We start from the raw sequence: 57,671 nt of genomic DNA, 5'->3' as shown, positions 1-57,671 counted from the left end.
CTGTGTATGAAACACCAAAATCACCAGTAATCATATTTTTCAAATAATTAAAGAACTGTAGCCAAATAGGTCCATCTAGCCCGTATTTACGGTAAAGGGCAGCAACTTGAGCGTGTGACATTTTTTCATCATTAAATGGAGAACCTGGCATCGCCTTTTCCATTACAAATAAAATTAATGTAATTAAGAATAAGGTTACTACCGCGATTAAAAGTCTTTTCAAGACATATTTCTTCAAGTTCTTCCCTCCCTTTCATCTAATCAAACAGAGCTGAGATTAAATCCCAGTTCTATTTGTTTTCTAATTTATTTTATATATACATATTTAAAGACTAGTGGAACACCAGAGATATGCATTGGCATATCTTTAATGTTTGTTCGTCTTAAGACTGGTGCACCTGCTTGATATAATGGTGGACAAGCTGCGCTATCAACTAAAATATTATTTGCTTTTAATAGTAGTTGATATCTCTTAGAAAGATCAGTTTCTTTGTTTGCTTGTGCAATCAAACGATCGTACTCCGGATCTGACCATTTCGCATAGTTGCTGGCGTTACCAGTAACATACATATTTAATACTGCTGATATATCACCATAGTCTGGTGCCCAACGAGAAATACCCGCATCAAAGTTAGATTTGGCCATTTTATCTAACCTAGTTTTCTTTGAAACCTGCTGTAAGTTTACCTTCATTCCAGGTAAGTTTTTCTCAACTTGAGCTTTAATATAAGCAGCAACATTTGAATATGACGGATCACTATCATCATAAAGCAAAGTGAATGATCTTAATTTAGTTTCTGATTTAGCCTTATTCCAATACTTTTTAGCGTCAGCTGGGGAATACTGTGATAAATTAGTTGTTGATTCATCAGCAAAGTCTTTACCAGTTTTTGGATTTTTGCCAAGTTTTCTCATTACCATCGAATGAACAGGAACTGAACCATCTTTCAAAATATGAGTAGTAATTTCTTTCCTATTAAGGCTAACTGAAATTGCTTTACGCAAATTAGCATTATTTATGCCAGGTTCTTTCATATTAAATATTAAGTAGTGGTTGAAGTTGCTAATCTCATCAACAAAGTTCTTATCTTTATGATATTTTGAAACCAGTTGGCCACTCAGACGTACATAGTCAGCATTACCGTTCTCAAAAGCAATCGCTGCTTTTTCTGGATCGGTTATTACATCAAGCTTAATTTCTTTAACCTTAACATTTTTAGCGTCCCAGTATTTTGGATTCTTTACAAGCTGTACTGTATTGTCTCCTAGCTTCCAGTCTTTAATTTTATATGGTCCTGTTGCAATCACGTGACTTGAATCTTGACCAAATTTTTTACCTGTTTTTTCAAAATACTTTTGATTAACAGGAGCAAATGGTGCAAATGCTAAAATTCTGCTCAAAAATGGAACCGGATGATCAAGTTCAACAACCAAAGTCTTTGGTCCGGTAGCTCTCACACCTAAATCACTTGTAGGCTTCTTACCTAGAGTAATTGCATCAGCATTTTTAATTCCCGCAGCACCTAGTTCAAAGTTATATGGTGACGCATTTTTAGGATCTGAAAATCTCCGCCAACCAAATACAAAGTCGTTAGCTGTCACTGGATCGCCATTTGACCACTTAGCATCTTCACGAATTGTAAATGTTTTTGTCAAACCATGATTACTTGTTTTAACTTCGGATGCTAATCCAAATTGTGGCTTATCATGTGCATCCATTGTATATAAGCCTTCAGTTGTGTTAGCTACGGTAACGATGGCTGATTCTTGATATGCTACTGCAGGATCCAGAGAATCAACAGGAGTATTCTCTACCACCGTGATTTTGCTTTGATTTTGTGTGCCTGAATTCGAACTCTTCTGACAACCAGTCAGTAACATTCCAACGCAGGCAATTGCAGTTGAAACGATTGCTGCACTTCTTTTCATAAATTTCACTCTTTTCTAAATGCTTCGAACTAGGGAGAATTACTTAAAACCAAATGACTTTAATTTAATCAGTTTCAAAGAAATAAAGATTGCTTTTAAATCTACCCAAGATCTTAGTAATTGTTCAGCGCCTTATATGATAAGATAATAAGATATTTTTAATCTGTCAACCTTATTTCTTAAAATAATTTAATATGTTTATTATATTAGTTGGTGAGAACTAATTATCTCGATCATATTTTGTGAGTAAAAAAGAGGCCTAGGCCTCTTTTTACAGTCATTCAATTTACTTAATCGATGCATACTTGAAGAAGTATGGAACACCCGCAATATGCATTGGTAAGTCTTGGATGTTAGCTCTCTTTAAGACTGGAGCACCATTTTGGTACAATGGCGGACAAGAAGCACTATCAATTAAAATATTATTTGCCTTTAGTAAAAGTTGATATCTTTTAGCTTGATCTGTTGTCTTGTTTGACTCTGCCATTAACTTATCAAATTCAGAGTTAGCCCATTTACCGTAGTTACTATCATTCTTACTTTGGTACATACTTAAAATTGCTGTTGGATCAGCATAATCTGGCCCCCAACGTGTAAGTGTAACGTCGTAAGTTGCTTTTGACATTTTATCAAGTCTAGTCTTCTTGGAAACTTGTTGTAAATCAACTTTCATTCCTGGAAGATTCTTTTCAACTTGTGCCTTCACATATGCGGCAACGTTAGCGTAAGCAGGATCACTATCGTCGTACAATAAGGTTATTGATCTTAAGTCAGTCTTTGACTTAGCTTTGTTCCAGTACTTCTTTGCATCAGCAGCTGAGTACTCTGACAAATCAGTCGTAGACTCATCGGCAAAATCCTTACCATTTGAAGGATTCTTAACTAAATCTTTCATTACCATTGAATGAACTGGAATAGAACCGTCTTTCAAAATATGTTTGGTAATTTCCTTACGATTAATGCTACTAGAAATTGCCTTACGTAAATCCTCGTTATCAAGGCCAGGTTTCTTTACATTGAACATAAGGTATTGGGTAAAGTTACCAACTTCATTTTCGTAGTTTTTATCCTTACGGTACTTAGGAACAAGTTGTCCGCTAAGGTGAACGTAGTCAGCACTACCATTTTCAAAAGCAATAGCTGCTTTTTCAGGATCAACAATTACATCAAGTTTTACTTCGTTTAGCTTAACGTTTTTAGCATCCCAATATTTTGCGTTTTTCACTAATTGGATACTGTTATCACCAAGCTTCCAGTCCTTAATCTTATATGGACCTGAAGCAATCAAGTGATCTGAATCTTGAGCGAATTTCTTACCTGCTTTTTCGAAGTACTTTTGGTTGACTGGTGCAAAGTCACTAAATGCAAGTAACTTGTTCATATAAGGTACTACATGATCTAATTCAATAACTAAAGTCTTTTCACTTGTAGCTTTAACGCCTAATGAATTAACAGGTTTCTTTCCTGCAACGATGTCATCAGCATTTTTAATTCCAGCTGCACCTGGTTGGAAGTTGAAAGCTGAAGCGTTCTTAGGATTAGCCAAGCGGCGCCATGCAAAGACAAAATCATTTGCTGTAATTGGGTCGCCGTTTGACCACTTAGCATCTTCACGAATCGTAAAGGTCTTCGTCAAACCATGATTACTTGTCTTCACGCTTGAAGCCAAACCAAGCTGAGGCTTATCGTTTGCATCAATTGTATAAAGACCCTCAGTTGTGTTGGCTACAACTACAGACGAGCTGTTTGAATAGGCCAAGATTGGATCTAGCGAATCCACTGGGGCATTTTGTACAACTGTAATTTTATCTTGCTTTTTTGAACTAGAATTGCCTTTGTTCTGACAACCAGTTAGCAGCATACCGAAGCATGCAACGGCTGCTGTAGCAAGTACTGCACCTTTTTTCATGTTCATCACTCTTTTCTAAAAAGATTTCTGGTGACCAAAGCCGCCAGATAATTGACAGGTAACTGCAGCGTTTTTGCTTGCAGCTTCTGCCGCTAATACTAAATTGTTCTTATCTAAGTAAGAAACTAGAAAACCAGCAATAAAACTGTCACCTGCACCCATCGTGTCGACAACTTTTATTTTTTGCGGTTCTTGGTAATAAGATTCTTGTGAAGTTAACAAAAATGCGGGTTTTTCTCCCCTTGTAATAACAATAACTTCTGGACCTAAGGTTAAATATTTTTTGGCAAATTCTACAGCTTGGTCATCACTCATGTCTGACCCAGAGAAAAATGCAAAATCAACATTAGGAAGTGTCTTTTTAAAGTAGTCCTTATCCCGAGAAATGGAAAAGTCAAAGGAAACTTTCACTCGTTTATGTAATTCTGGTAGATATTCATCAATTCCAGAATCAATTCCTGCATGAACGACATCGAAGCCATCAATTGTTGTAAAGTCATCAGGAGTTAATCGTAAGTTTAATAAGTGTAAGCCTGAATTTTTCGGACCGGCTTCAAAGGTTCGATCGCCTTCAGTAGTTAAGAAAACTCGTGGTTGCGCCGTAGGGGCATAGACTCTACGACAGTTAACTAATTCAACTTGCTCTTCTTTTAATGATTCTTCAATATGGCTAGCACGATTGTCATTACCTAAAATGCCGAGATAAGCAGAAACTTCTGCTCCAGCTTTTTTTGCATCAACAGCAACATTGACGCAATTTCCACCAGGAAAATAAACTCTCTGCTTAACATAGGTGTCAGCTACATTATCTCCAATTGAAATTATCTTCATTGAACAAACACTAATAATCTAAGTGCCACATGTAACGACGGGCTTCTAGAGAATGTCCTCTTTCATATGAAAAACCTTCAGCAAGCTGACGGAAGACTACACCTGAAAGAATCTGTGAATAATATTCTTTAAAATTGTCATCGATTTCGTGCATATCAAAGTCTGCATTATCAATTACATAAACTTTATCACTGTGCTTCTTAGCAAAATCAACTGCACGTTGGTCCATCTTGCGAGTAACACCCATTCCTTCACAGATAATGAAAGGAACATCAAAGTCAGTAATTTCAAAAGGACCATGGAAGTATTCCGCTGAATCAATGCAGCTACTGTTAATCCATTGCATTTCTTGGAGCCAGCATGCTGAAAATGAGTATGTCTCACCCAAGTTAATGCCTGAGCCAATTGCGTAAATCAACTTCTCACGCTTTAATTCACTGGTCCACTTCTTAGCTGTATCACCGAATTGTTGGCGAGTTCTTTCAGCAATTGCTTCCAAGTCGTCAAGTGCTTTCAAGCCCTTGTCATACTTAGCATCACCAGTCACAGCCTTTAACAGACCAAAAATAAAGCCGTAAAGTACACCGGTGTTTAAATCAGAAGCGTCTGTACCTTTTCCCCAGCTGTAATGCAAAGTATAGTCAGAGTTCTTTTCCAAGTCTGAATCAGGTGTAAAGGCAATTCCAATTGTTAAAGCGCCTTTTTCTTTAGCAAATTTGGCAGCTTCATTAGTTTCTGGAGTACTACCTGAATGAGAACAAGTTACAACTACACTATGCTCGCCCAAGTCATGAGGATCACGTGTGGTAAATTCACGTGATGGCAAAATAGTTGCAGGAATGTCACACTCGCGGTTAATAATGTACTCTGCTGGTTGCATGAAAGCCATTGAGCCACCACATGCAGCAAAGTAAATATGATTGATGCCGTCAATCTTTTGACAGGCTTTAATCGCATTTGTTATTTCGTCTTGATATTGTTTCTTCATTGTTTACCTCTTATCTATTAATTGTTATATGATGTTATATAATAAGATAAGTGTATATTTTTAATCTGTCAATACTTTTTCTAAAAAAAATTTAATTAATCGCTTATTTATAATCAGATAACCAGTAACAAAGGTCTTTATATCAGTAAAAATACACAAAAAAAGGATTCCACACTGTGAAATCCTTTTTAAGAAAATAAATCAAAATATTTAATTTTAAGTCAAATGTTTTCCAATTACGTTGCCAATCACTGAAAGTGTAAAGCAGACGATGAAGTATAGTACTGCTAAAGCAGCAAACATTGGCAAAATATAATTAGAATTTTGTCCATAAATAACTTGTGCATGCTGCATCATTTCTGGAACAACGATAATTGTTGCCAATGAAGTATCCTTAATTAGCGAAACGAATTGACTAATAATTGTTGGAATCATGTTCTTATATGCCTGTGGCAATACAACATGCCATAATGCTTGAACAAAGGACATTCCCGTTGATCTTGCACCTTCCATTTGTCCGGTAGAAACTGATTGAATTCCCGAACGAACAATTTCTGCAATCATGCTTGATTCAAAGACCGTCATAGCAATAACTGCCGCCGGAATCGTTTCTGGTCTTAACCCAAAGTTTGGCAAGCCAAAGTAGGTAAAGAAGATAATTAAAAGTAACGGCACGTTACGGATAATATCAATTATAAAACCAACGATTTTTGAGACAAACTTGATTTTTGAATATCTAATAATTCCCAAAATTGAGCCAATAATGAAACTCAAAATAACTGAAATTACTGAAATATAGATAGTAACCCAAAGGCCCATTAATAGAAAGTGCACGTTTAGCCATGAAAAGGCGCTAATCCAATTTTGCATTTCACTGAACCTCCTCTCAGGCTAATTTCTTTTCCAAATACTGCATGTAGTAGCTAAGTGGTAATGTAATAATTAAATACAAAACCCCAACTACTAAATAGCTGTTAATCTGGTCAAAAGTAGTCGAAGCAATTGAGTTTGCTTGATACATCAAATCAAATCCTGCAACAAAGGCAAGAACCGATGAGTTTTTGACTAAGTTAACAAACTGATTTCCAAGTGGTGGAATAACGATCTTGAATGCTTGTGGCAAAATAATGTAACGCATTGCTTGCCAATAAGTCATGCCTGTAGAACGAGCACCTTCCATTTGTCCACCAGAAACAGATTGGATACCTGAACGAATCGTTTCAGCAATAAATGCAGAAGTATAAAGCGTTAAACCAATTGTTCCTGCAGTAAAACCATTAATCTTCATCACATATTTTGGAATAACAAGATAGAAGAACATCGTAATTACCAGCAGTGGAATGTTACGCAATATTTCTACGTAAGCACGTCCAATGAAGCGAGCTATTTTACTAGGAACAACTTCCATAATTGCAAACACAGTTCCTATAATTAAACTGAAGAATAATGCAATCACACTTGAAAGTATCGTCCAGCCCAAACCAACAAATAATTGACCACTGAATTTTGTAAAAATATCAATCATCGGCGATACAGCTCCTTGTACTTAAATCCTGGAACATCGCCAAACCACTTTTTAATTAAGCGATTGTATTCACCATCATGCTGCATCTCAAGAACTGCCTTGTCAACAGCCTTAGTAAATCCGGTTTGTCCCTTATTAACCGCAACACCATAAGGTTCAACGGTGAAAGTCCCACCTCGAACTTCATAGCCTGGGTTCTGAACTGCTAACCCAAATAAGATACCATTGTCAGTAGTCAATGCATCACCTTGACCTGATTTCAGTGCGTTCATAGCTTGAGCATAGTCTTGAAGTTCTATCACTTTTGCTCTAGGAGCTATCTTTTTAATGTTTTCTACTGAGTTAGCACCAACTACCCCAATTACAGTCTTACCGTTTAAATCTTTGGCACTTTTAATTGAGGAATTTTTAGCAACTAATATTGACTGACCGGCATCAAAGTATGAGTGTGAAAATGAAATAATCTTTTTACGCTCTGGAGTAATCGTCATCGTAGCAATTATTGCATCGACATTACCATTCTTCAGAAGCGGTATTCTTGATTGTGACGTAGTTGTGACAAATTCTGCCTTGCCTTTGGGCCCTAAGATACGCTTAGTAATTGCTTTGGCCATGTCAACATCAAAACCTTTTTGTTGACCATCGCGGACATCAATCAAGCCAAAAAGTTTAACATCACCTTTAACACCCCAAGTAATCGTATTAGACTCTTTAACATTATCTAAAACAGATTGATCACTTAGGCTCTTACCACATCCAGTTAGCATCAATACACATGCTAGTAAAGGAAGCAACCAAAATTTCTTTTTCATAATCGGCCTCCTTAGTGAGAGATGATCTTACTCAAGAATTGTTGTGCCCGTACTGTCTTAGGTTGTTCAAAGAAACTTGCGCTATTCTCATCTTCAACAATTTGACCTTGGTCCATGAAGATAACTCGGTTGGCAACCTCTTTAGCAAAGCCCATTTCGTGGGTAACAATCAAGGATGTCATTCCGCTCTCATTTGTAACTTTCTTAATAACTTGCAAAACATCATCAATCATTTCTGGGTCAAGCGCACTAGTTGGTTCATCGTAAAGAATAAGCTTAGGACGCATGGCCAATGTTCGAGCAATGGCAACACGCTGCTTTTGACCACCTGAAATTTGTGAAGGCATATTGTGTGCCCATTTTTCCAGACCAACCATTTCGAGCAGTTCCATTGCTCGTTTTTTGTTTTCTTCTTCTGGAATATGGCTAACAATTCTTGGTGCCAACATAATATTTTCAAGTACATCTTTATTTTTGTACAGATTGAAGTGTTGGAAAACCATCCCAACATCACTTCTAAGAATGTTAAGGTTAGTCTTTGGATCAGACAAATCATGACCGTTAACAATCAATTGACCTTTTTGGATTGTTTCAAGGCCGTTCACGGTACGTACTAAAGTACTCTTACCTGAACCTGATGGTCCAATTAAAACCACCGTCTCCCCTTCATCAATTTCCAAATTAATGTCGTGCAGTGCATGAAAATGGCTATAATATTTTTGCACGTCATGGAACTCTATCATCGACATTGTTATCGCCCCTTTCATTATCTTGCAATAAAATAAGTCATTGAGACCATTTTACTATAGCCGTTAAGATTTTTAAAAATTATACACCTTTTTTAATGAAAATTTATACAATTTTGTAATTTATTTCTTACAAATCACAAAGTTTCTTAGGTACCAAATCATTGCTAAATCTTATGTTAGCAATGATTTTAGCGCTATCACACATTTCATTATAGCTTCTTTTTAACGGCTTGTTCAATCTTACACATTTGAAATCAAAAAGTAAATACTTTGTTTGACTTTTAAAAGCTACCCACTTAGTTTAGACTTATTCAAAAAGGAGAAAGCAAATGGACAAACTTGAACGTTATCAACTGCTACTTAAGCAAGCACAAAGCCTACTTGAAGATGAGCACGATTTGATTGCCAATATGAGTAATATCAGTGCTCTACTGTTTAACAATTTGCCTGATGTCAGCTACGCTGGTTTTTATCGTTATCAAAATCATGAATTAATTTTGGGACCTTTTCAGGGTCCTGTTGCATGCATGCACATTGCAATAGGCAAAGGTGTTTGCGGTACAGCCGCTAAAGCAAAAGAAACACAAATTGTCCCTGATGTTCATAAATTCGCTGGTCATATTGCTTGCGATGCTGCGACCAATTCAGAAATCGTCATTCCAATCATGAAAAATGAAGCTTTGATTGCCGTCTTAGACCTTGATAGCAAGAACTTCGCACGTTTTGACGATATTGACGCAGAATACCTAACTAAAATTGCTAACTGTATTTAAACTAGCTTTTTAAAATTAATAAATGCAAAAAAACTGGCATACTACTGCTTCTATAGCATAATTTACCAGTTTTTCAGTTATATTATTTGCTATTTTATTTTTGTCCAGCTTGACGTTGGAAGAATTTAACAATTTCAACAATGATAATCATACAAGTTCCTGCACCTAAGACAATTAACCATTGCATGCCATTTAATTCTGTAACATCAAAGAACCTAGTCATAAATGGTAATTCTACTGCGGCCATTACTATTGCTGAAATAAGGATAGCCCAGTTAAACCATTTATTTGTAAGTGTATGCTTAGAAAAGATTGATTGATGGATATATTTTGAGTTAATCGCATGGAATAATTGGATTAATCCTAAAGTCAAGAATGCCATAGTCAACGCATCCGCATGCTGTAAGTTAGCACTGTTAACATGAGGACCAAATTTCAAGCCTAATTGATAAGTTGCTAAAACTAAAATACCTTCCAAAATTCCTTGGTAGACGATTGAACTAGAAACGCCACCACTAAAGAAATTGGACTTCCGACCACGTGGTGCCCTCTTCATGATACCTTTTTCCACTGGTTCAAGTCCAAGCGCAATAGCTGGTAGTGTATCAGTAACAAGGTTAATCCAAAGAAGTTGAACGGGTGCTAAAATGTCCCAACCAAGCATTGTCATCATAAACACTGTCAAGACCTCACCAACATTACAACTCATCAAGTACAGAATTGCCTTTTGAATATTGCTGAAAACTTTACGACCTTGCTTAACAGCTTCAACGATTGTGGCAAAGTTATCGTCGGCCAAAATCATATCGCTGGCACCCTTGGAAACTTCAGTACCTGTGATACCCATACCGATACCAATATCAGCTTGCTTCAAACTAGGGGCATCATTAACACCGTCACCGGTCATCGCAACAATTTTACCACGAGCTTGCCATGCCTTAACAATTCGAACTTTGTGCTCTGGCGAGACACGAGCATAAACGCTGTAATCAGGTACATGTTCTTGCAAGTATTCATCGCTAACTTCATCAAGTTGAGCACCAGTAACCACGCGTTCATCTTGACCTGGTTTTAGAATTCCAAGTCGCTCAGCGATTGCTTGTGCAGTCACTTGGAAGTCTCCGGTAATCATAACTGTTCTGATTCCTGCATCATGTGCTTCTGCGATTGCCTTTTTAGCTTCAGGTCTTTCTGGATCGATCATCCCAACCAAACCAACAAAAATTAAATCTTGTTCAACGTTATCAGTAGAAGGAGCATCGTATAGCTGATCAACTGTCTTATACGCTAAACCTAAGACTCTTAAGGCTCTTCTTGCCATTTTTTGGTTAGAAAGTAAAACTTCTTCTTTTTGTTCAGCAGAAATCGGTTCTACCTTGCCATTAACTTCGATTTTAGTAACTCGTTTAAGTAATTGGTCAGGTGCTCCCTTAACAGCAACAAAATATTGTCCACCATTTTCATTAACCGTACTCATTAACTTACGGCCAGAATCAAAAGGAACTTCTTGAACCCGTTTGTGCTGGTCAAGTAGCTGATGAACATCAATCTTTTGATCTAAGGCATATTGAATAAGTGCCGTCTCAGTTGGATCTCCCAACAATCTATTTGTGTCATCAAGCTTAGAGTCGTTAGCTAAAACCATTGACAACAACGTAGGGTTAGCTTCAGAAATCTTCTGGTCTGCTTGATGAGCTTCATTGTCATAGTAGACCTGCTCAACTGTCATCTTATTTTGAGTTAATGTACCAGTTTTATCTGAACAGATAATATCAGTTGCACCCAAAGTTTCAACTGCAGGTAATTTACGCACAATCGAATTGTGCTTAGCCATTACTTGCGTTCCAAGCGCCAAAATGATGGTAACAATTGCAGGTAATCCTTCTGGGATTGCCGCAACTGCTAACGAAACTGCAACTAAGAACATATCAATTGCTAATTTTTGTGTTGGCTCTGTACCCTGCTTGGTAAAGAAACCGACAACGAAAACAACCGCACAAATCAGCAAAATCATAATTGTTAATGTCTTACCTAATTGGTTAAGGTTACGCTTAAGCGGTGTATCCGTTTCATCGGTATTGTTAAGCATGGTGGCGATTTTACCGACTTCAGTATTCATCCCAATTTCAGTAACAATTCCCTCACCACGACCATAGGTAACGTTGGTGTTGGCAAAAGCCATATTATCTTGATCAGCTAAAGCAACTTTATCCTCATTAATTTGGTCATGCTCTTTATCAACTGGTACTGATTCCCCAGTTAATGCGGACTCCTCGATCTTCAAGCTCTCAGTGATTGTCAAACGCAAGTCTGCGGGAACAACATCTCCAGCTTCAAGTAAAACAATATCGCCTTGCACTAATTCAGTACTTGGAATCTCAACCACTTGCCCATTCCTTCGCACATGCGCATTCGGCGTGGCCATTTTTTTCAGAGCATTAATTGCTTCTTCAGAACGAGTTTCTTGGAAAACACCCAAAACAGCGTTCAGGATAACAACAACCATGATAATCGCAGCGTCTGTCCACTCTTGAGCGACAAAACCAGATAAAAGCGCAGCAATGATCAAAACAATAATCATAAAGTCTTTAAATTGTGCAATAAAGCGTTGCAACATACTGGTTTTCTTCTTACCAGCAAGACTATTAGGACCATATTTTTCCTGAAGCTGCTTTACTTGCTCCGAATTTAAACCATTTTCACAAGATGTTGAAAGCTCTTTTTCAATATCTTTAATTGTTTGATTATAAAAATTTTGGGGCATTTTTTCCTCCTAAAAATAAAAAAGAGACTTATATGTTTAAAACACACAAGTCTCACTAATTAAGATAAGTCCAGAAGTATATCTTCGGTTGTTGGGCTTATCGCAGGTAATTGCTGTTACTCCCTTATGATGTTTTTATTATAAATAAAAATCTTCAGATTAACAAGGAGAAAGCTAATTAAAATGAATAAAATAGACCAGCCAATGCCCCATTAAGAATGCTGACTGCTGTTGCCACCAAAAATAGTCTTAATGCATGACTTGCAATAGCTTCACCATGCTCTTCATCAACCATTGTATGCATGATACCTAATGTAGTACCCAAGTTTGGTAAGTTAGCAAAAGAAATCAAGAAAACACTAACAATTGCTTGCGTCTTAAGCGGAACTGCGTGCATATTAATTTGGTTTATTGCGACAAAGATATTGGTAAATGCTTTGGTAGCCAGAACTGTACCAGCACTAACAATTGAATGTGGATCTACTCCCATGATAAAAGCTACAGGAGCACAAACATAACCAATTAAGGCCGTTAAGGTTTTACCACAAACTGATTTGAAAATAATGTTGACAAAAGTAATTAACGAAACAAAACCAATAATTGAGATTGAAATGTTAATTGCCAGTTTAAATCCAAGGTTCATGCTGTCAATCAAACGCGTAATCAATGACTTTTGATTAGTGTTCTTAGTCGAAATTTCATAATTAACTTGCGAAATATCGTATGGTGCAACTATTTTAGCAACAATAATCGAAGTGAAGAGGTTAAGTATCAAAGCAACAATAATAAATTCAGATTTAATAATATGCATATATGAAGCAATCATTGTTACTGTAGTATTTGATAAAGTATAAATTGATAGTGTAAATAATTGATTTGGTGACATGTCTTTCATTTGATCCTTGAAAGGAACAAAAACACCATTACTTACAAAAGGATAACTTAAAATCGTAAACGCATTAATTTCATCAATGTGGAACAGCTTTTTTAGAACTTTACCAACGTATTTAATAATAAAAGGCAAAATACGCAAATACTGCAACAATTCAATCAATGCGCAAATGAAAATCAACGGTAATAAGACATTTAAGAAAAATTGTGAAGTAGCACCGGGATTTTTTAAATCACCGAAAACGAAGTTTACACCCTTACTACTAGACTGACTGATAATATTTAAACTACCGGATAATCCCTTAATGATCCAGTTACCAATTGTTGTTTTTAAAATCAAAAACAGGATTACTAATTCTGTTACAAAAAGATAAATAAGTGATTTGTAGTCGATGTGCTTGCGATCAAAACTTACCAGATAAAGTAGACCCAACACTATAATAATTCCAATTACTCCCATTACTTTCTCCCTAATTGCGCTGCGTTAAATAGTATGAATATTCATCAAAAATATTATCAACAAATTGGTCTGTCAAACGATATTCTGGTACTTCATAAGAATTCGTCAGAACCAAAAAATCGTGAGCATTAGAATCATAATTTTCTTGCTTAAGAGCCCAATCTTGTTGGCTGAAAACCTGATATTCTGACGAAGTCAGGCGATAAATTCTAACACCATATGGAATGGTAAAAGAATCTATTAATTGCTGCCTAGTTTTCCCTTTTAAGCTAATAAAAATTCCTAAATGTTCGCGAGCAAATTTTTGTTTTAAAAACTCTACTAAATGACTGAGATCAAAATCTTCTGCAAGCCAATTTTGATAATCTTCTTCTGAATAAAAATTACCTGTTTTAGCTGGCAGAGTCTCAGTTAAGACGATTTCTTCTTGACGTTTTACAATTTTATTTTGATCATTAAATTCAAACGTCATGTGACCAAAACAATTACCTTGGTATCCGCCTTGAACAACAAGGGTATCACCTATTCGACCATGATTGATACGGTGCTGGTGACCACAGCTAAAACCATCAATGCCTGGTGTTTGCGATACTAACTTAAAAGTTTCGTCCTCACCCGTTGCATAGTTAGTTTCAGCGTGTGTCTTCAAATCCCGTTCAATTCCACCGTGATAGCCGACTAAAATTAAATCGACTTGATCACGCAAAGCTTCTACCTGTTTTTGTAATTCAGGTAATGCTTCCTTAACAACTACTCCCGTGGTTACATCAAAGTCACTGATCATTGACATTCTACTTGTCAGTAAGCCAATTACTCCCACTTTGATGCCATCAATTTCTTTAATGGTAGACGGTGAAAAAATCCAATTTCCCTCTTCATCAAAAACATTACAACAAACATAGTCAGCATTTAAATGGCTAACCTGACGCTTTAAATAATTCAATCCATGATCAAAATCATGGTTCCCAGGTACCATGACATCAAACCCGACTTTATTGGCATAATCTACCATTGGAGATACTTGCATCTGATCACAAAAATAAGTGGTCAAAGGGTTGCCAACAAAGAAGTCTCCACTATCCATTAACAGAGAGTTAGGATATTTTTCCTTTATTCCTTGCAACGCCAAGGCAGGTGGCTGCCCCTCATTAGAAATAAAGCCATGGATATCTGTCGTAGTTAACACATTTACTAGTTTATTCACTGTTTCCTCCTTTTTTAAATTTGTTAAAAATTACCAACAATTTAATTTTATACTAAAGGATTTATAAATGGCAATATACTTCTAAAATGTTCTTTTTAAGTTCATTGACAATTACTATAAAGTTAAATTATAATATTGCTTATTTTTTTAAAATATAATGAGATAATCCGAAAGTTATTCTCATTAATTTTTATAAGTGGGAGAATGTATGAATAATATTAATGGTGAATCAGAGGCAATTTTAAAATATGTTGGCGGACCAGATAACGTCAATAATTTGGTCCATTGCGTAACTAGATTGCGCTTTGACTTAAAAGACGATAGTAAAGTCGATAAAGACAAATTGAATTCCTTGCCTTGCGTTTTAAGTGTCGTTAAAAGTGGCGGTCAAGAGCAGGTCGTAATTGGTACTAATGTGGCAGATTATTATGACGTCATTCAGAAAAAACTGAGTGATAACAAGACAGCTAACTCTAAAGAAGAAAAAACAGATAAAAAAGCTAAGTTGTCAATAACTAAAACTATTTCCGGGGCTTTTATGCCACTTCTTTCAGTAATGGCTGGCGCCGGAATGGTAAAGGCTGTTCTAACAGTTTTAGCTAATTTGCATTGGTTATCTGAAACTAGTACAGCCTATCTTGTCTTATCTGCAGCTGGGAATTCAATCTTTTACTTCCTACCTATTTTTGTCGGCATTACTTTAGCCAAAGAATTTAAAGCAGACCCATTCGTCGGTGGTGCCTTGGGGGCGGCACTGTTAGAACCAAATTTCACTCAGCTGGTTGGAAAGCACGGTCTTAGTCTTTTTGGCATGCCATTAGACGCAATTGACTATTCCACAACAGTATTCCCAATTTTTGTCATTATCGGGGTTTACGTTTTACTTGACCGCTTATTGAAAAAGATTATTCCACAACAAATTCAGATTTTCCTAAATTCAATGATTTGTTTAATTATCTTAGTACCAGCAACCGTACTAATTTTTGGTCCATTTGGTGACACTGTTGGTAAATGGATTTCAGCTATTATTATGTGGCTATTCGGTAAAAGCAGATTAGTTGCTGGCTTGCTGCTAGGCATGGTCTATCCTTTCTTAACCGTACTTGGTTTACACTGGGGACTAGTGCCAATCACATTGCAAAACCTCAAAATGTACGGTGGTGATGTAATTGGTGGTGTGGCAGTTGCAGCCGTTTGGGCACAAATCGGTGTTTCCCTCGGTATCTTTTTATACAGTTTACTCAAAAAGAAAGATGCCAAACTCAAGGGACTATCAGGATCTGTTACAATTACAGGTATTTTTGCCGGTGTAACTGAACCTATTTTGTACGGTTTAATTATGCCCTCAAAGAGATTAATGATCATCACAGCAATTGCAGGTGGAATTGGTGGTGCCATTAATGCCTCACTTCACGTAGTTGTTCGAGCATTCCAAATTGACAACATTTTCTCAATCTTGATGCTAATGTATAAGCCAATTGGCTTTATGATTTTAGGCTCCGCAATATCTCTAATTACGGCAGCAATATTAACCTTCTTTTGGGGAATCGATCCAAAAGATCAATAATAATTTTCAAAGCAAAAAACGTGGTTCCGAGTGGAATCACGTTTTTTATTTATAAGTAAAATGAGATGTACACTTAATTTATTTTAAGCCTGTCCATTTCCATTCTGTTACTTCTGGCATATCTTTACCATTGTCACGAATGTATTGGTGGTGCTTAGCTAATAAGCGATCCATTTCTGCAACAAAGCCTGCGCTCTTTTCAGCGTATTCTGGCATACTCAAGACTGCATCCTTTGCTAAATGGAAACGATCAAGTTCATTAACAACTCTCATGTCAAATGGAGTAGTAATGTCGCCTTCTTCTTCATAGCAGTGAATATGAACATTGCTACGATTACGACCAAACCAGATTGATTGCATCATTGCCTTGTAGCCGTGCCATGCAAAAATTACTGGCACATCAGTAGGAAATAATTCTTCAAATTCCTTGTCGGAAATTGCTTCTGGATTATCTGTTGTATTCATTAACTTCATTACATCAATGACGTTAATGTAACGAATTTTCATTTCTGGGAAATTCTTATGCAAAATGTCAATAGCAGCTAAAGACTCCATAGTTGGCTCAGTTTCAGTTGAAGCAAAGACAACATCAGGCTTAGCATTTTGATCAGTTGAAGCCCAATCAATATATGATAAACCATGGTTAGCAATCTGAGTTGCTTCATCGATTGAGAACCATTGTGGACGTTCTTGCTTAGAAGTAACCAAAACGTTGATACATTCACGATCAGTAAATGCTTTTTGAGATACTGCTAATAAAGAGTTCGTATCAGCTGGTAAGTACTCGTGAATCAAATCTGGACGATTCTTTTCATATAAGTGAGTTAAAATACCTGGATCTTGGTGAGTATAACCATTGTGATCTTGTTGGAAAACAGTTGAAGTTGCAACAAAGTTCAAAGATGGGTAATCCTTACGCCAATATTGTTCCTTGGCTTTTCTTAACCACTTCATGTGCTGGGTTAACATCGAGTCAACAACACGTCCAAATGATTCGTAAGTTGCAAAGAAACCATGACGACCAGATAAAACGTAGCCTTCAAGCCAACCTTCGTCTTGGTGCTCGGATAATTGAGAATCAATTAAACGACCACTTGGTGCCAAGTTCTCATCGTTTGGTGTATGAACTGAACCTTCCCATTGACGCTTTTGCTCATCAATAAATTTGAACAAACGATTTGATTTGGTTTCATCAGGTCCAAAGCCACGGAAATTGTCTGGGTTAAGTTCTGCAATTTCATTCAAATATTTTGCCCATTCAGTCATATCTTCTGCTTCAACTGAACCAGGTTGATCAAACTCTAAGGCATATTTACGATAATCTGGAAGGTTGAGGCGCTTAGCTTTGTCGCCACCACCATTTGTAATTGGGTTGACTGCCATTCTGCTATCACCAGTAACATTATCAGCAGTTACCAATTCAGTTGGTACACCATTTTCATCAAACAATTCTGCTGGTTTATAGCTTTCAAGCCAATCAACCAACATATCTTTATGTTCCATGTCATCTTGAGCAACAGGAATTGGAATTTGGTGTGCTCTAAATGAGTTTTCAATAGGATTACCCTCAAGATCAGTTGTAGGTCCTGTCCATCCCTTTGGAACGCGGAAGATAATCATTGGCCAATGTGGTAAAGTCTCATCATTATTTTCACGAGCATTCTTTTGAATGGCTTTAATTTCTTCAATTACAGTATCCATTAATTTTGCCATTTCTTCGTGAACTTGCATGTGATCTTTATAGCCGTCAAATTCACCACCATTATATGCAGAAATAATGTAAGGATGCCAACCCATACCTTCAAAGTACTTGGTTAGTTCTTCATCTGACATTCTTGAAACGATGGTTGGGTTAGAAATTTTAAAACCGTTGATTTGTAAAATTGGTAGTACAGCACCATCTTTGATTGGGTTAATGAACTTGTCACTAAACCAACTTGCAGCCAAGGGGCCAGTTTCAGCTTCACCATCACCGATTTCAACTGCTGCAATCACATCAGGATTGTCTAAAATTGCACCCGTACCATGAGAAAGTGAGTAGCCAAGCTCGCCACCTTCATGCATTGAACCTGGAGTTTCAGGAGCAGCGTGAGAAGCAGAACCACCAGGAAAACTGAAGCGCTTGAACAACTTAGCCATTCCCTTTTCATCTTGTTGAATTTCTGGGTAAAGCTCACTGTATGAACCGTCAAGATATGAGTTAGAAACCATTACTTGACCACCGTGACCGGAGCCTTCGATATAAAACATATCCAAGCCATACTTCTTAATGACACGGTTTAAATGTGCATAAATAAAGTTTTGTGGTGAGATTGTTCCCCAGTGTCCGATTGGTTTAGGCTTAACTTCACTTGCTTTAAGGTCATGCTTTAAAAGTGGGTTGTCCATCAAAAAGAGTTGACCAACTGACAAATAGTTAGCTGCACGCCAATGGGCATCTACGCTCTTTAAAAATTCCTTTGAATCATAATCTACTGCCATATTATTTCTCCTATTTAGAAATTATTTACTTAAACTTTCTTTATACGGTTATTATACCAATTTTGTATTCAATATCAACCATTTTAAAAATTGGTTCGTTCCAATTTTTGAAATAAGCATTTAAGCAAATTCCTTTTTTAAAAATATTGATTTACCAGTCTTTTTAACTTTAAACTTCAGTATAATTTTAGTTAAACACAAACAAACACATAAAATCCAATATGAAATACTGACTATTTGATTCTTTAAAAAATAAAAAATGCTAGATTATTTTTAGGAGAAATATTATGACTCAAGAAGAACGAATTCGCGAAATAAAAAAATTATTAGAACAAAAACATCACTTAGTTACAAAAGATTTAGCTGACTACTTTAATGTTTCATTTGATACAGCCCGGCGAGATGTTCTTAGATTAACTTCCACAGGTCAGGCGATTCGAGTTCACGGTGGGTTACTGGCTAACAGTCACGACAACGTACCTAATTTCATTACCAGGAATCACATCGACTCCCCTATTAAAACGAAAATGGCACAGATGGCGCTCCGCTTTGTTCATCCAAATCAATACGATTTTATTGGTGCTTCAACTACGCTGAAAAAGCTATGCGAATTAATTTGTGGTATGGATTTGCAGATTGTGACAAATTCAATTGATAATTCCCTGGAATTGATGCAATCAAGACTCCCTGATGTTCGTCTTTTAGGTGGAAAAATCGACAAAGAACATCGCTTTAATTATTCAGTCACATCGATTGATACTTTAAAGCGAATGAGCTTTAATACAGCATTTTTTGGCACATCAAACGTCAAAGAAGATGGTGCTTATCTCACAAAGATGAGTGATGCAGAATTAACTCGTGTCGCTGCTTCGAGGGCAAAACAAGTTGTGGTAATCGCAGAAAATTATAAGTTCAACAGTCAAAATACTTCTCCGTTTATGTCAATCCCCTTGAGTCAGATCGATGTACTTATTACTGATGATCCGTTACCCCAAGAACTAAAAGAAAAATTTGCGCCTAAAACACAAATTATTTCTGTACTAAGGAAGTGATGTAATGAGTGTTCACTTAATCGGTGCTTCATCTCCAAAAGAAAAAAAGCTGATTAATGAAACATACAAAGAATTAGATCAATTTTATCGTAGTTTTTTTAATAGTATTTATAACGAATTAAATATTGCAAAATATCGGCCAATTCGAGATGCAATCGGACTAGTTATGCGAAAATTCGAGTCAAATGATCATCCGCTACAATATACCGGCAAATTAGTGCTGTATATTCAGGCTAACACTGCGCTTAATCATCTGCACTTATCCAATTTTCAGCAAAAGCTCCTACATAGTTTAAGTAACAAAACCAAACAGATAAGTTTAAATTTTGTTTACACTAGTCCCATCACGGACATAAGCCAATTTAAACTTAGTAATATTTAATTTCCTTCTTTTAAATAGAATGTATCCCAAAAAGAGCTAAGCAACTGCTCAGCTCTTTTTCTATTTATTTAAATTTACGAACGTGTTGAACTTCATGTATTGGTAATGAATACGCATCGTTGATACCTCAAATGGTGTACCATCATCCAAAAAGAAGATACCCTCAATTACTCCAACAGGTTCTGTTTCTTTTAACTTTAGTTTCTCTTGATCCTCATTACTTGAAGGTTCAACTGTAATATTGAGAAAGGCTTTAGTAACAACCTTATTTTGAGAATCCTCTAAGTAATTAAACAGAGATTTTTTCAAATGTTCAGGCTTTAATTCAGGAACAATTTTAATCGGAAGGTAGCCTGTCTCAATTAAAAATGGTTGTTCATCAAGAAATCTTAATCTCTTAAACTCATAAACAAAATCATCTTCATTTAAAAACAGGTCTTGCCTGATTGCCTCTGGAGCTTTGATGACATTATAGTCTAGTAATTTAATGCTCTGCTTTTTGCCAGGGACTTTTAGACTATCGGTTAACCCTAAATTAGAGCCCTCATAGCGAAATAAGGATTGGTTCTTTAAATATAAAGGATTAATGAAAGTCCCACTTCCCCTTTTTTTAAAAACAATTCCTTGCTGAGATAGAAGCTCCATTGCTCGTTTCATTGAAGAACGACTAACCTGATAATGTTCAGCAAGACTTCGCTCGTCCGGTAGACGCATCCCTTCATATTTGTTATCCAATATATTTTGTTTTATATCGTGCATTACTGTGCGATAAACGAAATCTGCCATTTGTTACCTCAATTACTTTGCCTTTTTAATTGCACTAATAAACCAGTCTTCAAAAGCTTGACGATCAACTTTCACACCGACTTCTGCATTAGCAGGCTGATGATAAAAATCGTCAAAATCAATTAGTGAAGCTCCATAAGAGTACATGCTTTTGGTGTCAACTGCAACATATGCAGACTTAAAGGTGTACATTTCTGGCTTGATTAACATTCCAGCTGCAAGGGCATCGTATATTTCACGCCCATCACCTTCTGTTTCATCATGCAGATCAGTCAAGATTTGATATAACATTTCCCCTGTCTGATTCAACGTTTTAATTTGCTTTAGCGTATCAGGTGTAATAAAAGCTTGATGCCCTAGTTCTAGCGGTGCAAGCAAAATTTTCAATCCACTAGAAAAAACAATCTGTGCTGCTTCAGGATCACCAGCAACATTGTACTCACTATACGGACTCCAATTGCCGCGACCTATTGCGCCACCCATTATTACCAGCTGCTCAATATTAGCTAAATCCTCTGGGTATTGTCTGAAATACAAGGCAAAATCAGTTGCTGGCCCAATTTGCATTAAAGTTACTTTTTCACTGCTATTTGCAACTACCTCATGAATGGCATCTGCCGCTATCCCAGTTTTTAATAGCGACATATCCGGTTCAGGAAATTCATAGCCACCTAAGCCGCTTTTACCATGAACATCTGAAGCATCAATTTGTTGTCTCAGAAGTGGACATGAAGCGCCTGAAACTACAGGCACATTCGTATTCAAAAAAGCCTCTAATTTCAATGTATTAGTCAATGTTTTTTTAAGTGGCACATTGCCCCAAGTTGCGGCAATTAGCTTAACATCAAGCATATCTGAAAACAGAGCAATTATAATTGCTGCAACATCGTCAATACCAGGATCAGTACTGATAATTAATGGTTTTTTAGTCATTAAAATCCTCTTCTTTAAAGCGAACGCAATTCATCATGCATAATATGCAGAATTTTACTACATTTACTGCTTTTTTCGATCTTCAATTTGGCCGTTTGAATGCGCAATAATCACTTCATCACACACCTCAAGGAAAAGCCCGTTTTCAACTACACCAACAACTTTATCTAGGTAATCCGCTAAACCGTATGGGTCTGGAATTGGATCAATATTCAAGTCAATGATGTAGTTACCATAATGAGTAACAAAGCGCTTTTCGCCATTCATACGCCATTGTGGCTTCAAGCCATCTTCTTTAAACAAACGGAAATTCTGCTCGCAAGAAATTGGCAAAACTTCGACAGGTAATGGAAAATCACCCAATTGATCAACAAGTTTTGATTCATCCACAATCCACATGTTTCTTTCCGAATTAACGGCAACGTTTTTTTCTAGTGTCAGTGCACCACCGCCACCCTTAATTCCATCGAAATTACTTGCAAATCGGTCAGCCCCATCAATTGTTAAGTCAAGATGGTCAACTTCAGCCAGTTCACTAACTTTAAAACCACAGCTCTCCAATTGTTTCTTGCTTCTACTGGAAGTTGTCACTACTGTGGCTATGTTTAGACCTTCTTGGTCCTTACGTTTTCCAAGCTCTTCAATCAAAAAGGCAACAGTCGAACCTGTTCCAACGCCTAATTTCATTCCATTTTCTACTAAACTAGCTGCCTTTTCGGCTGCTTTTTGCTTTAATTTGTCCTGTTCCTGCTTATCCATTGTTTTTTGCTTTCTTTTCATCAACTATTTGTCATTGAGTAAGTTAATTTCATTATAGCAAAAATAATTTTAAAAGAAGACAACAAAAAAGGCAGTTAACAAAAACTGCCTTTTAAAACTGATTTTTATTCTGGATCAATTTCAGGTGCCTTATTTATTTCTCCTGACATCATCCAAATCCGTTTTTCAACATCAGCAAGGAAACCTGTTAGTAAATCATTTGTCGCATAGTCGCCTTCTTCATCACTAACCTTTATTCCCTCACGATAAAGATTTTCAAGGTAGTGGTAGCCTTCGATGATTTTAGCGTAGCGCTCATCAATTGTTTCATCCCAGTTTCCTTTTTCATCCTTAATATTTGTTTTTGCTGCGATCTCACTCAAAGTAGATACTGGCGAACCGTCTAATGTGATTAAACGTTCAGAAACTTCATCCAGTTGATCAGCTAATTCATCCATTACCTTATCTAAATATGGGTGCAATTTCAAAAAACGGTTGCCACGCATATACCAATGATGTTGATGAACAATCATGTGTAATTGTGTCAAATCAGCAACTAATTGATTTAAAACTTCTTTAGTCTTTGGATATTTCATATAAAAGTGCCTCCCAAATCTAATAAATTTGTTACACCTTTATTATATCGAGTGCACCTTGTTAATACTAAAATATTGATTGTAAATCGTGCTAAAGCAAAAATATTAAGCTAATTGCCTGCCATAGATGCTCTTTTGAATCAAATCCAGTGCTGCCTTAGTCTTAGCAGTACAAGTTTGCTTGTCATAAACCTTATCACGAGCAGATGAAATATATTCCTTTTGCCCACCATCAAGTTCCAATTCAATTCCATAAGGGTTTTTAATAACAGAAACTTTTGTCAGGAACGGTAAAGAAATAATTGGATCAAACAAAGCAACAGAAGGTAGCTTTTCTACACCACTTTCACCAAAAGTTTTTGCATCTTCAACTTCATCCATGTTTAAGCTCTTCATTGGGGTATTAGGTCCTAAAAAAATCATCTCAAACTTTTTCAGCCGAGTACTAAAGTCATAGTATCTAATTTGGTTAGCAGAAATTTCATAATAACTGTAATCATATTGAAGTGCTGTTGGGTAATAAATGCCTGAAACAAATAGAAAAACTGCCACTGAAACACCTAAAGACCAAATAACTGCATTAACACCAGTTGTCTGGAAAAGAATTAATGCAAATGGAAATACAAAAAGTGCCCAAAAAATTGAGAAAAACAATGGCCAGTAATTCATCTTTTTACCAAAAGTGATCATATAAATCGCTCCCTTCTATTAATTTACCAGTATTCTAGTCCCTTTTAATAGAAAGTTAAAGCAGTATAGCAACTTTTTTAAAATAATCCCGATATGTTCTTCAAGGCAATTAAATTATAAACCTAGTAAACTCAGCAACAGGCTTGCGAACCTTTGGCCTTCCAGGCTCATTTGCTTTCCCAAATGGAATAATTAATATTGGCAGCCAATCATCAGGAATAGATAAAAGCTGCTTAATTCCAGCAAAGTTTACACCTCTCATTGGGGCGCCATCATAGCCATATGCACGAATGGCGGATAATAAGTTCATTGAGAATAAGCCACAATCTAATTTAAGCGCTTCTGGGCCTTTTTCGATTGGGGACATCTCATAAAATTTCGTCATTTTTTCTTTGAATTTTTCTATTTCTTCAGGAGATAAATGCTCATTACGCGCTTTATAATCTGCTAAATGATCCACATCATATTCAAGTGGATCCCCAAAAACGATAAATATTGCTGCTGCATCTTCAATCTGACTTTGATTAAAAGATAGGGGTACCAATTGTTTTTGTACTTCCTTGTTCATAACTGTAACAACCTTCCAAGGCTGTGTGTTATTTCCTGACGGCGCTGTTGCCGCCAAAGACAGTATTTCTTCTATTTCCTGCTTTGAAATACGATGACTAGTATCAAATTTTCTAATTGATTTTCTCTCAGCTAAAAAATCAATAAAATCTTTCTTCATAGTTTATTCTCCTTATATTCTTTGATATAGTAACTTTAAACTACAGTAAAAAATAAGCAAGTACTAATCTTTTTGTTACTGTAAATGGAGGAATACTAATGAATCAAGTTTCACAGACCAGTTGTGGCATTTCCAAAGTAATGAGTCAGTTAGGTGGAAAATGGAAATTTTTGATAATCTGACGAATTCATCAGAATGAAGGAATTAGATTTAATCAATTACAACGAGATACTAACGGAATCACTAATGTAATGCTCAATAGATGTCTAAAAGAACTTACTCAAGACGGTTTCGTATTAAGAAAAGACTTTCATTCCGTACCACCACATGTGGAATATTACCTTACCAAACAAGGAAAGAGTTTTATTAAGATAATGGAGACTATGAATGATTGGGGTGAAAATAATCTTTAATAGACTTTGGACTTTTTGATATATCTTTACACACAAAAAACACTCTATTTCATTAAATAGAGTGTTTCTATTAGTTAATATTAATTTTATTCAGCGGTAGCAGTAGCTCCTTCTTTTTCTTGTTTTAGTAAGACATTATCATAGTGTTTAATGAATGGGTACCAAACAAGGAAAGCAACTATCGCACAGACAATTGAAAGGACCCCACCTTGCCAACTAGTTGTTGCAATAAAGCCGCCCAGACCAACAGGTGTTGGCCAAGGTTGTTGAACTCTAATTACAGGTACCAAGTGGGATGCAATTCCAAGGTAAGCCACAATTCCTGAAGCAAGTGGCGCACAGATAAATGGAATCATCAAATTAATATTGTAAACAATTGGCAAACCAAAAATTAACGGTTCATTGATATTGAAGATAGCTGGCACTATTTCAACCTTACCAAGTTCTTTCAATTGAGTAGATCTAGCCCGAAGAACTAACCAAATTGCAACACCAAGCATTGCTCCCGAACCACCAATAGTAATAAATGAGTTTGTTGGGTCTCCTGCAAAGAAGTGTTGTCCACCTCTTTGAGCATTGTCAGCCATATTAGCTAAAACGATTGGAGTCGTAAATGAGCTAATAATAGTCGCGCCATGGATTCCAAACCACCATAAGAAGTGAATTAAGAAGACAATAATCAAGAAGCCCCACCATGTGTCTGCAATATTGCTAATGAATGAGAATGGAATAAACAGCAAATTGAACATGTCAGTGCCGGCCAAGACTAAAGCACCATTAATTGCAGCAACTACAACAGCTACACAAAATGCTGGAATCAAAGCACTAAAAGAGTTTGCGACTCCTGCTGGAACTGAATCTGGCATCTTGATTTGCCAGTTATGCTTAACGGTATAGCGGTAAATTTGAACCGTTAGCCAAGCTATTACCAAACCAACAAAGATACCAACAGCACCTATTCTGTATATACCTGCTGTTGATGCTTGATAACCACCAACTATCATCTTAGTCTTGGTGATAGATTGCAAAAATTGCATTCTTCCATCTTTCCAGACTAATTGAGCAACGGTGATGAAAAAGCCCATTAAGAACATCATTAATCCGTTCATTGGAACCAAATTGATTTGCTCTTCATCACGATAAATTTTTGTATATGAAAATGCAAAGGTTCCTGAGAAAACTAATGCAATAATACCCATTGTCGCATTATAAACAGACTGAAATAAGTCAGTAAAACGCCCAATTGTATTAGCATAAAAGCTAATAAAGCCATCAACACGAATAACTTGCGGTAACACCGTCAAGATTAAGAAAAATGCACCAACAATTGAAAACGAGATAACACTGTATCCAGCGTCCATGATTGCCCGAACAAATCTTGTAGCAGCAAATTTGCCGGCAATCTCAGCAAACCGATCCTTCAATGGTTTTTTTGTTGTTTCTGCCATAATAATATAACTCCCCTCTATTCTTAGTTTGTATCCTAACTAAGTTAATACTATTGTAAGCCTTTTCATGAATAAAATAAATACTCATTTTGCTTTTTTGTATGTTTCAATAAGTTTTTTGTACTTATCCTTACCTATTATAATATTGTGGATTCTTCTTTCGCAAATGTAGGCAAGAATTATCTCAGCAAATAAAAAAGCGAGCATCAGATAGAGCGAATCTGAATTGGTAACAAATGGAAAAAATTGTATTCTCATTGGTATAAATAAACATATTGCTAAAATCAAATTTAAACCAATTTGTGTCCAAAAATAGTAACGTGTCACTGGAACGTCAGGTTTGCGATTATGCATCTTGGTTAGCTGCTCAATTCCAGCTGCAGCCGAAAAAAGCGTTACTAGCCCTGATAACACAATACCAATCCATGTCCGATACTGAATTAGGATTAAAAACCAAAATAAATTCACGAATAAGAATATAACTACACTATACCGTAGCATTAAATACCGACTAAAATAGAGATATTTAATGCTATCTGCGCGCCTCTTTTGCTCAACCGTTTTTGGTTGTGAATTATCTGACATTATTTTCTCCTTAACTATGCAATATATTCTGTATTATTATACCGCTAAAAAATAAAATTGATTCCCTTATAATAACTTGATTGGATTATCTTATTTGTTTAAAATATATTTGTTAAGCGCTATCAGTAAAAATATTAAAAAGGAGATTCAAATGTACTCAGCAAAAATGCCAGATGGCTTTTTATGGGGCGGCGCTGTTGCTGCTCATCAATTAGAAGGTGCTTGGGACGTTGACGGCAAAGGTATGTCAGTTGCCGACGTTATGACTGTTGGTTCAGCCACTAAGCCTCGTGAAATTACAGATGGAGTAATTCCAGGTAAAAACTATCCTAACCACAGTGCCATTGATTTTTATCACCACTACGAAGAAGATATTAAGCTAATGGCTGAAATGGGCTTTAAAGCCTTCAGAACTTCAATTGCTTGGACAAGAATTTTTCCAAACGGTGATGACGAAAAACCAAATGAAGCAGGTTTGAAGTTTTATGATGATTTATTTGCTACTTGCCATCACTATGGCATCGAGCCAGTTATCACCCTTTCTCACTTTGAAATCCCATACAATTTAGTAAAGAAATATCACGGCTTTACTAACCGTAAGTTGATTGATTACTTTGTACGCTTTGCAACAGTTTGCTTTAACCGCTACAAAGACAGTGTTAAGTACTGGATGACTTTTAACGAAATTGATAATCAAGCAGCTTATAATGAAAACTTCTTAATGGCCACTAACTCAGGACTTATCCTTGATGGTATGACTGATCAAGAAAAAGAAGCAGCAATGTACCAAGCAGCTCATTATGAACTGGTTGCTTCAGCCTTAGCTGTCAAAATCGGACATAAGATTAATCCTGATTTCCAAATTGGCTGTATGATTAATTACTCACCAGTTCGTCCACTAACTCCTTCATCAGATGATGTATTATTAGCTGACAAGTTTGAGCAAAGACGTGACTGGTTCTCAGATGTTCATGTTTTCGGTGAATATCCAAAAGAAGTTGAAGCATACATTACTCGTAATGGTTACCGTCCAGACATCACTGATGAAGATCGTGTTGTTTTGAAAGAAGGTACAGTTGATTACGTTGGCTTCAGCTACTACCAGACAACTACTGTATCGGCCGAAAAGGTTAAACCTGATAAATTAAACGATTTATCAAAAGCAATCGCTAAGAATCCAACTTTGGAACGTAGTGACTGGGGCTGGGAAATTGACCCAGAGGGACTTAGAATTGCATTAAACCACTTAACTGATCGTTACCACATCCCACTATTCATTGTTGAAAATGGCTTGGGTGCATATGATAAAGTTGAAGAAGATGGCTCAATTCATGATGATTACCGTGTTGATTACATGAGAAAGCATATTTCCGAAATGGAAAAAGCCGTTGAAATTGACGGTGTTGACCTGATGGGTTATCTTCCATGGGGACCAATTGACCTAGTTTCAGCAGGAACTGGACAAATGGACAAGCGTTACGGCTTTATCTATGTTGACAAAAATGATGCTGGTGAAGGAACATTGAAGCGTTCACGCAAAGATTCCTTTAACTGGTATAAAAAAGTTATTAGTTCAAATGGTGAAGATCTAGACTAGTAAATTTAAAAATCAATCAAAAAAGCGAAGTTCTTAATAACTTCGCTTTTTGTATCTTATGAAATAGAGGAAAAATATTTTTTAGAACTTGATTGCTACTTAATTACAACAAAAAGCCAGATAACCTTTGAATAAGGTTATCTGGCTTTTTAGAAGATATAAAAGTTTTACTTTTTGGTTATCTTATTTTTTAAAAGTACCGTTTTCATACAATTTTTCGTACAAGTCAACCATTTCACCGGCTAAATCTCTGAAAGTAATTGCATTCATTAAATGGTCTTGTGAGTGAACTACTAGCAAGGTGACTTTAGTATGGCCTCCCTGAGCTTCCTTGGTAAGCATACCAGTTTGAGAATTGTGAGCTTCATTTAATGACTCATCTGATTCCTTTAACTTCGCTCTAGCACCTTCAATGTCACCAGTTTTAGCCAAACGAATTGCTTCAAAAGCTAAACTCTTTGCATTACCACCATTGGCAATTAAACCCATTGCTGATTCTAAAGTAGCTTGTTCTTCTTGTTCAGGTGTCATATTTTCTGCCATCGTATTCCTCCGCTTTAACCGTTAATTAAATCTTCTGCTTGTTGTAAAACTTTTACGCCATCCATCATACCATAAGCGCGCATATCAATTACGGCAAAAGGAATGTCTTTGCCATCTTTACCTTGACCTTGTACTTTGTTCTTGAAATCACTTTCCATGTAACGAATTTGTGGCCCAAGTAAAATACAATCTGGATGATCCTGCTCAATATGTTGAGTAGCTTCTGAAGCTGGACAAGCAAAAATATTTGCATCAATTCCTTGATCTTTAGCAGCTTGTTGCATCTTTGTTACTAGTAATGATGTGCTCATTCCTGCACTACAATTCAGCATAATAGTTTGTTCTGCCATAATAATTATTTCCTCCTAAAATGTATCCATAATTTAATTACATTATAACACTTTTAGGTTAGCGCTTACTATCAAAAAGATAATATTTAATTCTCTTTTAGTCTTTAATAAAAAATTGGTTTACTACTTAAAAAGTGGCAACAGCAACACAAATCCCTACAACTAATAAAATCAACCCAAAGAATAACGAAAAGGCCATTGAAGCAGGTGCAAAGCCATTGTTAGTACCATTTTTAATTATTCCCTTGCTATATCTTAGGCTGAAGAGCAATTCAATTGCACCTAAGACAATTAAAACAATTCCAACTAAGCGGCCAGTAACATTGCCCTTTAATAGGGTAGCCAAACTAGAAGTTAAAAGCATGATTCTATCCTCCTTAACTAAGTAAGTATCTCTGTCTTTAGTAAAGACTAGTAATTGAAAGTTCTTAGGCTTGTACTGTCTTTTTCTAAGGAGTGGTACTAAATTTCTTTTATACTTTTATGATAGCACTTCCAGCAAACAATGGCTCATTTTTAGCAAAAAAGCCATATCTCGGTCAAGTACCAAAATATGGCTTTTGAATCATTTTCTGAAATTAAGATTAAGACTTAATAATCAAGCAAACGGTAGTAGCGTCTTGTTTGAGCAGATCTGCCTGTTTTAATTGAATACATGTTGAAGAGCGTATCAAAGTAGTGGTTTAAAGCATAAGCTTCAATAAATACCTGTAAGTCACTATCAAATTCATTTAGCTTAAAGGCCTTCATATCAATTATCAAAGGATTTTTAGCAAATTGTTTAACAAAGTTTACTACACGCATGTCTTCTTGACGATTTGAGTTACTGTTAACAACCACACTAACACTTTGATTATTATCAATAATTTCAAAAGGTCCATGGAAAAACTCACCTGAGTTAATTGCTTGTGCCTTAATGTGCTGAATTTCTTCCATTAAGTAATTTGCAAAGCAGCAAACTTCTCCCCAAACATTTCCTGAGCCAACCCACATTTGCATCTGATCAATATTAGTATTATTGACGTGATCTAAGGCAGCAGGAACAAGTGCTTCTATCCCTTCGGCTACATTTTGTGCCATTTCTTTAAGCTGTTGTTTTTGACTTTCATTTGTTTTATTGTCTGATTCTTGTGCAAAGTTAATTAAAAACCAGCCTAATTCAATTAAATTTGCATCCGTATCAAACGATTTAATACGCTCATCAATCAGACTCTCTTTTTCTAAGGTACTATTTTCATCCCCGATAAAACTAATAATTGTTGCCTTAGGAAAATCCTTTCTGATTTTTTCAATTGCTTCAACCAATTCTGTCGTTTCACCGGTTTTTGTACCAGCTAAAATCAAACTATCATTGGTTATATCATCATGATATAAGTCACATAATTCTTCAGGTGTAGTAACAACAAAAGGAATAGGTAATTTTTTAAACATTAATGGGCGTAAGTTAACAAACTTGGTATATGAACCTCCACACCCAGTAAAGAAAATATTTTTAATATTCTTTTTTCTTAATTTTGCCAAAACTTCATCAACATGATCAAGCTCCTTCACAGCAGAATTATAATTAGTTAAAAACTCATTTTTATCGAAATACATTTATTTTTCCTTTCAATTCATTAAGGTTTTAAGAAACCGAAGAATGTGCCCAAAATACTAATAGCTAAGATTGCTAGCAAAATCCACATCATCTTGACATGCTTTTTCTTTAGTAACCAAGCAATGAAAAAGGTGATCGCTAAAGGCATTAAATCGGGCATAATTGAATTAAGCAATGACTGAATTGTCTCGGGATTTTTACCACCACTAAGTTGAACTGGGATATTAATAACAACCATTGAAGCCACCATAGCCCCAATAACAGTATTTCCCAAAATATTAATGGCATACGTAATTGAGTTCATCAAGCCAGATGCCATCTTGTCTACAAATGTTGTTCCTAACTTGTAACCCCACATCGTACCATAATATCTAACTAATAAATTTGGAATGTTATAAATTAGAATGAACAAGATTGGTCCCAAAATGCTTCCTTTTTGAGCAAGAGAAACACCGATACCACTCGCAATAATTCTTAGACTACCCCAGAAAATCGAATCACCAATCCCTGAAAGTGGACCCATTAATCCAGTCTTCATTGTATTAATTGAACTTGGGTCAAATTCTGGATCATTGGCATTTTTTTCTTCCATTGAGGCCAATACACCAGCAATAAATGGTGATGTGGCTGAAGTACAGTTAAAAAATTCAAGATGCCGCTTAATTGCTTGTTTTCTATCTTCTTTTTTGTCGTAAAGCTTATTAATAATTCCCGTCATAGTATAGGCAAAACCCATACTCATCATTCGTTCATAATTAAATGATGCTTCCATTGGCATGCTACGCCAAAAAATTCCTTTTAAGTCTTTTTTGGTGAGTTTCTTTTCCTGAGTATTCTCTTTAATATTAGAAGTCATCTTCTTGCACCTCCGTAGCGCTATTTGAGTTTCCGCCATTACTGTTATGAATTTCTTCAGTAATTAGATACATGATGCCCGCAAAAATAGCTCCAATAATTGATGCTGCAATCATATCTAGCTTCAAATATGCCGCACAAACAAACCCAATAAAGAAGAATGGTGCAACTTTTTTAGAGAAAGTCATGTTAATTAACATTGCAAAACCAACTGCTGGCAAAATTTGCGTAGCAACAGTTATACCATCGATTAAAAACTTTGGAATCAGTTTAACGAATGCACCAACTAAGTTGCTACCAAGAGCAAAGGAAACAGTCGTTACCAGTGCCATCATAATGACTCTCGTGAATGATGCCCAAATATGCATGTTTCCTGCTTTAGTCACTTCCCCTTGGTCTGCATAATTGTCTGCTTTATGTGCCATTGCAGGAAAGATAACAACATAAAGCAAATTTTTAATTAATAACCCTAGGGTTGCAATTGGTAAAACCAACGTAAGAGCCACACTGACTCCATAACCATTTTTTAATGCTAAAGCTGTTGCCAAAATTCCTCCGATTATTTCATCAGGAGGGACGGTAGCTCCAACACCCATTAAACCAAGAAAGGCTAATTCAAGTGTTGCTCCAATAATCAATCCTTGTTGAACATTCCCAAAAATTAAGCCAATAAATAAACAAGTAACAATTGGTCGTCCAATAAAGGATGATCCAAGAAAATCTTGCATATTAGCAATTAAGGAAACAAGAAAAATACCAATAATTTGTAAAGCCATTTTTTCTTCCTCCTAGTTAATCAGTGAAGAAAATTCTGTATCAGGATCGCCTGGCGCCTGTTTTACAAGAACCTTTACTCCATCATTTTCAAGTTCAGTAAGTTGTTCAATGTCCTTCTTTGTTACATAAACTGACTTTGCAATGTTAGTTGAACCTTCTTTCTCACTCGATAATCCTAAGTCAATTAGTTTTATTTCAGGAACAAGTTTAGCCAAACGGTACGCGTCATTGATGGTTTCAACCACGATAAAAACACGATATTTATCAGTTACGCCACTTGCAATTGCTTTAGCAGAATCCTCTATTGTTTTAAATATCAACTTAGCATTCTCTGGTTTAGCCAATTGAAATGTCTTTTTACGAAAACTATCTCCTGCAACCTCATCATTTGCAATTAAAACTGCATTAGCCGATAGGTTATTGGTCCATGCAAAAGCAACCTGTCCGTGTAATAACCGATAATCAATCCTCGTCATCGCAATCATAATTTATAATCCCCTTTCAAATTAAAAATCTTCTTCTTCATTTTGCTCGTTTAATTCAACTAGCTGCAATCCTTCTCTACCTGTTTCAACTAAAGAAGCCAACTTACCTTTAATTTCTTCCAGATTGTCATCTGGATAAGCAATTGAATAATTAAGCAGTTCTAATACAAAAGGCAAATTCATACCAGAAACAAGAAACCAATTTGGTTTTTCAGCAACAAATTTAGTAAGCTCATTATTAACAGAACCACCCAGAACATCAGTAACAAAAACAATTTTTTGATTTGAAATCTTAGCAGTTATTTCTTTCAATTGGTCGCAAAAGTTAACACTATCATCTAAATATGCAGTTATGTAGTGAAGGTTTTTTGACTTTCCCATAATAAGTGAAGCAGTATCATACATTCCACGAGCTAAAGTGGAATGGCTTGCTAATACTATTTCCATAAGGCTTTCCTCCCTTCTTTTTTTCATAACTTTAATTTAGTACTTAATATTATTTTAGGCAATAGAAAAAGGAACCGCTTTCTAAAGTAGTTCCTTTTTTGCAACCAATTTTAAGACCAATTTATCTCTTTACTTTTATTTTATAGCTAATAAAATCGGGGTTATACCATGACTTTGTGTATTCAACCATCTCTTTCTTATCTGAAAAACCGTGATACTCCAAGAATAATAAATAGGTGTATTTAGATTTATCTAACTTAATTGTATCCTCTACAAACTGATTGTCACTAATTGACCGAGCTTCAATTCTAGTCTCAAATTTTGTCGGTTTATGATTCTTAAAGTCCATATAATCATATAAAGACATATTGCTGAAATCATATCGGTGTGCATCTTCAAACAAACTAAAAGGAATATACGATTTCTGAACAGCCACAACAGTATTGCCTACTATGCGTGTTCTAATTAGTTCATAAAAGTCGCTATATTTATTATCAAAAATAATAGCCAAATCTTTATTATCATAGATTAATTTAAACGACTCTACTCTGTTGACCACTTCTTGTCGATTAATTTTAACAAGCTGTGTAAATGAATTCGGGGAATCATCTCCTATTTCAAATGAGTTATTTACATTCTCATTCACTAGATACGTTCCATCTCCCCTTCTTTTTTCTAAAATATTATCTTCAACTAATGAATTAATTGCATTTTTTATAGTTGAACGTGTGTAGCCTAATTTCTGGGCAAAAACTCGTTCATTCCAAATTTTAGAGTTTGGTTTAAACTCGCCGCTGGCAATTATGTCCAATATTTTTTTCTTGGCTTCTTGATATAAAAATGAACTCATAGCTACCCCTTTTGCAAACAAAAAACATCAGGTAACATCGCATCTTCCTCATACCTAATTATGTCATTATTCGCATTAACAAAAAGAGCCTTTCGTAAGATAACTTGAAACTTTTCTTGCGTTTGATCGCTTAAAAACAATTTTTCTTCGTCATTACTGGGCCAAGTAAGCATAATATCATTATAAATTTCTGTACTTTTTTGTATTTTGTCTGTTTCCTCTTCAATATCATCAATACGTGGATTGCTAATGAACTTTTGTGGGATTATTGAAGTAATTACAGAAACTATTTTTCCATTTTCAATAATTGTAAAAAGCCTTTTCCTTAATGATCCTGTTTCTCCTTTAAAAATGGAATTATAAAATCCAGAAGCCTCAATTGTAGTGTCCGAATATATTTTTACCCTAATATCTTTATCAACTACTTGAAATTCAAATGGTGTTAAATACTTTTTTAAATCAATTATTTTCACTTAGAGGCCCTCCACACATACTTCGCCTTCTCTGTAATAAAAATACTGAATCTTTTATTAGGTTGAAGTTTACCATTATTCATATTTTCTACCAAATACTATTTTATTCTTCCTGAACACAAAAAACGATTAGTTCAATTTATCAAGTCTTTTATTTTTTAGACTTATTAAGTTGTAATAAATTTTAAAAACTTACGTAGAACCTTTCTTTTTCCCCTAAGTATTGGTAATTCAAGGAAAAGTAAAGTAAAATGTTTATTGATAAAAAAGGAGTAGCTCTATGTCTAAACTTGAAAAACCTGTTGTGATTGGAATTACTGGTGGTTCTGGTAGTGGAAAAACAACAATTGCCCATAAAATTGTTGATCAAATGCAAGAAAATGAACATGTCTTGATTATGACGCAAGATTCCTACTACAAAGACAACACAGGAATCCCAATGGATATCAGACAGAACATTAATTATGATCATCCTGATGCTTTTGACGTTCCACTTCTAGAAGAGCAAATCGGTTGTTTGCTAAAACATCAACCAATTGAGATGCCTGTTTATGATTTTAAGGAACATACAAGAAGCAAGAAAACAATCCATACGGAACCTGTGGACATTATCATTTTGGAAGGCATTCTTGTACTAGCTAGCAAAGAAATCCGTGACTTAATGGATATTAAAGTATATGTTGATACTGACGACGACATTCGTTTTATTAGGCGTTTAGAGCGCGATATTAAGGAACGTGGTCGTTCAATTGATTCGGTGATTGAACAATACCTTGATACTGTTAAGCCAATGTATCACCAATTTATCGAACCAACAAAACGGTATGCTGATATCATCATCCCTGAGGGTGGCGAAAATGACGTTGCAATTGATATGTTGACTACCAAGGTCCATTCTGTCTTAAGTCAAAACACTAAATAACTATCTAAAAAAGACCAAGTTCATTCGAACTTGGTCTTTTATTTAGTCAATTGCTAGACGTTCAATTACTTCGGCATATTTTGGATATTGCGTTAGTAAGTCTTTTTTCTTAAGCATTTCAAAGTCATGATAATCAAAACCCGGTGAAACAACACAACTTACTAAGCAAAAACTGTCAGGTTTAGTTACTTCAGAAGCAAAAATCGTTTCTTTAGGTACTTTAAATTGCATCACTTCACCCTTGGTAACATCCTTACCTAGTCTAACAGCTTGATACTCTCCTTCTGGTGAAATACAGTGGATGGTGATTGGTTCCCCATCATGGTAATACCACAGTTCATCGTGATTTAAACGGTGAAAATGAGAACAACTGGTAACATCTAGTAAGAAATAAATTGAAGTGTAGTAATAGCGATCACCTTTACTATCTTCAGCATAAAACTGCTCGTCACTAGTATAAATTTGGCGAAACCAGCCACCCTCTTGGTGGGGTTCAAGGTTTAAATTCTTGATATAATCTTCGCGGTTCATTTTTTCTCTTTTCTTCAAATACTATTTATCACAGGCAAAAAACTAAACTAAGTAAATGTTTTGCATCTGCTCCTTAAAATCAGCTGGCAAGTCAAGACCTTCCACAAAGTAGCGGTCAAAGTCGCCATAGTTCTTTTGGACAGTTTCAAAGTAACGTTCCAAATACTGACGTTCAACTGTTAAGGCAATCGCAACATCTTTGATATTCTTAGGATCCATTTTGTCTTTTAAATAGTCCAAAATTTCTTGGTTTGCTTCTTTACGAGCCTCAATTGTTTTCAAGTAATCTTCAAAAATTTGATCTTCGCTAACATCCAAACTCTTCAAAATTAATGCTGCTGCAACACCGGTTCTGTCTTTTCCAGCAAAACAATGAAATGCAACTGGTACAGGATCATTAATTAGGTCCATCAGAAATTGATGGTAACCTTCACGTGCTGAATTTGACAAGGCTAGCTCTTCGTATGTCTTGAGCATATCAGATTCCACATGACTGTTAGCTGAAACAATTTCATCTACACTTGCCTGATTTGTACCTGAATCTTTTAAAACATCTAAAATCACATAATCTAGATCTGGCCAAACACAGTCCGGATATTCTTTTCGTTCATCATCACCACGTAAATCAACAAGTCTCTTAAGTTGATAATGATTTTGAACCAAATCTTTTTGCTCGTCGGTTAAATCAAATAACTGACCGCAACGAAAAAGCATCCCCTCTTTAACCTTTTTACCTTCGGCACCAACATAGCCACCTAACGAACGCCAATTTGTGATATTCTCTGCCATAATTCTCCTTATATTATCCTTGCACTCTACTTACTCATATAAATAATAATTATAATTTTTCTTCACAATTTAGTCTATGGCTTTTGTGGCATTAAAAAACGCTAATTATCATTAGCGTTTAAACTTATTAGTCAATCTTAGGCTTTAGTGCTCTATCAAACAAGTTCGTAATCAGTTTAACCAATACTCCATCAAAAAGCAGCGCCGATAGCAGCATTGTCACAAACATAATAATTTGCAGTTTAACGTTGAATTTACTCCAGCCATATAAAAAGTATGTTGGTATAAAACTACCTAGCCCTGCAAAAAAGGCACCCGTTAAAACACTTTGCCAAGAAAACTTTTGATATCTTTCTTTTTTAGGGAAAAAGCCAATTTCATTAGTAGCGCCTTGAATTAGTCCAGAAAGGACCGTTGTAGCGCCCCATTGACCACCAATCACCATTTCCACAATTGCAGCCAAAGTTTCACCAACAACGCCAGAGCCTGCTGTAGGTACAAAGTACATTGCAAGTGGTCCTGCAAGTAACCAGAGGCCAGAAAAGACTGCATCAGTCACTGGTGCATAACCTGTTGGTAATAACAACATTTTTACTAGGTTAAATGCCCAGTTAAACCCATAAGTATAAATTACCCCTAAAATAATTCCAATTAATGCAAGTAGAATGATCGATTTAACATTCCACTTTGAAGATCTTGTAAACATAAAAAAACTCCTAACAAACTTCAACAGTCATTAGGAGCACATGAAAAATCTATTTCAACACTTCCCTAGCGCAGGTATTATCCCGTTCAGGTTCAGAGGGTATTTCTCAGCTAAATTAGCACCCCTAGTGACTTTCTTTTCTATTATAACATAGCCAAGTATGCTTGGCTTAAAAGATTAATATCAACCTTGAATTTAAAATTGACTAAAACTAGCTAATTTTTCTTTGGTTAAATCACGGATAATAGCAACAGTTAAATCAACTGATGCCTTGAAGTCCTGATATGCACTAAAGCAATATGGTGAGTGCTCATAACGTACAGGAATTCCAATAACAATTGTTGGTGCACCATTTTCGTAGTAAATTGCTGCACCATCTTGCCCACCACCAGTACGAACTGAGCGAGTGTAAGGAATATTGTTTTTATCAGCTATATCGCACGCATACTGTTGGAATTTAGGATTAGGTAAAAACGATGTATCCATATCACGAAGCATTGGTCCACGCTTTAAGCCAGTTTGAGATAACCATTCTGGAGTAAAGGTATCATCAGCGGGACATGATTCAAGAACGATTGCCAAGTCAGGCTTAACAGCTTTAGCAGTAACATATGCCCCCCTTAAGCCAACCTCTTCTTGACTGGATAAGGCAGCAACCACATTAAAGTCAACCTGTTCGCCATTTAAATTGTCAAGTACGTCAGCCATTGCAGCAGCACCAAAACGATCGTCAAAATCTTTACCAAAGAAAAGACCGGTTTTTTCATTGTACTCGCATTTTACATCGACAAAGATTGGACAACCGGTGTCAATTTGATAGTCATTAATCGTTTCTTCACGTGAACTTGAACCAACGTCAATCGACATATCAGCAACATCGGGAACATTATTACGTTCTTCTTCAGTCATAAAGTGAGGTGGCTTAGTGGCAACAACTCCAGGAACATATTCGCCAGCACGATTTAAAATTTTAACCCGCAAAGCTGGAATATTATATTTTACCCAACCACCAAGTGGAACAAATTTAATCATTCCATTTGGTCGAACAGCCTGAGTGATAAAGCCAACGGAATCTGAGTGTGCATCAAGCTGAATAACTGGACGATCTGGTTGATTTTCCTTTTTTGAAGCATATACGTTCAACATTCCATCCACTTTAACATCGGCAATGTCTTTAACAGTTTCAGTAAATAATTTTACAAACTCTTCTTCAAAGCCAGAAGTTGAATTGGCATCTGAAAAAGCCTTAAGCATTTTAATTTCTTGATCTTTTTTCATACTTTTAATTACCTTTCGCTTGATCTAATTACTTCTTACATTGTAGCAAAAACTACCAGCCCGTAACCATTAAATTAAAGAGCATTAATAATAATCTTACTATTTTTTATTTGATTTAACTTTTTGTACGTAAAATAGGTATTAAGCTGCGAAAAAGTCTAAATTACCAGTACTTTTTTATATGAAAAATGATATAATCGGTTTTATCAAGTAATTTTGAGTTTATTTAAGTGAAGGGTAGATAAATGCCGAAAAACGACAATATTGATAATATTATTGATCACAAATTATTTTCTGAAGATGATATTCATCAAATGTGTGTAAGACTAGGTCAACAACTGACTAAAGACTATGCTGGAAAGAATCCATTAATTGTTGGAGCACTTAAAGGTGCAATTTTCTTTTTAACCGATCTAGTTCGTGAAATGGACGTAAAAGAACAAATCGATTTCATGGATGTTTCAAGTTATGGCGATGGTCTTGAGTCTTCAGGCAATGTTAAGATTGTTTCCGACTTAGCAACTGACGTAAAAGATCGCGATGTCTTAATCGTTGAAGATATTGTTGATACAGGGTTAACTTTACAATTTATGAAGGACTTACTCAAAAAGCGTGGCGCTAAAAGCGTAAGATGCTGTGTCCTACTAAATAAAGAAGCTAACCGTAAAAATGATATTGAAGTCGAATACTATGGTTCCAAGGTTGGAAATGAGTTTGTAGTTGGTTATGGTCTCGATTTTATGAGCTTTTACCGTAACCTAAGCTACATTGGCGTTTTAAAGCCTGAGGTTATCAAATTAGCTCAAAAATAATTATTTTTAGCACTTTAAAAGGACTTATCTTCAAGAGATAAGTCCTTTTCTTTTTATTCTTGTTTTTGCTTTTTATCTAACTGCTTAACTACAAACCAACGCATGAAACCTTGCTCAATACTCTCAAGCTTAAACTCAAAGTTCTCTAATTCAACAGTTCCATTCTTCTTTAAGTCAGGATAATGTTCCATCATATATCCACCTATGGTGATGATGTCACTGTTCTGGAAACTCTCTAAGTCCTTGTGGAAATATCGCGCAAAATCATATAACGTGGTTTTGCCGGAAACATGAATATTATCATGCTTATCCTTGATAATGTAATCATCTGAAACATCGTCAATTTCATCTTTAACCGTTCCAAATAATTCTTCATAAATATCTTTATCAGTTACAATTCCACTAGTTCCACCGTACTCATCCACAATCAGCACAATTGGTGTGTGCTTCTTGATCATCAAATGCAAAATGTCTTGAATCGGCATTGATTCTGGAACAGTAATCATCGTCCTAATAATCCGCGTAACTGGAACATTTTCATCAATTTGACTTTGTTGTACCACGTCGAAGGCATAGATATAGCCAACCACTTCGTCTTTATCATTATCACGAACGACTGGAATTCGGCTAGAGCCTTCATCAAGATACATTTTTAACGCTTGCTTAATTGTGTCTTTCGAATTAATGACAACTAGCCTTGTTCGGTCAGTCATAATGTCTTTGGCGACTTTATCATTTAACTCAAAAGCACGTTGCATGTAAGTTAAATCATTCTTATCAAGCGCCCCACCATGAACGGCTTTACGAGAAAGCTTAATAATTTCTGATTGTGAATAAACTTGATTTTCTTCATCAGCCTGATCAAAGCCAAGCAGTTTTAACAGTCCATTAGAACTGGTATTAAGCAACCATACGAATGGATAAACCAGTGTATGGAAAAGCTGAAGTGGTGTACAAATTGCTAGTAAGATTTTTACTGGCATATCAATTGCGATATTCTTGGGAACAATTTCTGTTACCACTACTTCTAAATACGTCAAGAAAATCACTCCTAAAAGTGCACTGATGGAGCGCACAAGAGAATGATTTAGTTGGGTTAAATTAAATAATCTAAAAAATAAAGCCGCAAACGTGTCAGCTGAAAACCAACCTAAAACGACACCAACAAGAGTAGTTCCCACCTGCGTTGTTGATAGATATTCATTTAGGTTGTGAGTCATATGCAAAGCACGCTTAACTTTACGCTTGCTTCCAACATTATTACTCAACATGTCTTCAAGCTGACTTGATCTCGTTTGGACTAAAGCAAATTCTGCAGCAACAAAAAAAGCTGCAAAAACAAAAATTACTAAAGTTGCTATTAAATTAGTAATTATTTGGGTTGTACTCAAAATTTATATCACCTTTTTTAAAAATCCTTTGATATATATCTTAGCATTAATAGCACTTTATTTTTGCAAAAGAAGGTTTATTTTACAAGTTTATAAATCTTTTCAAATGGTAAGCGATCTGGAATAAACTTTGGATCATTTATTTCTGCGGTTCTGTCGGAATATCCTAACCCAATAGCCATGCCGACCAATTCATTTTCTGGAATTTGTGCATATTTTCTAACCAGTTCAGGATATGAAACCATTGAGTGCGCTGGCATGACTGCCAAGCCTTCATCAATTGCTAAAAGCATAATGCTTTGAGAAAAGATGCCAAGGTCATATACAGACCATGCAGGAGAAGCTGTTGGAATTGTTAAAAACACAACATCTTGAGCGTTAAACATTGTATCATTCGCTTTTGTGAATAAATCCATTTTATTATGAAAAAAAAACGGCTGTGATGCCCCAACCACAGCCATACTCTGACTAGGATATGCATCCCATTGAAGAGATAGCATTCGGGCAAAGTCTTCATGAGGTTCTGCTCCATCATCTATTTGCTTTTTAACATCTTTTTTCAGACACTTAAGAGGTTCACCCGTTAGAGCATATGCCTTCCACGGTTGCGAATTAAGTAATGAAGGGGATTGCTGCGCTTTCTTAATAATTTTAGCAAGTAGCTTTTCATTAACTTTTCGGTTTGTAAACTTGCGAGTTACTCGTTCTCGGTCATATACATCGTTAAATTCCATTACAGTTTTTAATCCTTACACACTTTATTCTGTGCAGAGCACATATTCCTTTAGTTTAAATAACAAAACTAAAAACAAGGCAAAAAAGTACAGTTAAAATAGCTTTATTGCTATCCTTGGCTATTATTGCTTCATCTCACTAGTTTATCTTTATATTAATAATATAATAAATATCAGTAAACATTTCAATGTTTAATACAAAAGAAGTTTAATAAAACACAGCGTTAAAATCATTAAGTAACAAGATAGCAGAATTCAAATATTATAAGGACTGATTGATTAAAATATACTAAACAACAAAACTTTTAGTACATGTCTGAAACAATTTAAGGTAATAAAATACCTAACAAAAACAGTTTAACTGGTTAACCAATTAAACTGTTTTTCTAAAATTTGTATTGTCGACGTAATTCACGTTCCTGGTCACGCTTCTTGATAGTCTCACGTTTGTCATACTTTTTCTTTCCCTGACCCACGCCAATAAGAACCTTGGCAAAGCCATGTTTAAGATAGACTTTGAGGGGAATTATTGCAATACCACGCTCTGCTTGTTCTTTAGCCAAGCGTGCAATTTCTTTCTTGTGTAAAAGTAATTGCCTTCTGCGCAGCGGTTCATGATTATATCGATTCCCTTCTTTGTATTCACTGATGTGAACATTTTCTAGATAAGCAGAACCATTAATAATTTGGACATAACCATCGCGAAGATTTATTCGTCTGGCACGAACAGACTTAATTTCTGTACCAGTTAATGCAATACCTGCTTCGAACGTCTCTTTAACAAAATAGTCATGATGCGCTTTTTTGTTTTGCGCAATTAAATTTTCTTGCTTTTCTTTTTTCAATTTTCCGTCCTAATGATTATATTTACTTATATGTGGATGATTACCATTTTTCCGAAAATTGCTACGATTTCTATCATTATTGCGGCGACCGTGGTCATTGTGAAAGCCGCGGCTTCCCCGACGACGATTGTTGTTATCCCGATCGTGATGTGCCTTTTTAGGTGCGTTAGGGTCATAAATTTCAAAGTCTAGCTGATGCTGTTCAACATTTGCATTAGTTAGCGTCACCTTGATTGGCATCCCAACATGATACTGCTTATGTGTTCCACGACCAGTTAATGTCATATTCTTTTCATTAAAACTGTAAAAATCATCAGTTAAGTTAGAAATATGAATTAATCCTTCAACTGTGTTAGGTAATTGAATGAACATCCCAAAGCTAGTCACAGAAGAAACAACTGCGTCAAAATGTTGGCCAACTTGATCAGCCATATACTCAGTCATCTTCAGATCATTAGTTTCGCGCTCAGTATCAATTGAAACACGCTCCTGGGTTGAAGTTTGTTCGGCAACATCAGGTAAACAATTTGTAAAGTGGTCTCTGACTTCCTTATCAGTTCCCTCTTCAGCGTATGCATGAATCATTCTGTGCACCATTAAGTCAGAATATCTTCTGATTGGAGAAGTAAAGTGTGTATAGAATTTAGCTGCAATACCAAAGTGTCCCAGTGGCTCTTCCGAGTAATGAGCTTGCTTTAAGCTACGCAACATCATCATTTGCACAACGGCTTCTTCAGGAGTGCCTGTAGTTTTTGATACTACCTTTTGTAAATCTAATGGCTTAACATGGTTTGGATCTGCAGCAATATTCAGACCGAATGCACTACAAAATTCGAAGAAACTCTTAATTCTTTCGCCGTCCGGAGTTTCGTGCACACGGTAGAGAAATGGTACGTGCTTTTTATAGAAGGCTTCAGCAACTGTCTCGTTAGCAAGCAACATGAAAGATTCAATCATTTTTTCTGCTGTACCACGATCATGCAAGACGATATCGGTTGGTTTGCCTTGATCGTCTACAATGATTTTTGCTTCTGGCTCTTCAAAGTCAATTGCACCACGTTGATGACGCTTTTTATAGAGTGCGTTATGCAATTCAGCCATTTCTTTTAACATTGGCGCTAACTTAACGTACTTTTCTTCCAATTCATCATTATTGTCAGAGTCTAACACCTTGTTAACATTATTATACGTCAAACGGCCATGTGAGCGCATAACTGACGGATGAATATCATAGCTAACTCGATCACCTTCAGGGGTTAATTCCATCTCACACGAAAGCACTAGACGATCAACACCTTCATTTAATGAGCAAATACCATTTGAAAGTCGAAACGGCAACATCGGAATCACGCGATCAACTAGGTAAGTACTATTACCACGTGTATATGCTTCTTTATCCAGTGGGGTATTCTCTTTAACATAATGCGCAACATCAGCAATATGAACACCCAAATGATAATTTCCGTTTGGCAGTTGCCATAAAACAACAGCATCGTCAAAGTCCTTAGAATCGTCCCCATCGATAGTAACAGTTGGTTGATCACGAATATCTTCGCGATTAGCAATATCCTCTGGTGTAACGTGATCAGGAATATTGTTTGACTGCTCTAGTGCATCTTCATTCCATTCGGTTTTAACATCATGAGCTGACACAATTGCCATTATGTCAACGCCAGGCAAACTCTTATTACCAATGATCTGAATTACCACACCAGTCATTGAATCAGGATTATCTTGGTCAGGATAATTGCTAATTGAAACCTTGACCATATCACCTTTTTGCGGTTTAAGCCCGTTTTCACCAATGTAAACACGGTAATTTGCTAACTTTTTGTTTGTACTTACTACGTAACCGATAAAGTGACTTGTCTTGACTTGCTCATCCGTCATTGGGTGGAATTCACCAACTAGTGACGTTAAATTACGTTCAATAATTTCCTGAACTTGTCCTTCTGGACCTTTTCCATTCCAAGGATTGCCACCAGCGGTAATTTTCACGCGGACCTGATCGCCATCAACTGCGTATGCAGTATAATCTTTGGCAACAAAAATATCGTCAGTTTCTTCGTCTTCAACTCTAACAAAGCCGAAGCCCTTGCTATTAGACTTAAAAGTTCCGTCAACTATTGTATTTTCTTGAGCCAGTTGATAATGTCCATTACCATCCGTGATAAGCTTCTTTTCCTGCTCAAGAAATGACAGAGCCTTGACGATATCAGAAAAGTCACCTAAACGGTCTCGTTTAAGCATTCGATCAATCTGTTCTACTTGATATTGTTTTTTAGGGTTGCGGCGAAAGATCTCTAAAACATTAGCGAGAATTTTTTCGTTCTGTGCCATTCACTTAAGCTCCATTCTTTGATAAAAAGATAAAAAAAATCCTCCCATCGTTTGATCGGGAGGAACCATTACTATTTTGAAGACAAATAAGCTAATACAATAGCAAAAATGAAAAAGAGAGCTAGTAATACTGATGTCACTTTCTCCATAAATGCTTCAAAACCACGTTTCTTCGTTTGACCACTAAATACTGCACCGCCGGATAAGGCATTTAATGCATCTTGTTGCTTCTGCGGCTGCATCATTGTTGCAATGATAATTAAAATTGAAACAATAATTAGTAGCGTCATAAATAAATTGTACAATACGCTGCCTCCAATATACAGATACGATTACTGATAAATTTTAGCACAAAATATGTTTTATTTCGAGCTTTTATTTTTCTAACTCTGGCGCATCAGTTTTGAACTGCTTCTGAGTTGTTTTCTTGTGATTTTGATACCACAAAGATGTTTTAGTTTTAGAAGAATATAGCTGTTTAAGTGCCTTTTTTTCATTATAGTCATAATCATGTGGATTTACTTTTTTGAAGCCTTTAGGCTTATAAAAACGTAGTAAATCACCCGCAATGACACGATCAGACAATGACAATTGAGTAGTTACCTTATTTGAAATTGCTACCAGCTTAGTCTTAAGCTTTTTGTCTGGTTTCTCAATCTCTTCACCGGTTTTGGTGTAGTAATAGGTACCGCCCACCTTAGCATATTCAGGCGTAATAAAGTCACCATTACGCTGGGCAACAATCTGCGGTGCCTTTGAGCTAAGCAAATCGTGCCCAAATTGAATAGTGTCCTTGTCGTTAATGCCAAGCAAGTTTAACAACGTTGGCAAAACATCTATCTCGCCACCATAGGTGTCCTTTATGCCACCTTTTAGTCCCTTCATATGGAACATTAAAGGTACACGTTGGAACTTCAAATTGTCAAAATTGGTGAAGTCATCTTGTTTAAGTAATTCAGCACTAGCCTTATGGTGATTCCCAGAAATACCGTAGTGGTCACCATAAAGAACAAGTATTGTCTTCTTATCAAGACCAGTTTTCTTCATCCATTGCAAAAATTCACCAATTGCCTGATCCAGATAATGCGCCGTTTGAACATAACCGTCAACAGTTTCATCCCCAGTGTCAGTTGGATCAATTGACTGATTCTTTTTATTCAAATCATATGGATAATGATTAGTGACAGTAATTAACTTAAGATAAAACGGTTGAGGCAAACGCTCAATATACTTGATTGATTGCGATAAAAAGATTTTATCCTTTAGACCGTAACCAATATAGTACTTTGGCTTGTTCTCATAATAAGACAATGGCATAAAGTAATGGTAGCCGAATTGCTTATAGGCATTATTTCGATTCCAAAATGACCCTGCACCACCATGCATTACAGCAGTAGTATAGCCCCCAGCTTGATTTAAAATTGCTGGTGCACTTTCGAAAGTGTTTGAAGTACCATAACTTGACATTGCTGAACCTGATTGAAGCCCATATAAAGAGTTCTCTAGCATCATTTCAGCGTCAGAAGTTTTACCTTGACCAACTTGGTTATAGAAATTAGAGAAACTTAAAGTATTCTTCGAATGATACAGCTTATTTAGGTTAGGTGTTACTTCCTTCCCCTTCCATTTATAGCCAATCAAAAACTGTTGAAAACTCTCCAAGTGAATTACAATTACGTTTTTACCTTTAGCTACACCGGTATATTCAGGATTAGGTTTAACATAATTAACCTTCAAGTACTTTTTAACAGAACTTAAATCAGAAACGTTTGCCTTGGCCATCTGTTCACTTGTCTGTGCGGTTTTAAAGGCATCATACACAGCATATTGATTCATCCCTAGATACTTAACAATATAGCTGTTATCAAACGTTCTAGTCAAAAGCCCTGAACGATCCTTTTGCGCCATCATCAGATTAACGCCAATTAAAGCCACGGCTAATCCTTCAAGTAAAAGATTAAATTTCAATTTTAAAGGCCTTAAATCGTATTTGATAACTTTACTTGCCATCAAACCTATAATGACTGCTACATCAAGAAAAGTTGAAAAATCACTTATTTTTGTTATGCCAACAATACTTTTACCTAGATTATCTGCAGTTGAACCAGACGTCTTAATAATTGAAAGTGACAAAAAATTGGAAAATTCACGGTAATATAAAATATTCGCAAATAACCATATACTAAGGATTAGATCAATTGCAATAATAATCCAATACGATTTTCGTCCTTTGAAGAAAAGACCTATCCCTAGTAGCAATAGTGCAGCAGGCAGTGGGTTAATGAACAAAAGAAAGTTTTGCATCGCTCCGACTGCACCGAGATTGAATTTAGTTAAATAAATCAAATACGTTTTTAGCCAAAACGTTATCAAGACAATGGTGAAAAAACCTAGCTTATTAGTAACTAACCATTGAAAGAAAGACTTAATCCGTGTCATTCCATTCTCCTCTCACTATGATAATATAGTACCCTTTAGGCCAGTTATGCATAGTGGTTTTAGTAAAAATTAATCATTTGGTGTATTAGTGATTTTCTTCGGCTTAAAAATCCAACCAAAAATTCCCAGAATCATTCCTAAAAAGTAGGTTACAAACCGCCATAAGAACATCCCCAAAACTAGCGCTCCTTTTGAAGAAACAAAAGTCGCAAACAAAGTCTGAAAGCTGTATTCAGCTCCACCAGAAGCTCCAGGAATTGGAATAATTGCCATAAACATGATAATCATAATGTTCATTTGCGTTACACTTGCCCAACTTGAAGGCACACCTAAGGTAACTAATACCATGTAAGGAACTGAGTAAAAACATAAAAGCTGTAAAATAGTCAAAAGCCCGCTAAGAAACAATTTCTTTTTCTCGCGCTTGAGTTTTTGACTTTCAGTATAGAAAGTATCAATTTTATCAACTGTATTCTTTCGCCACACTTCAACGCAATCTGTTGAAATAAACTTTGCTAATAAATCCATTATCCAATTGGCAGCTTTTTTGGTCCAGTTATAGGCAAATAAAATAGCTAATAAAAAGACAATCGAGCTCACATGAATTAAGAAGCCAATTCCAATAAAGAATGCCAGACCAGCAAACTTTGTTGCAACCATCTTAAAGCCTGTGATTATTGTTACCACATAAGCGAGAAAAACCACGATTTGATAAATAATGAACTTCATTAAAAGAAGCGATGTTGCTCGGCCACCCTCAATTCCCATTTGAACCATTGCTGCAAGCTGAGAAGGCTGTCCGCCAGTTGACATTGGCGTAATAGCATTGAACAGTGCCTGAATGATAGGAATTCGAAAAAAGGACCATTTTGAACGTTTTGGTTCGTCTTTGCGATGAGCTAAAACTGCTAAGATGCTTGCTTCAAACACATAGGAAAGTATCATCAACGCAAATACTAAAATTAACGCACCGTAATTGATTCCATGAGCTGCATTAGCCAGCTGCGTAACTGGAGTATCCTTAAGATCAACGTACAATACACCGCAGCTGATTAGTAAAACAATGGCAATACCCCATAAATGTTTCTTATTCATTAGTGAATCTGTCCTAGTCTTCTGCCAATTTCATATTGCTCACGATAAAAATCATTCCAAATCTTGGCTAAATTATCTTCTGAATATTTTTCACTGGCCATATTTGATAAGTTAGCGTACTTATTTAGCATTGTTTTATCATACGCTACTCGACGCAGTTGCTCATTCATTTCCTCAAAGTTTTCGCCCTTCATGTAGTAGCCATCAATAATTGCTTTATATAAATCAAGATCTCTTAGTAGCACCGGTGTACCACAGCTAAAAGCTTCGAGAACTGACATCGGAAATAGTTCATCAAAAGAAGGTAAAACGAATAAATCTGCAATATTTAAATAATCAACTAATTTTTGCCGATCAATTATTCCTGTAAAAATCAGGTTTTGTGGCGGATTATCGACTAGCTCTTTAAAGTGATCGTAACCATCCGTAATTTTTCCAAAAGAAAAGCCACCAGCCCAGATGAACTGAATTTCCGGATTCGCTTCAGCCATCTTTGCAAAGTCATCAACACCTTTTCTAGCTTGAACTTGACCGTCACCAAAAACAACAAATTTATCTAATGGAATTCCCAATTGATTTCGAAAGGCATTTTTTTCAGCCTGTTGTTCAGGATAAAACTCTTCTTTTGAAACGAAGTTAGGAATATATTTTACCTTTTCGCGTCTAATGCCATATTTAACTAATTTATCAATAAAAATAGGATTAACGACAACGATTTGGTCCATTCGCTTATAGAAGTCTATTACGTAATTATAAAAGACTTTTTTAGCTGGAGCGGGTAATTTGATTGATCCTTCGAGTGTTTCAGGTAGAAAGTGAACATAACCAATTTTTCGCCCACGTGCTAGAGAAAAACTATTAGCATAAAAAGTTGGATTAATTGTATGGTAGTGCGTTAAATCACTTCGACCATACTTATTATTCGTAACATAAAATTCTTCTACTAAATGCGTTCTCAATAAGCTAATTAATTCATTGTAAGCAGAACCGACTCCCTGGCCTTTAACTGAATCAGCTTGCGAAAACATATTGATTCTAATCATTGGTATCCTCTTCTTCGAGATCCTCTTGGTAATTTTCAATTACCTCTTCATAAAATTGATGAACATCACTACCAAAACGTTTAGCGGAAATTTGATCTAGCTTTTTAGCTAGCTTATCAGCTGGAATTTCGCTTGGACCTTCTCTTAAGTAATCTAAAATTTCATCACGCATCTCACTTGGTCGTGTGAAAACTTCACCAAAACATTTATCATCAAATACCCGTTCAGTGTAATCAGTGTCATAAACAACACACCTAGTGCCCGAAGCAAGAGCTTCAATATAAGTTAGTCCTTGTGTTTCAGTATCACTAGCAGAAACAAATAAGTCTGCCATTTTGTAGAATGAACCAACATCTTCATGGGGAACATCTCCTGCAAAAATGACATTATCTTCTAGTGTCAAACGCTCAACCTGCTCTTGTAGGACTTCTAAATCAGGACCGTCACCTGCAATTACTAAACATGCTTTTGGAAATTCATCTACAATTTCCGGCAAAACATTCAATATCCGGTTAATTTTCTTTTCTCCAGCAATCCTGCTTAGGGTCAAAAGTACTTGTGCGTCCGGTTCGATTCCTAAATCGTGACGAACGTCGTTAGTAATAGGCTGATTTAGGCTCTCAATGTCCACTCCCGTTGGAATTACCTTCATAGGGATAGTTACCTTATAGCGCTTTAAAAGCTTCTCTACACGCTCGCTAGGGGCAATAACGCCATCCATATTTTTGAGGTAGACATTGGTAAATTGCTTAACATGGTATGGGCGTAAAAGATGACCATTGAGCACATAATGTAAATAGTCTTCATACATCGTATGATACGTGTGAATGGCCGGAATCTTTAATTGATGCGCAACATATTTCCCAATCATTCCCAGTGCAAACTCCGTCTGCGTGTGAACAATATCAAGTTTTACTTCACGAGCAACCTTAGTTGCTTCAAAAAAGCCTCTAAAAGCTACACGTCGATCAGTAAAAGAAATAAACGGTACACTACTGAAGCGAAAAACATTTGCTTCAACTGCTCCCTTTTGTACATGTGGATCAGTAGTCGTAAAAATAAAAACATTATGCCCCTGTTTTTCAAGGGCATCCTTTAATGTTTTGATTGATGTTGCTACACCACTAATTTGCGGAAAATACGTATCGGTAAAAATACCAATATTCATTTGAATACCTCCATAAAAGGTATTATAAAGATTACACCCTGCATGTGCAATTTTTATAAAAACAAAAGCAAAAAAATATAAAAGAAAAGCAGCTTCTAGTAAGAAGCTGCCATATAATAGCGGTGATCGGGGTCGAACCGATACGTCCTAAACGGACACCAGATTTTGAGTCTGGCGCGTCTGCCAATTCCGCCACACCGCCATAGTAAAACAAAAAATAATAGTTCAATGGACTGAACCTTTAAAGGCGGGGATCGGATTTGAACCGACGATTAAGGTTTTGCAGACCTCTGCCTTACCACTTGGCTACACCGCCATTGAATATTCTCATAATAGATTGGGATAGCTGGATTCGAACCAGCGCATAATAGAGTCAAAGTCTAGTGCCTTACCGCTTGGCTATATCCCAATGCTAGGGCGGAATATGGGATTCGAACCCATGTATGCCGGATCCACAAACCGGTGTGTTAACCCCTTCACCAATTCCGCCATGAAGTTTTAACAGGGATAGTAGGAATTGAACCCACACTAGCGGTTTTGGAGACCGATGTACTACCTTTATACGATATCCCTATTATGGAGGAGGGTGGATTCGAACCGCCGAACTCAGAGAGAGCGGTTTTACAGACCGCCGCGTTTAGCCACTTCGCTACTCCTCCAGGCTGATGGCGCGGGACGGAATCGAACCGCCGACACAAGGAGCTTCAATCCTTTGCTCTACCAACTGAGCTACCGAGCCATCCTACGGTCCATATCAGATTTGAACTGATGATCTTCTCCGTGACAGGGAGACGAGATAAACCACTGCTCCAATGGACCATATTGCGGGAGGTGGATTTGAACCACCGGCCTTCGGGTTATGAGCCCGACGAGCTACCAGACTGCTCCATCCCGCGATTATTATTAAAGGAGGATGTGGGATTTGAACCCACGCACGGCAAGACCGTCTAACGGTTTTCAAAACCGTCCCCTTAAGCCACTTGGGTAATCCTCCAAATGTAAATATACCATAAAATGTGGTAATGACCCGTACGGGATTTGAACCCATGTTACCGCCGTGAAAGGGCGATGTCTTAACCACTTGACCAACGGGTCGAATTGTTGTCTAACGTCATAAGACGCTTAATTATAATACCTAATTTACTTATTAAAGTCAACTGCTTTTTTATTCGTTATTACTTGAGAACTCTCAGTTCTGTCAATCACAACGCTATTAATAATACAGGATTCTACACCATCTTGCAAGTTATTTTGTTAAAAAATTGAATATTTCACACTTATCTTAGTCTCCCAAGACTTTATTCCTACATCCGGTGAGTTTCTTTCCGACACTCTAAAGTGGAAAAGAAAAATTTCCTCGCAGTAAGCGTTAATTGTAATCATCAAACCATGTATTCAAATATCTCTTAACTTATTGTAATTACGTTTATTCAATAAGCTATTAATAGCTGAATTAATCATCCTCTACGGGCGAGAAGATATCTTCTCGAGTACATTTTAAAAAAACATGTATGGCAAATGAGTCCCCTATTTTTGAATTAAAATTCCAACCCTAAGTATGTGATTAGTCTATTCATTCTTAGATATCCTCACATTTGCTGCGATTAGTGTCATTAAAAAATGGCTACGATTTTATCTATACGTAAAAAAATAACTACACTTCATAAAGAACACAAAAAAAGACTACTAACATCAATCAATAGTCTTTTATACAATACGGAGACTGAGGGATTCGAACTCTCGCACCGGAATAACCCGATCTACACCCTTAGCAGGGGCGCCTCTTCAGCCACTTGAGTAAGTCTCCATTATTTTATTATGGGCCTAAATGGACTTGAACCATCGACCTCACGCTTATCAGGCGTGCGCTCTAACCAGCTGAGCTATAGGCCCCAAAAGCGGGTAACGAGAATCGGACTCGCGACTAAAGCTTGGAAGGCTTTCGTTTTACCACTAAACCATACCCGCAAAACTTTGATAATAAAAAATGGCGCGGGACGGAATCGAACCGCCGACACAAGGAGCTTCAATCCTTTGCTCTACCGACTGAGCTACCGAGCCATTTAACGGTCCATATCAGATTTGAACTGATGATCTTCTCCGTGACAGGGAGACGAGATAAACCACTGCTCCAATGGACCATATTGCGGGAGGTGGATTTGAACCACCGGCCTTCGGGTTATGAGCCCGACGAGCTACCAGACTGCTCCATCCCGCGATTATAATAATAAATAAATGTACAAAACCCAGTTAATGGACCTTGTAGGACTCGAACCTACGACAGGACGGTTATGAGCCGTCTGCTCTAACCAACTGAGCTAAAGGTCCGAGCTCTAGCAAATAGCGGCGGGGGGGATCGAACCCTCGACCTCCCGGGTATGAACCGGACGCTCTAGCCAGCTGAGCTACACCGCCAACAAAATGTAATCGTTATTCAATTACAAATCGGGAAGACAGGATTCGAACCTGCGACCCCCTGGTCCCAAACCAGGTGCTCTACCAAACTGAGCCACTTCCCGGGATATGCGCCCTGAAGGATTTGAACCTTCAACCTTCTGATTCGTAGTCAGACACTCTATCCAGTTGCGCTAAGGGCGCATCATTAGATGCCGAGGACCGGAGTCGAACCGGTACGGTTGAAACCAACCGCGGGATTTTAAGTCCCGTGCGTCTGCCAATTCCGCCACCCCGGCATGTAATGAAAGCGGAAGACGGGATTCGAACCCGCGACCCCCACCATGGCAAGGTGATGTTCTACCACTGAACTACTTCCGCATAATTATGAATGCCGATTATACGATTTGAACGTACGACCCCCTGTTTACAAGACAGATGCTCTACCAACTGAGCTAAATCGGCAAAAATGTAAATATGGTATTAATAATATTGGCGAATACGGGTGGTGGGACTTGAACCCACACGTCCGAGAACACTAGAACCTAAATCTAGCGCGTCTGCCAATTCCGCCACACCCGCAAAATGGGGCCATGAGTCGTGACGGGCTTGAACCGTCGACCCTCTGATTAAAAGTCAGATGCTCTACCGACTGAGCTAACGACTCGGTATGGAGGATACAGGGCTCGAACCTGTGACCTCCTGCTTGTAAGGCAGATGCTCTCCCAGCTGAGCTAATCCTCCATAAAGCACGGCAGCGTCCTACCCTCGCAGGCAGTCTCCCACCAACTACTCTCGGCGTGAAGAAGCTTAACTGCTGTGTTCGGCATGGTTACAGGTGTTTCCTTCTTGCTATTGCCACCGTACTTTTTTCCTTTGAGCTTTTACACTCAAAACTAAATATAATCCTCTTTGAAAAACCTATCCGCTCTCTTCCAGATCGCTCAAGCTTGTGGTCAAGTCCTCGACTGATTAGTACTAGTCCGCTCCAAACCTCACGGCTCTTCCACTCCTAGCCTATCTACCTCTTAGTCTTTGAGGTGTCTTACTACTTTCGTATGGGAAATCTCATCTTGAGGGGGGCTTCGCACTTAGATGCTTTCAGCGCTTATCCCTTCCATACTTAGCTACCCAGCTATGCCTTTGGCAAGACAACTGGTACACCAGCGGTATGTCCATCCCGGTCCTCTCGTACTAAGGACAGCTCCTCTCAAATTTCCAACGCCCACGACGGATAGGGACCGAACTGTCTCACGACGTTCTGAACCCAGCTCGCGTGCCGCTTTAATGGGCGAACAGCCCAACCCTTGGGACCTACTTCAGCCCCAGGATGCGACGAGCCGACATCGAGGTGCCAAACCTCCCCGTCGATGTGAACTCTTGGGGGAGATAAGCCTGTTATCCCCAGGGTAGCTTTTATCCGTTGAGTGATGGCCCTTCCATGCGGTACCACCAGATCACTAAGCCCGACTTTCGTCCCTGCTCGAGTTGTCGCTCTCGCAGTCAAGCTCCCTTATACCTTTACACTCTGTGAATGATTTCCAACCATTCTGAGGGAACCTTTGGGCGCCTCCGTTACTCTTTAGGAGGCGACCGCCCCAGTCAAACTGCCCATCAGACACTGTCCCATACCTCGCTTAGAGGTCCTGGTTAGAGCAGCCATCAAACAAGGGTAGTATCCCAACATTGCCTCTGATAACACTGGCGTGCTATCTTCTCTGGCTCCTACCTATCCTGTACATGTTTAACAGCTACTCAATATCAAATTGCAGTAAAGCTCCATGGGGTCTTTCCGTCCTGTCGCGGGTAACCCGCATCTTCACGGGTATTATAATTTCACCGAGTCTCTCGTTGAGACAGTGCCCAAATCATTACACCTTTCGTGCAGGTCGGAACTTACCCGACAAGGAATTTCGCTACCTTAGGACCGTTATAGTTACGGCCGCCGTTTACTGGGGCTTCAGTTCGTTGCTTCGCTTACGCTAACAACTCTCCTTAACCTTCCAGCACCGGGCAGGTGTCAGCCCCTATACGTCGTCTTTCGACTTTGCAGAGACCTGTGTTTTTGATAAACAGTTGTTTGGGCCTATTCACTGCGGCTGGCTTTTACACCAGCACCCCTTCTCCCGAAGTTACGGGGCTATTTTGCCGAGTTCCTTAACGAGAGTTCTCTCGCTCACCTTAGTGTTCTCCACTCGACTACCTGTGTCGGTTTGCGGTACGGGTACGTTAGCTCTCACTAGAAGCTTTTCTTGGCAGTGTGACTCTTGAACCTTCGCTACTTTAATTTCGCTCCTCATCACAACTTGTGCTTTCTAGATAGAAGCATTTAACTCTTATCTACACTTATTGCTTAAACATGGATATCCAGCACCATGCGTTCTTTGCCTCCTGCGTCCCTCCTTCGCTATTAACGATCTAACGCAGTACAGGAATTTCTACCTGTTGTCCATCGACTACGCCTTTCGGCCTCGCCTTAGGTCCCGACTTACCCTGGGCGGACGAGCCTGCCCCAGGAAACCTTAGTCTTTCGGCGGATAGGATTCTCACCTATCTTGCGCTACTCATACCGGCATTCTCACTTCTAAGCGCTCCACTTATCCTCTCGATTAAGCTTCGCCGCACTTAGAACGCTCTCCTACCACGTGTATTACTACACATCCACAGTTTCGGTACTATGCTTAGCCCCGGTAAATTTTCGGCGCAGCGTCACTCGACTAGTGAGCTATTACGCACTCTTTTAATGATGGCTGCTTCTAAGCCAACATCCTAGTTGTCTACGCAACTCCACATCCTTTTCCACTTAGCATAGATTTTGGGACCTTAACTGGTGATCTGGGCTGTTTCCCTTTCGACTACGGATCTTATCACTCGCAGTCTGACTCCAGTGCTTTGATATATGGTATTCGCAGTTTATCTGAACTCAGTAACCCTTGATGGGCCCCTCATCCAAACAGAGCTCTACCTCCATTATCATCCTCGCACCAGGCTAGCCCTAAAGCTATTTCGGAGAGAACCAGCTATCTCCAAGTTCGTTTGGAATTTCACCGCTACCCACAACTCATCCCCGCAATTTTTAACTTACGTGGGTTCGGTCCTCCAGTGCGTTTTACCGCACCTTCAACCTGGTCATGGGTAGGTCACTTGGTTTCGGGTCTACATCAACTAACTATCTCGCCCTCTTCAGACTCGCTTTCGCTCCGGCTCCGTCTTTTCTGACTTAACCTCGCTAATTAACGTAACTCGCCGGTTCATTCTACAAAAGGCACGCCATCACCCTTTAATGGGCTTTGACTACTTGTAGGCACACGGTTTCAGGTTCTCTTTCACTCCCCTTCCGGGGTTCTTTTCACCTTTCCCTCACGGTACTGGTTCACTATCGGTCACAATTTAGTATTTAGCCTTGCGAGATGGTCCTCGCTGCTTCAATCGGGATTCCTCGTGTCCCGACCTACTCAGGATTCTGCTCGGCGTCTCTTGGATTTCGCTTACGGGGCTCTCACCCTCTCTGGCTTACCTTCCCAGATAATTCTGCTATCCGCCTTACTACCTTCTTGCAGTCCTACAACCCCATATGATAAATCATATGGTTTGGGCTCTTTCCGTTTCGCTCGCCGCTACTTGGGAAATCGATTTTTCTTTCTCTTCCTGCAGCTACTTAGATGTTTCAGTTCACTGCGTCTTGCCCTATATACCTATCTATTCAATATATAGTAATGCATCGCTGCATTGGGTTCCCCCATTCGGAAATCTCCGGATCATTGCGTACTTACTGCTCCCCGAAGCCTTTCGTGGTTCGTCACGTCCTTCTTCGCCTTATTGTGCCTAGGCATTCACCGTGCGCCCTTCTTTTCTTGACCTTTCCTTAAGTCATTCGTTCTTTTCGAACTCTCTCGGTCGCTCTTGCAATCTGTTCTCTTTGATTGTTTCTCGGTTTTTCTTGGATTATATTCAGT

General features: G+C 37.2%; 52 protein-coding genes, 27 tRNA genes, 2 rRNA genes and 1 riboswitch (1 of these 82 cut by a window edge). Of the genes, 8 read left to right on the top strand and 73 right to left on the bottom strand.

Annotation, left to right across the window (positions count from 1 at the left end; translation table 11 throughout):
- The 9 genes from DKL56_RS02090 to DKL56_RS02050 form a co-directional block, all read right to left on the bottom strand.
- Nucleotides 1–238 carry the start of an ABC transporter permease gene (locus DKL56_RS02090; RefSeq protein ID WP_109715223.1) on the bottom strand. It extends 695 nt beyond the left edge of the window, so the window shows 238 of its 933 coding nt (coding positions 1–238); its start codon is at nt 236–238; its stop codon lies beyond the left edge, outside the window.
- Between the two features lie 68 nt (nt 239–306).
- Nucleotides 307–1,929 (bottom strand): peptide ABC transporter substrate-binding protein, encoded by a 1,623-nt coding sequence (locus DKL56_RS02085; RefSeq protein ID WP_109715222.1) that lies wholly within the window; start codon nt 1,927–1,929, stop codon nt 307–309.
- Nucleotides 1,930–2,215: 286 nt separating this feature from the next.
- A complete protein-coding gene (locus DKL56_RS02080; protein ID WP_162542493.1) occupies nt 2,216–3,838 on the bottom strand; it encodes a peptide ABC transporter substrate-binding protein in 1,623 nt (540 codons plus the stop codon).
- A 15-nt stretch (nt 3,839–3,853) separates the two neighbouring features.
- Nucleotides 3,854–4,669, bottom strand: coding sequence for a PfkB family carbohydrate kinase (locus DKL56_RS02075; protein ID WP_109715220.1), 816 nt, complete (start codon nt 4,667–4,669; stop codon nt 3,854–3,856).
- A gap of 10 nt (nt 4,670–4,679) precedes the next feature.
- Complete coding sequence (locus DKL56_RS02070; RefSeq protein ID WP_109715219.1) at nt 4,680–5,657, bottom strand: SIS domain-containing protein; 978 nt, start codon at nt 5,655–5,657, stop codon at nt 4,680–4,682.
- 216 nt (nt 5,658–5,873) lie between these two features.
- Nucleotides 5,874–6,527, bottom strand: a complete 654-nt coding sequence (locus tag DKL56_RS02065; protein WP_046306301.1) for an amino acid ABC transporter permease — start codon at nt 6,525–6,527, stop codon at nt 5,874–5,876.
- A 16-nt stretch (nt 6,528–6,543) separates the two neighbouring features.
- A complete protein-coding gene (locus DKL56_RS02060) occupies nt 6,544–7,182 on the bottom strand; it encodes an amino acid ABC transporter permease (RefSeq protein ID WP_074425671.1) in 639 nt (212 codons plus the stop codon).
- Complete coding sequence (locus DKL56_RS02055; RefSeq protein WP_074425672.1) at nt 7,179–7,994, bottom strand: glutamate ABC transporter substrate-binding protein; 816 nt, start codon at nt 7,992–7,994, stop codon at nt 7,179–7,181. The genes DKL56_RS02060 and DKL56_RS02055 overlap by 4 nt, the downstream gene beginning before the upstream one ends.
- An 11-nt stretch (nt 7,995–8,005) precedes the next feature.
- Nucleotides 8,006–8,743 (bottom strand): amino acid ABC transporter ATP-binding protein, encoded by a 738-nt coding sequence (locus tag DKL56_RS02050; protein ID WP_109715218.1) that lies wholly within the window; start codon nt 8,741–8,743, stop codon nt 8,006–8,008.
- 329 nt (nt 8,744–9,072) lie between these two features.
- Between DKL56_RS02050 and DKL56_RS02045 the strand changes: the two genes are divergently transcribed.
- The gene (locus DKL56_RS02045) at nt 9,073–9,516 is read left to right on the top strand and encodes a GAF domain-containing protein (RefSeq protein WP_109715217.1); all 444 of its coding nucleotides are present in this window, start codon (nt 9,073–9,075) and stop codon (nt 9,514–9,516) included.
- 94 nt (nt 9,517–9,610) lie between these two features.
- Here the strand turns inward: DKL56_RS02045 and DKL56_RS02040 are convergent, their stop codons facing one another.
- The 3 genes from DKL56_RS02040 to DKL56_RS02030 form a co-directional block, all read right to left on the bottom strand.
- Nucleotides 9,611–12,280: a calcium-translocating P-type ATPase, PMCA-type gene (locus DKL56_RS02040; RefSeq protein WP_109715216.1), complete on the bottom strand. Its 2,670-nt coding sequence runs from the start codon at nt 12,278–12,280 to the stop codon at nt 9,611–9,613.
- A gap of 178 nt (nt 12,281–12,458) precedes the next feature.
- Complete coding sequence (locus DKL56_RS02035; RefSeq protein ID WP_074425675.1) at nt 12,459–13,631, bottom strand: nucleoside transporter C-terminal domain-containing protein; 1,173 nt, start codon at nt 13,629–13,631, stop codon at nt 12,459–12,461.
- 10 nt (nt 13,632–13,641) lie between these two features.
- Complete coding sequence (locus tag DKL56_RS02030) at nt 13,642–14,835, bottom strand: bifunctional metallophosphatase/5'-nucleotidase (protein ID WP_109715215.1); 1,194 nt, start codon at nt 14,833–14,835, stop codon at nt 13,642–13,644.
- A gap of 208 nt (nt 14,836–15,043) precedes the next feature.
- Here DKL56_RS02030 and DKL56_RS02025 point away from each other — a divergent pair, with 208 nt between their 5' ends.
- On the top strand, nt 15,044–16,402 hold the full coding sequence (locus tag DKL56_RS02025; RefSeq protein ID WP_109715214.1) for a PTS transporter subunit EIIC: 1,359 nt from the start codon (nt 15,044–15,046) through the stop codon (nt 16,400–16,402).
- Nucleotides 16,403–16,480: 78 nt separating this feature from the next.
- Here DKL56_RS02025 and DKL56_RS02020 read toward each other — a convergent pair whose 3' ends face one another.
- The gene (locus DKL56_RS02020; RefSeq protein ID WP_109715213.1) at nt 16,481–18,883 is read right to left on the bottom strand and encodes a phosphoketolase family protein; all 2,403 of its coding nucleotides are present in this window, start codon (nt 18,881–18,883) and stop codon (nt 16,481–16,483) included.
- 287 nt (nt 18,884–19,170) lie between these two features.
- Here DKL56_RS02020 and DKL56_RS02015 point away from each other — a divergent pair, with 287 nt between their 5' ends.
- Complete coding sequence (locus DKL56_RS02015) at nt 19,171–19,935, top strand: DeoR/GlpR family DNA-binding transcription regulator (RefSeq protein WP_074425679.1); 765 nt, start codon at nt 19,171–19,173, stop codon at nt 19,933–19,935.
- Between the two features lie 4 nt (nt 19,936–19,939).
- Nucleotides 19,940–20,317, top strand: a complete 378-nt coding sequence (locus DKL56_RS02010) for a bacteriocin immunity protein (RefSeq protein WP_109715212.1) — start codon at nt 19,940–19,942, stop codon at nt 20,315–20,317.
- A 60-nt stretch (nt 20,318–20,377) separates the two neighbouring features.
- Here the strand turns inward: DKL56_RS02010 and DKL56_RS02005 are convergent, their stop codons facing one another.
- The 6 genes from DKL56_RS02005 to DKL56_RS01980 all read right to left on the bottom strand — a co-directional run bounded on the left by DKL56_RS02005 (nt 20,378) and on the right by DKL56_RS01980 (nt 24,808).
- Complete coding sequence (locus DKL56_RS02005) at nt 20,378–21,103, bottom strand: GntR family transcriptional regulator (RefSeq protein WP_109715211.1); 726 nt, start codon at nt 21,101–21,103, stop codon at nt 20,378–20,380.
- Between the two features lie 12 nt (nt 21,104–21,115).
- A complete protein-coding gene (locus DKL56_RS02000; protein WP_109715210.1) occupies nt 21,116–22,036 on the bottom strand; it encodes a nucleoside hydrolase in 921 nt (306 codons plus the stop codon).
- Nucleotides 22,037–22,099: 63 nt separating this feature from the next.
- Nucleotides 22,100–22,795, bottom strand: a complete 696-nt coding sequence (rpiA, locus tag DKL56_RS01995) for a ribose-5-phosphate isomerase RpiA (protein WP_074425683.1) — start codon at nt 22,793–22,795, stop codon at nt 22,100–22,102.
- Between the two features lie 125 nt (nt 22,796–22,920).
- Nucleotides 22,921–23,391 carry a Dps family protein gene (locus tag DKL56_RS01990; protein ID WP_109715209.1) on the bottom strand — a complete coding sequence of 157 codons (471 nt, stop codon included), beginning with the start codon at nt 23,389–23,391 and terminating at the stop codon, nt 22,921–22,923.
- A 105-nt stretch (nt 23,392–23,496) separates the two neighbouring features.
- A complete protein-coding gene (locus DKL56_RS01985) occupies nt 23,497–24,081 on the bottom strand; it encodes a hypothetical protein (protein ID WP_109715208.1) in 585 nt (194 codons plus the stop codon).
- Nucleotides 24,082–24,190: 109 nt separating this feature from the next.
- Nucleotides 24,191–24,808, bottom strand: a complete 618-nt coding sequence (locus DKL56_RS01980) for a nitroreductase family protein (protein ID WP_109715207.1) — start codon at nt 24,806–24,808, stop codon at nt 24,191–24,193.
- 185 nt (nt 24,809–24,993) lie between these two features.
- On the opposite strand from DKL56_RS01980, the gene DKL56_RS07900 reads away from it, so the two are divergent.
- Nucleotides 24,994–25,221, top strand: a complete 228-nt coding sequence (locus DKL56_RS07900; protein ID WP_338035264.1) for a winged helix-turn-helix transcriptional regulator — start codon at nt 24,994–24,996, stop codon at nt 25,219–25,221.
- A gap of 86 nt (nt 25,222–25,307) precedes the next feature.
- On the opposite strand, the gene celB is transcribed toward DKL56_RS07900, so the two are convergent.
- Both celB and DKL56_RS01965 read right to left on the bottom strand, forming a co-directional pair.
- Nucleotides 25,308–26,669, bottom strand: a complete 1,362-nt coding sequence (gene celB, locus DKL56_RS01970) for a PTS cellobiose transporter subunit IIC (RefSeq protein WP_109715206.1) — start codon at nt 26,667–26,669, stop codon at nt 25,308–25,310.
- An 84-nt stretch (nt 26,670–26,753) separates the two neighbouring features.
- A complete protein-coding gene (locus DKL56_RS01965) occupies nt 26,754–27,254 on the bottom strand; it encodes a PTS cellobiose transporter subunit IIA (RefSeq protein WP_109715205.1) in 501 nt (166 codons plus the stop codon).
- 151 nt (nt 27,255–27,405) lie between these two features.
- On the opposite strand from DKL56_RS01965, the gene DKL56_RS01960 reads away from it, so the two are divergent.
- Nucleotides 27,406–28,851 (top strand): 6-phospho-beta-glucosidase, encoded by a 1,446-nt coding sequence (locus DKL56_RS01960; protein WP_109715204.1) that lies wholly within the window; start codon nt 27,406–27,408, stop codon nt 28,849–28,851.
- Nucleotides 28,852–29,034: 183 nt separating this feature from the next.
- Here the strand turns inward: DKL56_RS01960 and DKL56_RS01955 are convergent, their stop codons facing one another.
- From DKL56_RS01955 to DKL56_RS01910, 10 genes are all read right to left on the bottom strand, one after another.
- Nucleotides 29,035–29,394, bottom strand: coding sequence for a PTS lactose/cellobiose transporter subunit IIA (locus DKL56_RS01955; protein WP_109715203.1), 360 nt, complete (start codon nt 29,392–29,394; stop codon nt 29,035–29,037).
- Nucleotides 29,395–29,408: 14 nt separating this feature from the next.
- Complete coding sequence (locus tag DKL56_RS01950; RefSeq protein WP_046306261.1) at nt 29,409–29,744, bottom strand: PTS sugar transporter subunit IIB; 336 nt, start codon at nt 29,742–29,744, stop codon at nt 29,409–29,411.
- A gap of 127 nt (nt 29,745–29,871) precedes the next feature.
- A complete protein-coding gene (locus DKL56_RS01945) occupies nt 29,872–30,108 on the bottom strand; it encodes a hypothetical protein (RefSeq protein ID WP_109715202.1) in 237 nt (78 codons plus the stop codon).
- A gap of 227 nt (nt 30,109–30,335) precedes the next feature.
- Complete coding sequence (locus DKL56_RS01940) at nt 30,336–31,340, bottom strand: SIS domain-containing protein (RefSeq protein WP_109715201.1); 1,005 nt, start codon at nt 31,338–31,340, stop codon at nt 30,336–30,338.
- 20 nt (nt 31,341–31,360) lie between these two features.
- On the bottom strand, nt 31,361–32,197 hold the full coding sequence (locus tag DKL56_RS01935) for a PTS system mannose/fructose/sorbose family transporter subunit IID (protein WP_109715200.1): 837 nt from the start codon (nt 32,195–32,197) through the stop codon (nt 31,361–31,363).
- Nucleotides 32,187–32,972 carry a PTS mannose/fructose/sorbose/N-acetylgalactosamine transporter subunit IIC gene (locus DKL56_RS01930; RefSeq protein WP_109715199.1) on the bottom strand — a complete coding sequence of 262 codons (786 nt, stop codon included), beginning with the start codon at nt 32,970–32,972 and terminating at the stop codon, nt 32,187–32,189. Before DKL56_RS01930 ends, DKL56_RS01935 begins: the two co-directional genes overlap by 11 nt.
- A gap of 12 nt (nt 32,973–32,984) precedes the next feature.
- The gene (locus tag DKL56_RS01925; RefSeq protein WP_046306256.1) at nt 32,985–33,458 is read right to left on the bottom strand and encodes a PTS sugar transporter subunit IIB; all 474 of its coding nucleotides are present in this window, start codon (nt 33,456–33,458) and stop codon (nt 32,985–32,987) included.
- 21 nt (nt 33,459–33,479) lie between these two features.
- Nucleotides 33,480–33,905, bottom strand: a complete 426-nt coding sequence (locus DKL56_RS01920) for a PTS sugar transporter subunit IIA (protein ID WP_162542492.1) — start codon at nt 33,903–33,905, stop codon at nt 33,480–33,482.
- Nucleotides 33,906–34,026: 121 nt separating this feature from the next.
- Nucleotides 34,027–34,755 (bottom strand): GntR family transcriptional regulator, encoded by a 729-nt coding sequence (locus DKL56_RS01915; protein ID WP_109715197.1) that lies wholly within the window; start codon nt 34,753–34,755, stop codon nt 34,027–34,029.
- 2 nt (nt 34,756–34,757) lie between these two features.
- Entirely contained in the window at nt 34,758–35,228 is a 471-nt protein-coding gene (locus tag DKL56_RS01910; RefSeq protein ID WP_046306252.1) for a hypothetical protein, read from the bottom strand.
- Between the two features lie 280 nt (nt 35,229–35,508).
- On the opposite strand from DKL56_RS01910, the gene udk reads away from it, so the two are divergent.
- Nucleotides 35,509–36,150: a uridine kinase gene (gene udk / locus DKL56_RS01905; RefSeq protein WP_109715196.1), complete on the top strand. Its 642-nt coding sequence runs from the start codon at nt 35,509–35,511 to the stop codon at nt 36,148–36,150.
- Between the two features lie 42 nt (nt 36,151–36,192).
- On the opposite strand, the gene DKL56_RS01900 is transcribed toward udk, so the two are convergent.
- The 4 genes from DKL56_RS01900 to DKL56_RS01885 all read right to left on the bottom strand — a co-directional run bounded on the left by DKL56_RS01900 (nt 36,193) and on the right by DKL56_RS01885 (nt 39,454).
- Complete coding sequence (locus DKL56_RS01900) at nt 36,193–36,681, bottom strand: cupin domain-containing protein (RefSeq protein ID WP_109715195.1); 489 nt, start codon at nt 36,679–36,681, stop codon at nt 36,193–36,195.
- Between the two features lie 42 nt (nt 36,682–36,723).
- Complete coding sequence (locus DKL56_RS01895) at nt 36,724–37,470, bottom strand: tyrosine-protein phosphatase (RefSeq protein WP_109715194.1); 747 nt, start codon at nt 37,468–37,470, stop codon at nt 36,724–36,726.
- Between the two features lie 127 nt (nt 37,471–37,597).
- Nucleotides 37,598–38,176, bottom strand: a complete 579-nt coding sequence (locus DKL56_RS01890; protein WP_109715193.1) for an ECF transporter S component — start codon at nt 38,174–38,176, stop codon at nt 37,598–37,600.
- Between the two features lie 45 nt (nt 38,177–38,221).
- Nucleotides 38,222–38,312, bottom strand: a riboswitch (TPP riboswitch).
- A gap of 59 nt (nt 38,313–38,371) precedes the next feature.
- On the bottom strand, nt 38,372–39,454 hold the full coding sequence (locus DKL56_RS01885; protein ID WP_046306244.1) for a M42 family metallopeptidase: 1,083 nt from the start codon (nt 39,452–39,454) through the stop codon (nt 38,372–38,374).
- A 245-nt stretch (nt 39,455–39,699) separates the two neighbouring features.
- Between DKL56_RS01885 and hpt the strand changes: the two genes are divergently transcribed.
- A complete protein-coding gene (gene hpt / locus DKL56_RS01880) occupies nt 39,700–40,266 on the top strand; it encodes a hypoxanthine phosphoribosyltransferase (RefSeq protein WP_109715192.1) in 567 nt (188 codons plus the stop codon).
- A gap of 53 nt (nt 40,267–40,319) precedes the next feature.
- Here the strand turns inward: hpt and DKL56_RS01875 are convergent, their stop codons facing one another.
- The 38 genes from DKL56_RS01875 to DKL56_RS01690 form a co-directional block, all read right to left on the bottom strand.
- Nucleotides 40,320–41,657: a hemolysin family protein gene (locus tag DKL56_RS01875; RefSeq protein ID WP_109715191.1), complete on the bottom strand. Its 1,338-nt coding sequence runs from the start codon at nt 41,655–41,657 to the stop codon at nt 40,320–40,322.
- Nucleotides 41,658–41,734: 77 nt separating this feature from the next.
- A complete protein-coding gene (locus tag DKL56_RS01870) occupies nt 41,735–42,391 on the bottom strand; it encodes a nitroreductase (RefSeq protein WP_109715190.1) in 657 nt (218 codons plus the stop codon).
- A gap of 386 nt (nt 42,392–42,777) precedes the next feature.
- Nucleotides 42,778–43,236, bottom strand: a complete 459-nt coding sequence (gene smpB / locus DKL56_RS01865; RefSeq protein WP_074425706.1) for an SsrA-binding protein SmpB — start codon at nt 43,234–43,236, stop codon at nt 42,778–42,780.
- 9 nt (nt 43,237–43,245) lie between these two features.
- A complete protein-coding gene (gene rnr / locus DKL56_RS01860; protein WP_109715189.1) occupies nt 43,246–45,576 on the bottom strand; it encodes a ribonuclease R in 2,331 nt (776 codons plus the stop codon).
- A 71-nt stretch (nt 45,577–45,647) separates the two neighbouring features.
- Entirely contained in the window at nt 45,648–45,881 is a 234-nt protein-coding gene (gene secG, locus DKL56_RS01855; protein ID WP_046306231.1) for a preprotein translocase subunit SecG, read from the bottom strand.
- 70 nt (nt 45,882–45,951) lie between these two features.
- Nucleotides 45,952–48,015: an LTA synthase family protein gene (locus tag DKL56_RS01850; RefSeq protein WP_109715188.1), complete on the bottom strand. Its 2,064-nt coding sequence runs from the start codon at nt 48,013–48,015 to the stop codon at nt 45,952–45,954.
- Between the two features lie 69 nt (nt 48,016–48,084).
- Nucleotides 48,085–49,110, bottom strand: coding sequence for a lysylphosphatidylglycerol synthase transmembrane domain-containing protein (locus DKL56_RS01845; protein WP_109715187.1), 1,026 nt, complete (start codon nt 49,108–49,110; stop codon nt 48,085–48,087).
- Nucleotides 49,110–50,153, bottom strand: coding sequence for a glycosyltransferase family 4 protein (locus DKL56_RS01840; protein ID WP_109715186.1), 1,044 nt, complete (start codon nt 50,151–50,153; stop codon nt 49,110–49,112). The genes DKL56_RS01845 and DKL56_RS01840 overlap by 1 nt, the downstream gene beginning before the upstream one ends.
- Nucleotides 50,146–51,321 carry a glycosyltransferase family 4 protein gene (locus tag DKL56_RS01835; protein ID WP_074425711.1) on the bottom strand — a complete coding sequence of 392 codons (1,176 nt, stop codon included), beginning with the start codon at nt 51,319–51,321 and terminating at the stop codon, nt 50,146–50,148. The genes DKL56_RS01840 and DKL56_RS01835 overlap by 8 nt, the downstream gene beginning before the upstream one ends.
- Nucleotides 51,322–51,438: 117 nt before the next feature.
- Nucleotides 51,439–51,523: transfer RNA gene (locus DKL56_RS01830), tRNA-Leu, on the bottom strand.
- Between the two features lie 43 nt (nt 51,524–51,566).
- Nucleotides 51,567–51,637, bottom strand: a tRNA-Cys gene (locus DKL56_RS01825).
- 21 nt (nt 51,638–51,658) lie between these two features.
- Nucleotides 51,659–51,730: transfer RNA gene (locus tag DKL56_RS01820), tRNA-Gln, on the bottom strand.
- A gap of 7 nt (nt 51,731–51,737) precedes the next feature.
- Nucleotides 51,738–51,810, bottom strand: a tRNA-His gene (locus DKL56_RS01815).
- A gap of 13 nt (nt 51,811–51,823) precedes the next feature.
- Nucleotides 51,824–51,894, bottom strand: a tRNA-Trp gene (locus DKL56_RS01810).
- A gap of 4 nt (nt 51,895–51,898) precedes the next feature.
- Nucleotides 51,899–51,980, bottom strand: a tRNA-Tyr gene (locus DKL56_RS01805).
- Between the two features lie 7 nt (nt 51,981–51,987).
- Nucleotides 51,988–52,060: transfer RNA gene (locus DKL56_RS01800), tRNA-Phe, on the bottom strand.
- Between the two features lie 6 nt (nt 52,061–52,066).
- A tRNA-Asp gene (locus DKL56_RS01795) sits at nt 52,067–52,140 on the bottom strand.
- A gap of 3 nt (nt 52,141–52,143) precedes the next feature.
- A tRNA-Met gene (locus DKL56_RS01790) sits at nt 52,144–52,217 on the bottom strand.
- Nucleotides 52,218–52,228: 11 nt separating this feature from the next.
- A tRNA-Ser gene (locus DKL56_RS01785) sits at nt 52,229–52,315 on the bottom strand.
- A gap of 29 nt (nt 52,316–52,344) precedes the next feature.
- Nucleotides 52,345–52,416, bottom strand: a tRNA-Glu gene (locus DKL56_RS01780).
- 622 nt (nt 52,417–53,038) lie between these two features.
- Nucleotides 53,039–53,128, bottom strand: a tRNA-Ser gene (locus DKL56_RS01775).
- A 12-nt stretch (nt 53,129–53,140) separates the two neighbouring features.
- Nucleotides 53,141–53,214, bottom strand: a tRNA-Ile gene (locus DKL56_RS01770).
- 4 nt (nt 53,215–53,218) lie between these two features.
- A tRNA-Gly gene (locus tag DKL56_RS01765) sits at nt 53,219–53,289 on the bottom strand.
- 20 nt (nt 53,290–53,309) lie between these two features.
- Nucleotides 53,310–53,382, bottom strand: a tRNA-Phe gene (locus DKL56_RS01760).
- Between the two features lie 6 nt (nt 53,383–53,388).
- Nucleotides 53,389–53,462 (bottom strand) — tRNA-Asp (locus DKL56_RS01755).
- A gap of 3 nt (nt 53,463–53,465) precedes the next feature.
- Nucleotides 53,466–53,539, bottom strand: a tRNA-Met gene (locus DKL56_RS01750).
- Nucleotides 53,540–53,575: 36 nt separating this feature from the next.
- Nucleotides 53,576–53,649 (bottom strand) — tRNA-Ile (locus tag DKL56_RS01745).
- Nucleotides 53,650–53,662: 13 nt separating this feature from the next.
- Nucleotides 53,663–53,736, bottom strand: a tRNA-Met gene (locus DKL56_RS01740).
- Between the two features lie 30 nt (nt 53,737–53,766).
- A tRNA-Pro gene (locus DKL56_RS01735) sits at nt 53,767–53,840 on the bottom strand.
- Between the two features lie 5 nt (nt 53,841–53,845).
- Nucleotides 53,846–53,919, bottom strand: a tRNA-Arg gene (locus tag DKL56_RS01730).
- Nucleotides 53,920–53,928: 9 nt separating this feature from the next.
- Nucleotides 53,929–54,014, bottom strand: a tRNA-Leu gene (locus DKL56_RS01725).
- 10 nt (nt 54,015–54,024) lie between these two features.
- Nucleotides 54,025–54,096, bottom strand: a tRNA-Gly gene (locus tag DKL56_RS01720).
- 11 nt (nt 54,097–54,107) lie between these two features.
- Nucleotides 54,108–54,180, bottom strand: a tRNA-Thr gene (locus tag DKL56_RS01715).
- Nucleotides 54,181–54,215: 35 nt separating this feature from the next.
- A tRNA-Leu gene (locus tag DKL56_RS01710) sits at nt 54,216–54,297 on the bottom strand.
- 12 nt (nt 54,298–54,309) lie between these two features.
- A tRNA-Lys gene (locus DKL56_RS01705) sits at nt 54,310–54,382 on the bottom strand.
- A gap of 4 nt (nt 54,383–54,386) precedes the next feature.
- A tRNA-Val gene (locus tag DKL56_RS01700) sits at nt 54,387–54,459 on the bottom strand.
- 5 nt (nt 54,460–54,464) lie between these two features.
- Nucleotides 54,465–54,581, bottom strand: a 5S ribosomal RNA gene (gene rrf, locus DKL56_RS01695).
- An 86-nt stretch (nt 54,582–54,667) separates the two neighbouring features.
- A 23S ribosomal RNA gene (locus tag DKL56_RS01690) occupies nt 54,668–57,575 on the bottom strand.
- Between the last annotated feature and the right edge of the window lie 96 nt (nt 57,576–57,671).

The organism is Lactobacillus apis, assembly GCF_003150935.1.
GTDB lineage: Bacteria > Bacillota > Bacilli > Lactobacillales > Lactobacillaceae > Lactobacillus > Lactobacillus apis.
Note: the sequence above shows the minus strand (reverse complement) of the source record. Positions and strands in the feature narration are given on the sequence as shown.

Excerpts from the sequence above, each read along its gene's own strand:
- DKL56_RS02085 (WP_109715222.1), bottom strand. The coding sequence starts at position 1,929 with ATGAAAAGAAGTGCAGCAATCGTTTCAACTGCAATTGCCTGCGTTGGA.
- DKL56_RS02080 (WP_162542493.1), bottom strand. The coding sequence starts at position 3,838 with ATGAAAAAAGGTGCAGTACTTGCTACAGCAGCCGTTGCATGCTTCGGT.
- DKL56_RS02075 (WP_109715220.1), bottom strand. The coding sequence starts at position 4,669 with ATGAAGATAATTTCAATTGGAGATAATGTAGCTGACACCTATGTTAAG.
- DKL56_RS02070 (WP_109715219.1), bottom strand. The coding sequence starts at position 5,657 with ATGAAGAAACAATATCAAGACGAAATAACAAATGCGATTAAAGCCTGT.
- DKL56_RS02065 (WP_046306301.1), bottom strand. The coding sequence starts at position 6,527 with ATGCAAAATTGGATTAGCGCCTTTTCATGGCTAAACGTGCACTTTCTA.
- DKL56_RS02060 (WP_074425671.1), bottom strand. The coding sequence starts at position 7,182 with ATGATTGATATTTTTACAAAATTCAGTGGTCAATTATTTGTTGGTTTG.
- DKL56_RS02055 (WP_074425672.1), bottom strand. The coding sequence starts at position 7,994 with ATGAAAAAGAAATTTTGGTTGCTTCCTTTACTAGCATGTGTATTGATG.
- DKL56_RS02050 (WP_109715218.1), bottom strand. The coding sequence starts at position 8,743 with ATGTCGATGATAGAGTTCCATGACGTGCAAAAATATTATAGCCATTTT.
- DKL56_RS02045 (WP_109715217.1), top strand. The coding sequence starts at position 9,073 with ATGGACAAACTTGAACGTTATCAACTGCTACTTAAGCAAGCACAAAGC.
- DKL56_RS02040 (WP_109715216.1), bottom strand. The coding sequence starts at position 12,280 with ATGCCCCAAAATTTTTATAATCAAACAATTAAAGATATTGAAAAAGAG.
- DKL56_RS02035 (WP_074425675.1), bottom strand. The coding sequence starts at position 13,631 with ATGGGAGTAATTGGAATTATTATAGTGTTGGGTCTACTTTATCTGGTA.
- DKL56_RS02025 (WP_109715214.1), top strand. The coding sequence starts at position 15,044 with ATGAATAATATTAATGGTGAATCAGAGGCAATTTTAAAATATGTTGGC.
- DKL56_RS02020 (WP_109715213.1), bottom strand. The coding sequence starts at position 18,883 with ATGGCAGTAGATTATGATTCAAAGGAATTTTTAAAGAGCGTAGATGCC.
- DKL56_RS02015 (WP_074425679.1), top strand. The coding sequence starts at position 19,171 with ATGACTCAAGAAGAACGAATTCGCGAAATAAAAAAATTATTAGAACAA.
- DKL56_RS02010 (WP_109715212.1), top strand. The coding sequence starts at position 19,940 with ATGAGTGTTCACTTAATCGGTGCTTCATCTCCAAAAGAAAAAAAGCTG.
- DKL56_RS02005 (WP_109715211.1), bottom strand. The coding sequence starts at position 21,103 with ATGGCAGATTTCGTTTATCGCACAGTAATGCACGATATAAAACAAAAT.
- DKL56_RS02000 (WP_109715210.1), bottom strand. The coding sequence starts at position 22,036 with ATGACTAAAAAACCATTAATTATCAGTACTGATCCTGGTATTGACGAT.
- rpiA (WP_074425683.1), bottom strand. The coding sequence starts at position 22,795 with ATGGATAAGCAGGAACAGGACAAATTAAAGCAAAAAGCAGCCGAAAAG.
- DKL56_RS01990 (WP_109715209.1), bottom strand. The coding sequence starts at position 23,391 with ATGAAATATCCAAAGACTAAAGAAGTTTTAAATCAATTAGTTGCTGAT.
- DKL56_RS01985 (WP_109715208.1), bottom strand. The coding sequence starts at position 24,081 with ATGATCACTTTTGGTAAAAAGATGAATTACTGGCCATTGTTTTTCTCA.
- DKL56_RS01980 (WP_109715207.1), bottom strand. The coding sequence starts at position 24,808 with ATGAAGAAAGATTTTATTGATTTTTTAGCTGAGAGAAAATCAATTAGA.
- celB (WP_109715206.1), bottom strand. The coding sequence starts at position 26,669 with ATGGCAGAAACAACAAAAAAACCATTGAAGGATCGGTTTGCTGAGATT.
- DKL56_RS01965 (WP_109715205.1), bottom strand. The coding sequence starts at position 27,254 with ATGTCAGATAATTCACAACCAAAAACGGTTGAGCAAAAGAGGCGCGCA.
- DKL56_RS01960 (WP_109715204.1), top strand. The coding sequence starts at position 27,406 with ATGTACTCAGCAAAAATGCCAGATGGCTTTTTATGGGGCGGCGCTGTT.
- DKL56_RS01955 (WP_109715203.1), bottom strand. The coding sequence starts at position 29,394 with ATGGCAGAAAATATGACACCTGAACAAGAAGAACAAGCTACTTTAGAA.
- DKL56_RS01950 (WP_046306261.1), bottom strand. The coding sequence starts at position 29,744 with ATGGCAGAACAAACTATTATGCTGAATTGTAGTGCAGGAATGAGCACA.
- DKL56_RS01945 (WP_109715202.1), bottom strand. The coding sequence starts at position 30,108 with ATGCTTTTAACTTCTAGTTTGGCTACCCTATTAAAGGGCAATGTTACT.
- DKL56_RS01940 (WP_109715201.1), bottom strand. The coding sequence starts at position 31,340 with ATGTATTTCGATAAAAATGAGTTTTTAACTAATTATAATTCTGCTGTG.
- DKL56_RS01935 (WP_109715200.1), bottom strand. The coding sequence starts at position 32,197 with ATGACTTCTAATATTAAAGAGAATACTCAGGAAAAGAAACTCACCAAA.
- DKL56_RS01930 (WP_109715199.1), bottom strand. The coding sequence starts at position 32,972 with ATGGCTTTACAAATTATTGGTATTTTTCTTGTTTCCTTAATTGCTAAT.
- DKL56_RS01925 (WP_046306256.1), bottom strand. The coding sequence starts at position 33,458 with ATGATTGCGATGACGAGGATTGATTATCGGTTATTACACGGACAGGTT.
- DKL56_RS01920 (WP_162542492.1), bottom strand. The coding sequence starts at position 33,905 with ATGGAAATAGTATTAGCAAGCCATTCCACTTTAGCTCGTGGAATGTAT.
- DKL56_RS01915 (WP_109715197.1), bottom strand. The coding sequence starts at position 34,755 with ATGAGTTCATTTTTATATCAAGAAGCCAAGAAAAAAATATTGGACATA.
- udk (WP_109715196.1), top strand. The coding sequence starts at position 35,509 with ATGTCTAAACTTGAAAAACCTGTTGTGATTGGAATTACTGGTGGTTCT.
- DKL56_RS01900 (WP_109715195.1), bottom strand. The coding sequence starts at position 36,681 with ATGAACCGCGAAGATTATATCAAGAATTTAAACCTTGAACCCCACCAA.
- DKL56_RS01895 (WP_109715194.1), bottom strand. The coding sequence starts at position 37,470 with ATGGCAGAGAATATCACAAATTGGCGTTCGTTAGGTGGCTATGTTGGT.
- DKL56_RS01890 (WP_109715193.1), bottom strand. The coding sequence starts at position 38,176 with ATGTTTACAAGATCTTCAAAGTGGAATGTTAAATCGATCATTCTACTT.
- DKL56_RS01885 (WP_046306244.1), bottom strand. The coding sequence starts at position 39,454 with ATGAAAAAAGATCAAGAAATTAAAATGCTTAAGGCTTTTTCAGATGCC.
- hpt (WP_109715192.1), top strand. The coding sequence starts at position 39,700 with ATGCCGAAAAACGACAATATTGATAATATTATTGATCACAAATTATTT.
- DKL56_RS01870 (WP_109715190.1), bottom strand. The coding sequence starts at position 42,391 with ATGGAATTTAACGATGTATATGACCGAGAACGAGTAACTCGCAAGTTT.
- rnr (WP_109715189.1), bottom strand. The coding sequence starts at position 45,576 with ATGGCACAGAACGAAAAAATTCTCGCTAATGTTTTAGAGATCTTTCGC.
- DKL56_RS01850 (WP_109715188.1), bottom strand. The coding sequence starts at position 48,015 with ATGACACGGATTAAGTCTTTCTTTCAATGGTTAGTTACTAATAAGCTA.
- DKL56_RS01845 (WP_109715187.1), bottom strand. The coding sequence starts at position 49,110 with ATGAATAAGAAACATTTATGGGGTATTGCCATTGTTTTACTAATCAGC.
- DKL56_RS01840 (WP_109715186.1), bottom strand. The coding sequence starts at position 50,153 with ATGATTAGAATCAATATGTTTTCGCAAGCTGATTCAGTTAAAGGCCAG.
- DKL56_RS01835 (WP_074425711.1), bottom strand. The coding sequence starts at position 51,321 with ATGAATATTGGTATTTTTACCGATACGTATTTTCCGCAAATTAGTGGT.